Here is a 56,462-nt window from a genome sequence, read left to right as displayed (position 1 = left end):
TTTCGGCCGCCAACCATATACGTCATGCTCACAGGCGTAAGCTGCTGCCCACCAAAGTCTCCATGAGCGAGTCCATTGCACTCACCGTAGTGGATGTACGTGGCCAGCTTCTGGACGAGGTGAAGCTCATCCTGGATCTGATCGCCGAGTATGACTCGGTGCTTGCCACCGGGCACCTGCACATCAGCGAGATCTGGCCTCTCCTCGAGGAGGCGAAGGCGCGCGGGGTCAACCGCATGCTCATCAACCATCCGATGTTCCTCGTCGGCGCAAGCCTTTCAGACCTGACCGAGCTCGCTGGAATGGGCGCCTATCTGGAGCATTCCATCTGCCAGGTCATCGACTGTCCCTCCAACAAGTTCACCGCCGACGAGCTCGACGCCTTCATCAAGGCGGGCGGCGTCAACCGGACCATCATCGGATCGGATCTCGGTCAGTCCAAGAACCCGACGCCGGTCGAAGGCTTCCGCGAGATCATCCGGATGTGCTTGCAGCTAGGCTACGGCGAAGACGAAATCAGAAGAATGATCGGCCTCAATGCCTGCGAGCTGATCGGCATCCCCCCACTGTCTGACGGCGAGGCTCTGCATCGCGCGCATCAGGCGACCGAACCATCGAATTCATGATTGGAGTCATTGCATGAAACTCTGCCAGTATGAACGCAACGGCAAGCGGGCAATCGGCCTTGTCCTTGATGACAAGGAGCGTCTGATCGACCTTGCGGAAGCCTGGAAGCAGGTCTCGGCCACCGCACCCAGCAACTTGAAGGATCTTGCGGTGCCTGCCGAACTGCTCGACCTGATCAACCAGGGCGACAGCGGACGCGACCTCGCCGCCCAGGTGTCCAAGGCCGCGGCATCCGACGCGTCGAAATTCTCTCCCGTCGCCATTAGCGACGTGAAGCTCTGTGCGCCGGTTTCAAGGCCGCCTAAATTCTTTGCAATCGCAGTGAATCAGGACAGCCGCCGCCGCGCGATCACGCCTGAAAATCCGCATCCCACCTATTTCATCAAGCTCAGGACCTGCATCATCGGCCCGCACGACACAATCAAGATCCCGGACATCGGCCAGGTCGGGCCCGAGATCGAGCTTGCCCTCGTCATCGGCAAGGGCGGCAAAGCCATTCCAGAGGAAGAGGCGCTGGATCACGTGTTCGGGTTCATGGTGCACAATGACCTGACCGCGCACGAAATGCGCAAAGCAACGGAATGGGTGCATATCCGCCGGCCCGACGGCACGGAGGAGCACCTCACCTATCCCGGGCGCTACAAGAACTTCGACACGTTTTCGCCTACCGGTCCCTGGCTTACCACTCCTGACGAAGTGCCAGATCCGCATGACCTTCCGATGGCCTCCTACCTCAATGGCGAAGCTGTGCAGGCCGGCTCCACCAAGGGGTACGTTTACAATATCAGGCAATTGATTTCGCACTTGTCCTGGGCGCATGAGCTGGAGCCGGGCGACATCATCTCCTGCGGCACCTGCTCGCCTGTGGCGCCATGGAAGTCGTCCACCATCGACCTCGGCAAGATCGGCGGCGTGCTCGAGTCCGAGGTCGGCAATCTGGGCCGGCTGCGCAACCCGATCGAGTTCGTTCCGGGCAAGCAGAACTTTGGAGGGAGCAAGGTGCAGGCGCCTTCGCCTGAAACCAGCTCGGCGAAGTGATGAAACCGAAGCGAAAGACATCTGCACAGGAAGCCGTGGAGAGGATGCACGATGACGCCGTCGTCTTCATCGGCGGCTTCGGACGCGGCGGTGTTCCTGAAAACCTGATCGAGGCCGTCTGCCAGAAACGGTTACGGGGCCTCACGATCGTCAGCAACAATGCCGGTACAAGCAGTACCGGCATTGCCCGGCTGCTCGAGGAAGGGTGCGTGCGCAAGGTCGTCTGCAGCTTTCCGCTGGCAAAGGAATCCGTGGTGTTCAAGGGCCTGTACAACAAGGGCCTGGTGGATCTGGAAGTGGTACCCCAGGGCACGATGGCGGAACGCATCCGCGCGGGCGGTGCCGGTCTCGGCGGTGTGCTGACGCCCACGGGGGTCGGCACGGACATCGCCGAGGGCAAACAGGTCATCGAACTCGATGGCCGGAACTACCTTCTGGAACGCGCCATGCGGGCGGACTTTGCCCTGGTCAAGGCACACAAGGTCGATCCCATGGGCAACCTCGTCTACCGGAAGGCCGCGCGAAACTTCAACCCGATCATGGCCATGGCGGCGGACTGGGTGATGGTGGAAGCTACGAGCGAAGTTGCTGTCGGCGACCTCGATCCGGAAGCCATCGTGACGCCCGGCGTCTATGTGGATGCCTATGTGGCCATAGCTTCGGCTGGCCAGAGCATGGAGACGGCAGCATGACGGCAACGGGTCTCACGCTTGATCAGATGGCCTGGCGTCTTGCGCAGGAGCTCGAACCGGACTGGGTGGTGAATGTCGGCATCGGCATGCCGCTCGCCGTGGTTCCCTTCGTCGATCCTGCGAAGGACATCATCTTCCATAGCGAGAACGGCATCATCGGAATGGGTCCGGAGCTCGAAGGCACGGGCGTGGTCGACAATGATCTGCTGAGCGCGGGCAAGCGGCCGGTCTCGCTCATCCCGGGCGGAAGCTTCGTCCACCATGCCGATTCCTTTGCGCTCGCCAGAGGCGGGCGGCTCGATGCCGCGATCCTCGGCGCCTATCAGGTTGCCAGCAACGGCGATCTCGCCAACTGGAAGCTGCCCGGTGCACGCACTGGCAGCATCGGCGGGGCCATGGACATCGCCATCGGCGCACGGCGCGTTCTGGCAATCATGACCCACAAGACGCGTGACGGCGAACCGAAGCTGGTGGAGCGTCTAACCTATCCGCCGACGGCTCTTGGTGTCGTCACCAAGGTGTTTACCGATTTAGGAGTCATTGCAATCAGGGAGGGCCGGTTTATTCTGGAAGAGGTTGCGCCAGGCGTCGAGGTGGGCGAGGTGAGCGCCGCGACGGGCGCCGAGTTATGCACGGAGAAGACATGCATAATGTCGTTGCCGCGATAGCGCCGAGCACCTCGAAGAGCCTCCGAGCGCCTGGCAGAGAAGCTGGGGTTCGGGGAGCATCCATGTCGCCATACCGGCAGGTAAATTCGGTCATCAGGGCTCTTGAACTGCTGGAGATCCTGAACCGGCAGAAATTCACCTCCATCGAGCTGCTGCACAAATTGAGCGGGCTGCCCAAGCCGACGATCATCCGCTTGCTGAGTACACTGTCGAACGCCGGTTTCGTGGCCAAGGATGAAAACGGCAAGGGTTACCGCATAACATCCGCTGTCACTGCCCTCAGCTGCGGCTATCAGGGCGCACCGCTTGTGGTGGAGGCTGCTCGTCCCTGGGCGCAGGAGCTGACCAAACGGATCAGATGGCCGGTCGCCGTTGCAGTGCTGGACGAAAACGCGGCGCTCGTTTCCTACACGACCAGCGCTGAAAGCCCGATGTCTCCCTATCAGGGCATTCTCCACCGCCGCTTCGGTCTTCTGTCCCGAGCTCTGGGGCGGGCTTACCTCGCGTTCTGCCCGATGGAGGAGCGTCGGCTCATCCTGGAAATACTGAAGCGCACGCAGCATCCGGATTCCGGTCTCGAAATGACCGATGAAGAGATCCATTCGATGCTGGATGCGGTGGCGCGGCAAGGCTTCGCCGTTCGCGCCTCGGCTCCTGAAAAGGCCGCATCCGCAAGCCTTGCTGTTCCCGTCTTCGAGGAGGGCAGCGACCGTGTTCTGGCGACCATCGGCATCACCTACTACAACTCCGCCGTCAGCGGTGGCTATGCGGTAAACGAATATGTTCCGCTGCTGCGCACGGCGGCGGCGAACATCAGCGAGAGCGTGGCGCATCTGCAGCGCAAGGGCATCCAGGAGAATGTCCCCGACAGCGGACCGTCACGGGCCGGAGTTCCAGCGAAATGAGTCTTTACAGGAGTGCCGCAATAGCCGGGGTCGCAGAGTCGCGGCTGGGCATTGTCAGCGACGCAACCGTGCTTGAGCTTCAGGCCGAAGCCGCCGAGGAAGCCCTGGCCGAAGCCGGGATCGAAAAGAACGAGGTGGACGGCCTCCTCTGCTCGGGACGGTGGGGACGGACCCCTCAGCTCGAGGTCGCCGAATATCTCGGCATCAATCCGGCCTACTCCGATGGTACATCAGTGGGCGGCGCTTCTTTCGAATTTCACCTCGGCCATGCCGCAGCCGCGATCAAGGCCGGGCTCTGCGAGGTCGCGCTGATCCTCTACGGAAGCACACAGCGGTCAGGCAAGGAACGCAGCCTCGCCGCATCCCAGAACCTGGCGCTGCAGTATGAAAGCTTCGCCGGTCTGCCGAACCCCGTCGGCGCTTACGCGCTGGCTGCCTCCCGGCATATGGCTGTCCATGGAACGACCCGGAAAGATCTTGCCGAAGTGGCGGTCGCCGCGCGCAAGTGGGCGCAGTTGAACCCCAAGGCGTTCAAGCGCGATCCATTGACCATCGAAGACGTACTCGCGGCTCAACCGGTGGCCGAACCTCTCCACAGGCTCGACTGCTGCCTGGTGACCGACGGAGGCGGAGCGGTGGTTGTCGTATCGCCGGAACGCGCCAAGAGGCTCGCAAAGAGGCCCGTCTGGCTGCTCGGCCACGGCGAAAGTCATTCGCACATGCTGATTTCGCAGATGCCGGATCTTCTTTCGACGCCGGCACGGGATGCTGGCGAACGAGCCTTTGCCATGGCAGGCGTTGCCCGCAAAGACATCGACGTTCTTCAGATCTACGACTCGTTTACAATCACGGTCCTGCTGACACTTGAATCCGTCGGCTTCTGCCGCCCGGGTGAAAGTGCAGCCTACGTGTCCGGCGGGCGCATTGCACCCGGCGGAGAAGTAGCGCTCAACACCAGCGGCGGCGGGCTCTCCTACTGCCACCCGGGAATGTTCGGCATCTTCCTGATCATCGAAGCCGTCCGGCAACTGCGGGGCGAATGCGGCCCAAGGCAGGTGAGAAAGCATGATACGGCGCTGATCAGTGGAACGGGTGGTGTTTTCTGTTCCAACGCCACATGCATTCTCGCGGGGGACTGACGATGAGCGACGAAGCAACCCAGGTGGACGCGTTCTGGTGGAAAGGCGTCGAGGAAGAGCGGCTTCTCTTTCAGACATGCGATGCCTGCGACGCGGTCAATTTCTATCCGCGCATAAGGTGCGTTAAGTGCATGTCGCCCAGGCTTTCCTGGCGGGAAAGCACGAAACAGGGAACGGTCTACGCCTGTACGTTTATCCACCGAGCCCCCACAGCCGACCTCGCGGGCGAGGCACCCTATTTCGTCGTCCTGGCCGACATGGATGACAGATTCCGGTTCATGGCACGACTCCGGAAAGGCCCGCAACAGGACATTTCGGTGGGATCACGCCTGACCGTTGTCTTCGAAGAAACCAAGGACAAGAAGATCCCCTGCTTCGAAGCCGTCTGACGACGGTCGCTTGTTCATCAGGCTCCGGCCTGCCGCAACGCCCTGAACTCCATCTTGCGCCTTCGGCGGAAGCGTATATCCTCATGCGCGGGGTAGGGGTACATCATGAACATACTAAGACGTTTTTCCTGGGCGGTGTGCGCGTCTGCGCTCGTCTTGAGCAGTGTACCGACGGCAGCACAGGATGTTGGCGGCATCATCAACATGATGGGGCGCATGATTGAGCATGACATGCGCAATCAGGAATACCGCCGGCGGCAACAGGCCGAAGAACGAGCAGAGCAACAGCGCCGCCAGGCTGCCGAAACAGAACGAAGGGCACGCGAAGACGCTATCCGGCGTCAGGAAATCGCCTATGTGCGGCGCCTGCAGGCAGCCATGTCCCGCCTCGGCTTCTACGACAAGGCGATTGACGGAGACCGCGGGCCTGGCACCCGTCGAGCTGAGGCGGCCCTCATCGCGGCGTTCGATCTCTCGCCTGTCATCCTCAATGAGGATTACGTTGCAGAAGTCGAATATCTGGCTCAACTGGGCTTCCGCAGCGCGCGGGAACTCAGGGAGGCTGCCGCCGCCGGGTTCCAGAACCGCGAGGATTTTCTCGCAGCACGCGAGGGCGGGTTCGAGAACGCGCAAGACTTCGCCAGCGCCAGGCGTCAAGGGTTCGCCCGCTATGACGACTATCGGAAATTCCGCGCATCGGATTTCAAGAATGCTGAAGACTATCGGCTAGCCCAGAAGGGTGGCTTCCCGAGCCGACGCGAGTTTGAAGATGCTCTTGCCGCCGGCTTTGATGATTACAGCGGCTACAGCGAATTTCGCCAAAGCGGACTGCCGGACAAAGCCTCCTTCGAGCAACATCGGGCTGTGATGGCGCAGGCCCGTGAGGCTGCGGATAAATGCAGGGTTGCGGCAAGCACTGCTGAGATAGAAGACGCTGTCGCGACATGTCTGTCAGCAATGGTGTATCCAAACCAGACGAAACTCTTGCCAGAGCTGGAACAGCTGGACAAGCGAATTTCCGAGGCACTGGATGCCGTTGCGCGCAACGCGCCTTCCGTCGAGGTAGCTGCGCAGGGAGGCGGCCAGGCCGCGCCCGCAAATGCTGGTTCGTTCCTGCAGGAACAAGCCGCTCTGAAGGCTACCCAGGAAATGCTCTCCTGCGGTATCCTCCTGGCAGCCAGGAATTGGGCGTCAGCCAACGACCGGTGCAGCGCCCTGGGGGCTGACGGCGGTGACGTGGTGCAACAACTGGCTTCGCTTGCAAGCACGGAATTCGCGTCGCAGCAGGCCAAGGCCGCCGAAGAAGAGCGCGCGAGAAAAGAGGCAGCGGAGGCCGAGCGCCAGCGCCTGGCGCTGAACGCCGGCAGGGAACGCCTTGCCGCCCTCCTTGCCTCGATCGCTGAATATACCGACAGCAAACGCTCCTTCACAAACGCCATTGGCGTTGCCCGTGCCGTGGTTCGGTTGCGGCAGCTCGAAGGGTCCGACGACGTGACCCAGATCGAGCAGGCAATCCTGACAGTGGACGAACTGCTGAAGAATGAACCGAACTACCAGCAGTTTCTTGGCGAACAGAAGACGGCTGCTGAAATCGCGCACGTGAATGCGCGCGCCACCGCAGCCGCAGAGCTTCGAAGGACGGAGGCATTCATCGCCGACTTCGTCGGCAGCAACATATTGCATGAGGCTGTCGATAACCTCCTTGAACTGCAGGAGACGATCGCCAAGGCGCAATCATCGGGTCAGGATGAGGCGCTGTTCAACACGCAACGCCTCGTTGCGGATGCGATTGAGCGACTCAACCTGAAGGGAGAGCTGGACGCGTTCATCTATAGCGACACAGCCCGAGAGACCGTCGTAGAGGAAGCGCAGAACGGACTGGCAATCACGGAGGCCAACCAGTTCCTGCTCGTTGGCGATCCGCAGGACGTCATCGTTCTGGGCAACTACACGCCGGATGCCCCTCACCTTTTGGTCAATCTGGTTGGTGCGACCACCTTCGACGGCGGCAAGGTCAACATGTGCTGGGTAGGCTCGGACGCTCGCCACCCGCCGCTTGACGATCACGTCCAACCAATACTCCGAAAACTCGGCGCCAAGGAATTTGCCGCAACCGGCCTCTGCGACTCCCGCAATGCGATGCAGCAGGATGTGCTTGTCATCGAGCGTGGAGCACTGCTGTCCGGCGATCTGCTGGAGGCTCGGCCAATCATCTCGGGCTTTGAAACAGGGGCGCTCAAGACCATCGAACTCGTGGCGTGGTCTAGCATCGGCGAGACGGTTCGCAACGATCAGCAAACCTCGGCGCTGATCAAGAACGAGATCATTGCAGGTGTTCGCAAGGGCTTCGGCTTCATCGCCTTCGACAACCCGGACAATACTCTGTGCACGGTCATACCCGAGGCAGAGGCAGCACATCACACCCACGCGTTCGAGTTCGTGGCCGAAGCGGCCGAGCGCCACATGCCCGCGGATTTGAAGCGGTCTGTCGTGTCACTCGATCGGGCGTTCGCGAATATCCAGAAGAATGCCTGCCGGATTGTCTACGCACAGGCGGAGGACCTCGCACAGCTGCTGCCGGCTCTTGAAAAAATCGACAAGGCCGCATCGGTGCTGCCCATATGGATCACACAGGAGCTTGTCGCGGAGGGGAAGGCGCTGTCGGAGAGCAGCCAGCAGGAGCGCGAAAGGCTGATCGCGAAGCGCCGTCAGGAGTTGGAAGCGGCGGCCCGTCTGGAAGAAGAAAAGAACCGGCAGGCCGAAGTCGTGCGGGCAAAGCTCCAGAACGAGATGCGGACCCGCTATGCGCAGGAAGCGCGGGCGGCGCATAATAGCCTCACCGATCTCGCCAAGGCGATCTGGAGCGAAGACATGGCCTCCCGCGAAGAGTTCCTGGCGCTGTTCCCGAACGCCGGCACATGGAGAATGGAGCACGCGGCCAATGGTTGGGTGATCGACCGGTTCGAGGATGAACTGGTCGATTATGGAACGGCAGAATGGAAAGACCGCCGTCTGGAAGCGGTACTGGTCAAGACGACGTTCGTCACCAAGAACCCGATCCGTGGAGAATACCACGAGGCATGCATGGTGCTCGGCTATCTGATCGACCGGGAGTTTGAGCAGCGCCGTGACCCGTTGGAAGTGCCTTGCACCGCCACCGAAGAATTGCCCCGCTGGAAAGCCGGACGTCTCTTCGAAAGCCGTTGGATTGCGCCATAGCTCGGCGCGGTGACGATATCACCGTCATTCTCCTGTTTTAATTGCAACGGCGGCTCCTGGGAGCCGCCGTTACTCTTTCTGCAGCACCACTCAATGGCTTGGCTGCCTGCGTCTCTCCCTTGAACTGATCGATGGTGCCCTCACCTCATGAGCTCCGTCACCACGTCGCGTGCCCGTTGACGGCGCATGAGCTCCACGATAATAATTCGTGAATAAGAATTTTATTTCGCCACAGCGTATAATTGCAGCGCTGAACGGGAGCGGCGCAAGGGAGGATGGATCTATGGAATTTGAGGCGCTGGCGCGCACGCCCGAGCAGATCGCGGTGCGCGATGCGGTGAAGGCCATCTGCAACAGGTTTGATGACGCCTATTGGCGCGAACGCGACCGCACGGGCACCTTCCCGCACGAGTTCACCAAAGCCATGGCCGAAGGCGGCTGGCTCGGGATCGCGATGCCGCAGGAGTATGGCGGCGCCGGCCTCGGCGTCACGGAGGCCGCGATCATGATGCAGGTCGTGGGCAATTCGGCCGGTGCCTTTGCCGCCTGCTCATCGATCCACATCAACATCTTCGGCCCCCACGCCATCGTCGTGCATGGCACGCCGGAGCAGAAGGAGCGCATGCTGCGCCCGCTGATCGAGGGCAAGATCCGCGCGTGCTTTGGCGTGACGGAGCCCGATGCCGGCCTCGACACTACCAAGCTGAAAACCCGTGCCGTGCTGAAGGGTGACCGCTACATCGTCCATGGGCGCAAGATGTGGATCTCGACGGCGCAGATCGCCGACAAGATCATGCTGATTGCCCGCACCACGCCGATAGAGGAATGCAAGCGGCCCACCGACGGCCTGACGATCTTCTTCACCGATTTCGATCGCAGCAAGATCGAGGCGCGCGAGGTGCACAAAATGGGGCGCGCGGCGGTGGACAGCAACGCGCTCTTCATCGACGGCCTGGAGATCCCCGTCGAAGATCGCATCGGCGAGGAAGGCAGGGGCTTCTACTATTTGCTCGACAGCCTCAATCCTGAGCGCATCCTCAACGCAGCCGAGGTGATCGGCATCGGTCGCCGCGCGCTGGCGAAGGCGACACAATATGCCAAGGACCGTGTCGTGTTCGGCCGACCCATCGGCATGAACCAGTCGATCCAGCATCCGCTGGCCGAAAGCTGGTCGGAGCTGATGGCGGCCGAGCTGATGACGCTGCGCGCCGCAGAGCTCTACGATGCCGGCCAGCCTTGTGGCGCAGAGGCCAATGCGGCGAAATACCTGGCGGCGGATGCGAATTTCCACGCCTGCGACAGGGCCGTCCGCACCCATGGTGGAATGGGCTATGCGAGCGAGTTCGACGTCGAGCGCTATTTTCGTGAGGCGGTGGGCACGCGCCTCGCCCCTGTCTCGCGCGAACTTGTGCTGTGTTACCTCGCCGAGCGGGTCCTTGGCCTGCCGAAATCCTATTGAGCGTGGCCATGAACGAGCGCGTTGTGCGCATAGGCGGAGCGTCCGGTTCATGGGGCGACAGCCCCATGGCCATCCCGCAACTGCTGACCGCAGAGGTTGACTACCTCATCGCCGACTATCTCGCCGAGATCACCATGTCGCTTCTGGCGCGGGCGAAACTGAAGGATCCGGAGGGAGGCTATCCGCCGGATTTCATACGCGACCTTGGTAACAATCTGGACGAGATTGCCGCGCGCGGCATCAAGTTCGTTACCAATGCGGGAGCGGTCAATCCGCAGGGCTGCGCGGAGGCGCTGGCAAAGGTCGCCGCCGACAAGGGCCACGCGCTGAACATCGCGGTCGTTGAGGGCGATGACATGCTGGCCCACGCGGAGCTGCTGCGCCCCGAAGGTGGCGGCACGTTGCCGAAGCTGCTCACCGCCAACGCCTATCTCGGCGCGCTGCCGATCCGGGCGGCCCTCGCCGCAGGCGCTGACATCGTCATCACCGGGCGCGCTGCCGACAGTGCGCTGGCGCTTGGGATCCTGATGCATGAATTCGGCTGGACGGAAGACCAGTACGATCTTCTTGCTGCCGGAAGCCTCGTCGGCCATGTGCTCGAATGCGGGCCGCAGGCCACCGGCGGCATTCACACCGACTGGCAGGATGTGCCCGGTTGGGAGAACATCGGCTATCCCATTGCCGAATGTGCTACCGATGGCAGCTTTGTCCTGACCAAGCCGCCCGCAACTGGCGGTCTCATCAACCGCGGCGTTGTCTCCGAACAGATCCTCTATGAGGTGGGAGACCCGGCTGCCTACATCCTGCCCGATGTGGTGGCCGACTTCACCAACGTCAGCGTAGAGGAACTGGGCAACAACCGCGTGCGCGTTGCGGGCGCCAGAGGCGGTGCACCGACGCCCGACTACAAGGTCTCGGCGACCTGGCTCGATGGCCACCGCGCCGTTGCGACCTTCTCCATTGTCGGGCCGGACGCGGCGCTGAAGGCGGATCGCACGGCCGAAGCGCTGATCGCACGCGGCGAGGCCCTGTTTGCAAAGAACGGCTTTGCCGGATTTTCGTCTACCCATGCCGAAGCGCTGGGAGCAGAAGCCGCCTATCCGCCTGCGCAACAGCGGCGCGGCACACGCGAGGTCGTACTGCGGCTCGTCGTGGCACATCCCGACCGGCGCGCGCTCGAACTCTGGTCAAAGGAGATCGGCTCCGTCGGCATTTCTTTTGCACCGGGAACCACCGGCATCATGGGCGGACGGCCGCGACCAACACCCGTCATCCGGCTTCTGACTTGCTACGTGGCGAAAGCGAGCCTGCCTGCCCCGCGTCTCATTTTGGACGGCGGTGACCCAATCGAAGTTCCGGTGCCAGCGGGCGAGGCTCTGCAGACTGCAACGCGCGAGCCAATTGCCGGTGCCGATTTTCCCAAAGGCGAAAGGATTTCGGTGCCGCTCGGCCGCATCGCCTACGCGCGCTCGGGCGACAAGGGCAACAGCTCCAACATCGCCCTGATTGCGCGGAGGGCCGAGTATCTGCCGGTGATCCGCCGCGAAGTGACACCGCAGAGGATGCTCGACCATTTCGAAGGTCTGGTGGAAGGGCCGGTCGAGCGCTTCGACGCGCCCGGACTTCTCGCAGTCAACTTCCTGCTGCGCAACGCCCTTGGCGGCGGCGGCATCGCCAGCCCGCGTATCGATCCGCAGGGCAAGGCGTTCGGCCAAATGAGCCTTGAGATGATGGTGGAAGTGCCTCGCGTACTTCTGGGCCGAGAGGAGAAGGCATGACGGATCCAATTCTTGTGGAACGGCGCGGTTCGGCGCTGTGGATCACGATCAACCGTCCGGACCGGCGCAATGCCATCAACAATTCCGTCATCACCGGCATTCAAGCAGGGCTTGAGCGCGCCCGCAGCGAAAAAGGCGTGCGCGTGGTGGTGCTGACCGGTGCGGGCGAAAAGGCGTTCTGTGCCGGGGGTGACCTGCAGCAGGGTACCTCCGTCTTTGACGACGATCCGGTCGAGCCGACCACCGACTTCGGCCGCCTCGCCCGCTTTGGGCGTGAGATGCAGATCCCGATGGTCGGACGCATCAACGGGGCCTGCGTCGCAGGCGGCACGGGATTGATGGCGCTCTGCGACATCGTCGTTGCTGCCGATCACGCCAAGTTCGGCCTGCCGGAAGCGCGCGTCGGCGTCTTCCCGTTCCAGGTGCATGTCTATTTCCGCAAGCTGATCCTGCCGCGCCATGTGGCAGAGCTTGCGCTGCTCGGTGAATATGTGGACGCGCATCGCGCGCGGGAGATGGGCCTCATCAACTATGTAGTGCCGGCGGAGGAGCTGGATGCAAAGGTCGCCTGGGTCTGCGAGAAGCTGGCCCTCGCCTCCCCCGCAGCGATCCGGCGCGGCAAGTACGCCATGACGGCCATGCAGGACATGGCCTTTCATGAGGCGCTCTCCTTTGCCGAGGGACAGATCATGCTGACAGCCGCAAGCGACGACGCGGCCGAAGGCCTTGCTGCATTCAACGAGAAGCGCCGGCCCCGCTGGCAGGAGGAAAGCTGATGGCTGAAGAAGGCAAGCGAGGAGGCCCGCTTTCGGGTGTGCGCGTCGTCGATCTGACAACGGTGGTGATGGGACCATCCTCGACCCAGATCCTGGGCGATCTCGGTGCAGACATCATCAAGGTCGAGCAGCCGGAGGGCGATTCCACGCGAGGCATCGGTCCGGCGCGCAACCATGGCATGGGGCCGCTGTTCCTGCAGAACAATCGCAACAAGCGCTCGGTCATGCTGAACCTCAAGACCGAGGAGGGTATGGAAGCGCTGCATGAGCTTCTGCGCACGGCCGACGTGTTCGTCACCAACATCCGCCCGCAGGCGATCGAACGTCTCGGCCTTGATTATGCGGGCGTTTCGGCGGTGAACCCCGGCATCATCTATGCCGCAGCCGTTGCCTATGGGCGCGGGGGGCCGGAAGCAGGCCGCCCGGTCTACGACGACATCATGCAGGCATCGGCGGGCATTTCAGATCTCTTCGCCAAGGTCGACGGCAAGCCGCGCCAGGCGCCGGTCAACATCTGCGATCGTATCACTGGCCTCTATCTCACCATCTCGATCACCAGCGCGCTGTTCCACCGGGCGTTGACCGGCGAAGGGCAGGAGATTGAAGTCCCGATGCTGGAGACGATGGCGCAGTTCGTGCTGGGCGATCATATGGCGGGTTCGGTTTTCGTGCCGCCGCTCGGGCCGCTGGGCTACATGCGGCTCCTGTCACGCCACCGTGGACCGTACCCGACCAAGGATGGCCACATCTGCATCGTGGTCTACACGGATGCGCAGTGGCGGGCCTTCACCGACCTCATCGGTGATCCGGGCCTGATTGACCGTGACGAGCGCTTTGCCAACCAGACGGTGCGCACGGCTAATGCGGAACTGTGCGGCGAATATATCGCCCGCTACACGCCCAGCCGCACCACGGAGGAGTGGCTCGCGTTCTGCCGTTCGATCGACATTCCGGCAGCCTCTGTGACCAAGCTGGAAGACCTGTTCGAACATCCGCATCTGAAGGCGGTCAACATGTTCGACACGATGGAGCACCCCACCGAAGGCACCATTCGCACGGTGCGCTTTCCGGTCAACTTCAGCAGGACGCCGGCTGCAATCACCCGCCCTGCCCCGCGCCTTGGCGAGCATACCGACGAGGTCCTGAGCGAGCTGCGCGCTCGCTCTGCTGCGGAGTAAGGAAGATGGGGGGGCTCTACAACGTCTGGGACTATAGAGAGGCGGCGAAGCGGCGCATGCCGCGCGCCTTCTTCGAGTTCCTCGATCGGGGAACCGAGGACGGGCACGCGATGCGTGCGAACCGCAACGCGCTTGAGGCGGTGAAGCTGCGGCAGAGGATCCTGCAGGACGTACGCCATATCGACACATCAACCGAGCTTTTCGGGCGCAAGCTGCCCCTTCCGCTTGCCACGGCGCCCACCGGCGTCGCCGACATCATCGCCTATCGGGGCGAGCTGGCAGTGGCGCGCGCCGCCGGCAAGGCCGGCATCCCCTATACGCTTGCCACCAGTTCGACGACGCTAATGGAAGCCGTTGTCGAGGCTGCGACCGCCGGATGCTGGCTGCAGATGTATGTCTGGGAGGACCGCGAGGCGAGCTACTCAGTCGCTGCCCGCGCCCAGTGCGCGGGTATGGAGGCGCTTGTCATCACCGTGGATTCGCCGGTGCTTGCCAACCGCGAATATAATTCCCGCAACGGCTTCATCTATCCGATCAAGGCGCGTCCGCGTCTGGTTGCTGACGTCCTAAGCCACCCGGTCTGGTCGGCGCAGACGCTTGGCCGCTACTGGATGACGGGCGGGTTGCCGCGTTATGCCAACTACCCGGATGACATGAGCGGAAAGGTGACGCGCAAGGTCTCGCGCCGTGCCAACTCTGCCAGCGTCACCTGGGACGATATTGCCCGTTTTCGCGACTTCTGGAAGGGAAAGCTGATCCTGAAAGGCATCCTTGAACCTGCCGACGCGGTCCGTGCATCCAAGCTCGGAGCAGATGCCATCTCAGTCTCCAACCATGGCGGGCGCATGTTTGATGCCGCGCCATCCGGCCTGGAGATGCTCTCCGAAATCGTCAGGGCCGTGCCCTCCTCGATGACCATTTTCTACGACGGCGGCGTGCGGCGGGGGCTAGACATCATGCGTGCCCTGGCGCTTGGGGCACACGCGGTTCTTATTGGTCGCGCCACGCTCTATGGCGTCGCGGTGAAGGGGGAAGAGGGAGCAAGCCACGTCATCGACATATTGACAGAGGAGTTGCGTCGCGGCATGGGGCTTGCCGGCCTGACGTCGGTATCCCAGATTTGCTCGGATTGCCTCTGGCCTCCGCGGGAGGTGGCGCGATAGGATCGTTTGTTTATGTCCGCCGTCGCTTCAAGGCGGCAGGCTGCAGGTGGAGGTTGCATGTCGAAGATCGTCAAGCGGACGCTCGACTTCATAGAACTGTTTGCCGAGGAGCGAAGGCCCCTGTCGCTCTCGGAGATCTCACGTCTACTCGACATTCCGATGTCCAGCAGCTTCGACGTGGTTCGCTCCCTGCAGGAGCGCGGCTATCTCTACGAGCTTGGCCAGCGCGCCGGCTATTATCCGACGCAACGCATCGTGCGCCTTGCGGCCATCATCTCCGAAAACGACCCGATCCTGATGCGGGCCGACATCATGCTCCGCGCACTGCGCGACGAGTTCGACGAGACGGTGTCGCTGTCGCAATCGACCGGCCGGCAGGGGAAGTATCTGCTGGTCTACGAGGCCTCGCATCCGCTGCGCTACACCGCGCGGGTGGGCGACAGCCTGCGCAGTCTGCATGCAACGTCCATCGGCAAGGGCGTGCTCGCCACACTGTCACCGGAAGACCTGGACGAGGTGCTGTCCCAGCCGCTGCAGCCGCTGACCGAGCACACCCTGACGGATCCGGAGAAGCTGCGCGCCAACGTCGCCGAAGGTGCCAAGCGCGGGCTCTTCATCAATCGCGAGGAAAGCGCGCAGGCGATCATCACGCTCACGTCGCCCTTCCGCTGGAACCGCGCCGACTATTTCGTGACCATGGCCGGGCCGCTCTATCGTCTGGAGCCTCGTCTCGACGAGATCGAGCAGCGTCTGAAGCAGATCTGCCGCGATCTGGAGATGCCCGACACCAAATAGGCCTGCAATCTCGCCCCCGGCGACCGTTGCAGCGCACGGTTTTCGCCAATGCGCAATCGCCTGCCGATTGCCAATGCATGGATGGGGGAGCTGCATGAAGATCTGCATTCTCGGCGCGGGCGCCATCGGTGGCCATATCGCCTTTCGCCTGGCAGCCGCCGGCCATGAGGTTTCTGTGGTGGCGCGCGGCGCGCACCTTGATGCCATGCGCCAGCGCGGCCAGCTTGGATTCACGGAAGGCGCTGACGTTTCCTACGCCCCGGTGCGCGCGTCCAGCAACCCGGCCGACTTCGGCCCGCAGGATGCGGTGATCGTCGGCGTCAAGGCGACCGGACTTGCGGTGATGGCAGACCTCTTAGGCCCGGTTGTCGGGCCGCAGACGCTCGTCTATTTCCCGCAGAACGGCATGCCCTGGTGGTATCCCGTCTCGGCGGAAACATTGCCCTACGCGCTGCCGGATCTTGCCATATTCCGGGTCAAGGAACGCTTCCTGTCGATCCTGAAGCCGCACCAGATCGCGGCAGGTACCGTCTATTCCGGCAATGAGGTGCGCGAGCCAGGCATCATCTACAACTCCTCGCCCGGCAGGAACAGTCTCACCATTGCAGCCATTGACCCGGAAGGCCGCGAGGCAACCGAAGCACTGCGCGCGGCGATCGACGCCTCCGGCCTCGGCGCGACCACACCTGGCAATCTGCGCACCGCCATGTGGACCAAGCTGGTGCAGAACATGAGCGGCTCCGTGATTGCGCTTGCCACGCGCAACCAGACCGCGATCTCGCGCCACGACGCGCGCCTTGGCGAGCTCTATATCCGCATCATGACAGAGGGTAAGGCGATCGCCGATGCCTGGGGCTATCCCGTTTCCCTCGATCCGGTTGAGGCGCTTTCGCGTGCGCCATATCATCGGCCATCGCTGCTGCAGGATTTCGAGCAGGGCCGGCCGATGGAAATCGGCGAGATCGTGCTCGCACCCGCAGCCTTCGCCCGCGCGGCAGGTGTGCCTTGCCCCTCGCTCGATGCGGTGGCCGGTATTGTGGCGCGGCTCGCGATAGACAAGGGGCTCTACAGCGAATGAGCGAGACCCCAAGCCTCAGCGAACACCTTGGTGCCTTCGTTGCCGCACCGCCGCCTGTTCCCGCCGATGTGGTGGAGCGCGCCAAGGTCAGTCTCGTCCACAACATCACCATGGCGCTCGCAGCGCGCGGACGTGAAAACGCGGGACACATCGCAGCAGCACGGCATCCGGGCCACGCAACCCTGCTTGCTTCGGGCGCACACTGTTCTGCCGATTGGGCCGCACTCGCCAATGGCGCGCTCTTTCATGTTCGCTCTCAGGATGACGTCCACCTTGCCTCGACCGCCCATCCCGGCGCGCCGGTAATCGCAGCCGCTCTGGCGGTGGCTGAGACCCACGGCGCAAGTGGCAAGGCGTTTCTGGAGGCCATGGTTCTTGGCTATGAGGTGCTGTGCCGGATAGGACGCGATTTCGATCAGGAGGCGACCGAACGCGGCTTCCGCCCTGCCGGAATCTGGGGCGGGTTTGGCGCCGCGGCAGCCTCCGTGCGACTGATGGGTCTTGATGCGAAGGGCTGCGGCCATGCCATCGCCCTTGCCACGCATCAGGCGGGCGGTGTGCTGCAGGTGTGGACCGAAGGCGGACCGGAGTTCCCGTTCCAGCTTGGTTTTGCCGCACGCAACGGCGTTGTCGCCGCCGAGCTGGCTGCGGCTAGTCAGGTCGCGGGCCGCTTCATGCTTGAGGGGTCGAAGGGGCTCTACCATGCCGTTTCCGGCGTCTCGACGGCTCCGACGGAAGCGCTCGACGGTCTTGGCACGGACTGGCAGCTGCGCGAAGTGACGGTCAAGCCTTATCCCTGCTGCGCAGTTTTGCAGGGGCCGGTGCAGGAAGTGCTGCGGCTTCGCAGCGATATCAACGGTGCCAGGATTTTGGCGGTGCACCTGTCGCTCAGCCCATTCGAGGCGACCTTCCCGGGCATCGACAATGCCGGTCCGGCTTTTGCAAGTGCTGCCGCCACCAAGATGAGTGCGCAGTTCTGCCTCAGCGTTGCGCTGATCGATGGACGGCTGGCGCTATCGGACCTGTCGCGGCTCCATGATCCGGCAATCCGCGCCATGGCGGCGCGGATCAAGGTCATCGCCGATCAGGCACTTCAGGATCGTCAGTGCCGCATCCGCATCGAATTGGACGATGGGCGCATGCTTTCGGCCGGGCTCGACGGTGCGATCGGCCAGCCTTCTTTCGACGAGATTTCCGCCTTTTGCATCACGATGGCTGACGAGATGGGCATCACACCCGAACAGGCGCAGGCGATTAACCGTGAAATTGCGGAACTTGACGAGCGTCCGGATGTCAGCGCGCTCATAGCTGCTATCGTCGGGAGATAGCGTCAGCTGTGCGAAAAGAGCCGTGCACCGGCCCCGCTTGTTCGCGCAACAAGGATTGATGCCGTCGCGGCTTCGGTGATGTAGAGGTCCCGCCTGTCCGGCCCGCCAAAGGCGATGTTGGTGGTGGCCTGCCCCGCCGGTGAGCGCACCTGTTCGATCGGACGGCCGGCAGCATCGAAGATCCACACCGTGCCGAGACCGATGTGCGCTATGGCAAGCCCGCCGTCTTCCATCAGCGCGATGCCGTCCGGCCCGCCACCGCCCGAGAGCTGGATGAAGTTGCCTGCCTTGCATGGCGCACCATGCTTGAGCAATGGCACCCGCCAGATCGAATTGGCGCGCATCGCGGCGACAAAGAGCAGCCTGCCATCAGGTGTCACGACGATGCCGTTGGGCGACGGCACGTTGGACAGGATGCACTGGATCGTCCCGTCCGCAGCAACGCGGAAGACGCGGCCGGTCGGATCGTCCAGCCCCGTGTTACCCTGGTCCGTGAAATAGAGATTGCCCGCGTCATCGAAGCAGAGGTCGTTGACCCCGCGGAACCGTTCGAGATGCGCGCGTTGGAGATAGGGTGTCACCCGACCGTTAACGGGATCCACCAGCATGATGCCGTGCTTGTTGTCGGCTACGAACAGGCGGCCATCGCGGTGGAACTTCAGACCGTTGGGCCAGCCGTCATATTCGGTGAGGAGCGTCACCTCGCCACCCGGCGGCACACGAAAGATGCGGCCCGCGGGAATGTCGGTGAAATAGAAGGTTCCGTCGCGGTCGAAGACGGGGCCTTCCAGCAGCGGATGGCGAGGGGCCGACGCCTGACCGTCGGCCCACTCGGTGTTTGGCGGTTCGAGATAGGCCTCCGGCAGCGTCGCGAAAACCGTTGCTTCTACGATCGGAGGCTCCCGAAACAGCATAGCTTACTGCTTCTCGATACCGGCGATCTCGACAGCATTGGTCCAGAAGGCCAGATCGTCGGCGATCAGCTTGTCGAGCTCGGCCGGCGAGGACGGCGTTGGCTCGAGCCCCATCTTGCGCATGCTGGCCTGCACGTCTTCCTCGGCCAGCGCTTCAAGCGCAGCCGCTGAAAGTTTTTCGACCACCTCGTCCGGCGTCCCGGCTGGTGCGAAGAAGCCCATCCAGCTGGAAGTTTCTACCCCCTCCGCCGTCTCATTGATGGTCGGAAGATCAGGATGTGACGGGATGCGCGCCTTTTCAGCCAGCGCGACGAATTTCAGCTCGCCCGCCTCAACCAGCGCATGCGCCGTAGGGAGGCCCGCGAAGGCAAAATCGACCTGGCCACCCACCAGAGCCTGCATTGCGGGCGCGCCACCCTGGAAGGGCACGTGCTTCAGCTGGATGCCGGCAGAGCGGTTGAGCAATTCACCCGCAATGTGGTGCGCCGAGCCGATACCGGCACTCGCGAAGGTGAGCTGGCCGGGCTTCTCCTTTGCCGCTGCGATCACGTCAGCAACGGAGTTGAAGGGCGAGCTCTTCTGCGCCACCAGCGAGAGATAGGTTTCGCCGAGCTTGGCGATGCCGCGTAGATCCTTGGTGGGATCGTAGGTGACCGACTTCTGCAATGTCGGGGCCATGACGATCGGCGCATTGATGGTGATGAGCAGCGTATAGCCATCCGGCTTGGCGCGAGAGACGAGCGCCGTGCCAACCGTGCCGCCAGCGCCGGCGCGGTTGTCGATCAGGATCGACTGACCAAGCTTTTCTTCCATCTTCGGCTGCAGCGTCCGCACGAGAATGTCTGTCAGCGCGCCGGGTGGGAACGGCGCCACGATGGTAATTGCTTTTGATGGAAAGTCCTGAGCGGCCGCCGGGCCGGCCAGCGCGGCGGCAAGGCTAAGCGTTGCAGCAAACGACGCTGCCATCTTGAAGAAGCGGTTCAACGAAAGTTCCTCCCATTCGTCGTCGACAAAAATTCGCTGTCACGAAATTTATACCGTATTGTCGAAAAATTCTCTCCTTTGTAAGGTCTGATGTCAAGGAGATTAGATGTCTGGAGCTGCCGTGAAGTATTACCTCGAGGTTGAGCCTGATGTGCGGATCGCCGTTACTTTGGATGACTTCACCGACCCATGGACGACGCCCGAAACTGTGCTGATGCTGCACGGAAATTCCGAAAGTGCCGCGGCCTGGTTCGCCTGGGTGCCGCTCTTCGCGCGCCGCTATCGCATCATCCGTCCGGACATGCGCGGCTTCGGGAATTCGACGCCGATGCGCGAAGACTACCGCTGGTCTCTGGCGCGGCTTGTGGCCGATCTGGTCGCTGTCTGCCGGCGGCAGGAAGCAGCGTGCGTCCATGTCGTTGCGGCCAAGATATCTTGTCAGATAGCGTTGAAGTTCGCCATCGATCATCCGGACATGGTGAGAAGCCTGACACTCGTGGGACCGCCGCCGCCGGTGCGCGAACTTGCGACCCGCGTGCCGTCGCTGGATCTTGTGCGCCAGCACGGCGTTGAGGCATGGGCGCGGGCCAACATGGCGGAGCGGCTTGGCGCTTCCATGCCGCCGGAGGCCGTCGAGTGGTGGACGCGCTTTATGGGACGCACACCAGTCTCCACCCAGCTTGGCTTCATGCAGCATCTGGCGATCTTTGATATCGAAGCGGAGCTGGGATCCGTGACCCAGCCAACGCTGGTGCTTGCGCCGGAGCAGTCATTAGACGAGGTGGCAGCCTGGCAGCATAATATCCCGGCCTCGCGCCTCGTGGGCGTGCCTGGAAACTCCTATCATGTTGCGGCAAGTCACGCCGAATTCTGCGCAGCGCAAACGATCCGCTTCATCGAGGAAGTAAGCTAGGTTCTCGCTCATTCCTCTTCGACAAACACTTCCTTCCGCCGTCGGGCGATAGTCGGTCGGCCAACAATGATCAGCGTGACAACGGCGATTGCCAGCAGAACTGCGCTGATGGGCCGGGTCACGAACACGCTGAGATCGCCGTTCGAAATCAGCATCGCCCGCCGCAGATGCTCTTCCAGCATTGGCCCGAGAATGAAGCCGAGGATGAAGGGCGCGGGCTCGCAGTCGAGCTTCATGAGCATATAGCCGATGCCGCCCGCGACGGCGACCAGATAGACAGAGAAGGCACTGTTCGACACCGAATAGACGCCGATGCACGAGAAGGCGATGATCGCCGGAAAGAGAACCAGGTAGGGCACGCGCAGGAGCGACACCCACAACCCGATCAACGGAAGGTTGAGGAATACCAGCATCGCATTGCCGATCCACATTGATGCGATCAGACCCCAGAAGATGTCAGGGTTGCTGGTGATGACGCTCGGTCCCGGCTGCAGGCCCTGCATGATCATCGCGCCGATCATCAGCGCCATGGTGGCGTTGGATGGGAGGCCCAGCACGAGCATCGGAATGAATGAGGTCTGCGCACCGGCATTGTTGGCGGCTTCCGGGGCCGTCACGCCTTCGATTGCGCCATGGCCGAACTCGGCTGAGTTGGGTGAGGACTTCTTCTCAATGTTGTAGGCAACGAAGGATGACAGCAGCGCTCCTCCGCCGGGCAATACGCCCAGCAGCGAACCGATTGCCGTGCCGCGCACGGCGGGCCCGATCATACGGCGCAGGTCCTCACGAGAGGGCCACAGGTTCTTGGCCGCCGCAATGGCGCGGCGTGAAGATTCACCGACCTCCAGATTGCGTACGATCTCGCCAAGCCCATAGACGCCAACGGCGATCGCCACGAAGTCGATCCCGTCATACATTTCGATGAAGCCGTAGGTGAAGCGCGGTGCGCCCGTATAGACGTCGGTTCCTGTAAGCCCAAGCAGAAGACCCAGGCAGATCATTGCCATCGCGCGCAGGATGGAACCCGATGCGAGGGCGATGGAGGAGATGAGCCCGACCAGCATCAGCGAGAAATATTCTGCCGAGCCAAAGCTCATGGCGATCGACGTGAGAGGTTTTGCGACCATCGCCACGAGCACGGTTGCGACCGTTCCGGCAAAGAACGAGCCGATGGCCGCTGCGGCGAGCGCCGGCCCGGCCCTGCCTTTCTTGGCCATCTCGTAGCCATCGATCGTGGTGACTGCACTGGAGGATTCGCCCGGCAGGTTGACGAGGATTGCCGTGGTGGACCCGCCATATTGCGAACCGTAATAGATACCGGCCAACATGATCAGCGAATGGACAGGGTCGAGCCCGAAGGTCAGCGGCAGGAGCATCGCTGTGGCAGCCAACGGCCCGATTCCGGGAAGAACGCCGACGACGGTGCCAAGCAGCGCGCCGAAGAAGCAGTAGAGCAGACTGACGGGATGAAACGCGACGGAAAAGCCAAGAGCCAGATTGTCGAGAAACTGCATCTCTACCACTCTCCGAACGCTGGCCCGATCACCGGGATCGGAACACGACCTGCGTAGGCGAAGACCAGCGTGCAGAAGACCGACAGGCCGAAGCTGATGGCAAGGATGCGCGGGACTGTGGCCCCGGGGTAGGCAAAGGCCGCCACCGCAGTGGTCACGAATACGGCGGGGAACATCCCGATCTCTTCAGCCACGGTGGCAAACACGACGGGAGCGCCCATGATCAGAAGCAGCGGCCGCCAAGGCACCTTCCCGATGGGTGTTTCACCGGGGGTTACCAGCGAGCGACCCATCATCATCGCCCCAAAGACGAAGATGATGGCAGACAGTACGATCGGGAAGTAGCCCGGCCCCATGTTCAGCGCGGTTCCGATGTCGAGGCTGCTCCACGCCATCAGGCCATACAGCAGGCCAACGGCCGCAAAGAACAAGCCGGCCGCCCCCTCCTTGGGATTCTTCAGCATCATCCCTCCCGATGCGCTGTGCAAGGCCCGAACATAAGCTCCGGCCTGGCTCCTCCATCCCTTTCGCTTCGCCATCCTGAAACGAAATACGCATTGGCGAACAATTAAAGGGAAGCGTCAGCGGCGTCAAGTTGCAGGCCTTGCCTCAGGGCGCCTCATCAGCCGGACGCGAAACCAGCCCGATAGGCCGTGGGCGTCTCGCCCGTGAAGCTGCGAAAGGCGGCGTTGAACGCTGACAGGGACTGATATCCCACGGCCAAAGCGACTTCGGTGACCGGCGCTCTCGTCTCCGCCAGCATCTCAATGGCGCGGATCATCCGCATTTTCTGGACGATCTGCCCCCAGCTCAACCCCGTCTCGGCGGACAATTTACGCGCAAGGGTTCTCGGTGTCTGCCCCGTCATCTGCGCGATCTCTTCGAAATGGATGCCCGCTGAAAGGCGCTCCTCCGTGAGGGCAAGCGCCCGCACGACACCACTGCTCCTGCCTATAGGCATGGTCGCTCGACTTGGCTTCTCCGCAAGGCGCCACGATATCATCTGCAACGTCCGGAACAGTGTCCGCCCGTACTCGGACAAGGGTTCGCCCTCGTCTGCCAGTCGACCGCATTCCAGCAGGAGTTCACGCGCGAGCGGTGTCGTCTCGAATACGGAAAGTGCCGATGTCGGCGCAGGCGCAAAGCTGGTCGAAAACAGCACCGAGCAGACGGACATCTTCTGCTTGAGCAGGAGGCGCACTGGCGTGCCGGCTGCAACCAAAGCCGCTCTTGCCGGCGGGAGCGACCAGGCCGCTTCCCCCGCTTCCAGCCGCATGGCGCCGGCAGACGCATAAAGAAGATAATGGTGCTGGATCTGGAACTCACGTGGTGGCTGCGGCAACAGATCCTGGCGGATACAATGTGCCTCAGCTACGGAGACAACACGCTCATTCACCCGCGAACCTCCTCCAGGTTTTCACTTTGCAGTCGCCGGCTGACCGGCGGCACCGTCATCGCCGGACGCAGAATTTGCCCCATCCGACTGAACAGGTCAGACGAAGCATAAGCGCGAAAGTGCTCGAGTGTCTCCCATTCATGCATGATTCCGATATGCGCATTGTTTTCGCTGTCCATAAATGCGCGGTAGCCGAGGTTGCCACCGAAATTCCGCGCCTCAGCCAGCAATGGCTGCAGGGCCGTAAGTAAACACAAGCGGCTTTCCGGCAGCACTTCAAAGTCGATGATTGCGATGATCATGTCTCATCCTCTGAAACGAGTTGGTGATGCCTGATCATCGTCGAGACGACGTGGCGGCGCTTGCGCCGAAAAGTCAAAAACAGGCGCAAAACGGACAAACGGTGAATTACGCGGCTGGGCATAAGCACCCAGGCGGTGATTGCCTATTCCTCATTCTCCGGCGAACATGTCGGCAAGGGGCATCAGATGGCGCTGTCAACGCGCGCTGCGACCATTTCCTTCCAGGGGGGGGGAGGACGGTGCATTGAATGGATAGATGACAACGAATGACAATTGTTCTTTACGAGCTTGTTGGGGCGGAGGAGACGACGCGGTTCAGCCCATTCTGCTGGCGGGCGCGCCTGGCGCTGGAGCACAAGGGCCTGGCATTCGAAACGGTGCCCATCCGCTTTTCCGACAAGGCGCTTCTCACCTTCTCCGGGCAGGACAAGGTTCCAGTCATCAAGGATGGCGACAAGGTCGTGTCGGACTCCTGGGAGATCGCGAACTACCTGGAGGATACCTACCCGGATCGCCCCACTCTGTTTCCGGACGGTGACGGCCGGTCCCTCACGCGGTTCGTCACCAATTGGGTGGACACGGCGCTTCATCCGATCCTGGCGCCACTGCTCACGCCGATCACCCTTGAGCGCATTGCCGAGTGCGACCGTGCCTATTTCCGCGAAAGCCGTGAGCAGCGTTTAGGCAAGCGGCTGGAGGAGCTTTCCCCCGGCGAAGAGTTGGTGGTGCGCAACCTCCGGACCGCGCTTGCGCCGCTCAACTGGACGCTGTCCGCCTCACCCTTCCTCGCGGGCGACGCACCGGGTTATGCGGATATCGCCCTCATGGGAAGCTTGATGTGGGTGCGATCCCTGAGCGCCATCCGGTACCTGACGCCCGACGATCCTGCCTACGCGTGGCGCGAGGGTTTTCTGCGCCGGCTTGGAGCGGATTCCGCCCGCCTTTTCGGATATGATTGGAGCTAGATCTGCACCCTCGCAGCAATACGTTGCGACGAACGCGGGTCAAAGAGGTGAGCTCTTCCCCCGAGGGAGACCGGCATGGTCTCCCCGACTTCTTGCGCAATCCGGTCATGGAAGACCGCGGTGACCTGGGACTCACCCAGGCTGAACACCACATGCGTGTCCGATCCGGTCGGCTCGATGAGTTCGATGGGTAGGGCAAGCTCACCACCGAGCGTAAAATCTTCCGGGCGGATGCCCAGCATGGCCTCCCCGCCATGGTTCCAGCGGTTAGCTCCGACATTGATGGCGGGCCCATTGCGGACGGAGAAGTTGCCCGTGGCCGGATCGTAGCTGCCGGGGATGAAGTTCATTGCGGGGGAGCCGAGGAAGCCCGCAACGAACATGTTGGAGGGCTCGTCATAAAGCTCCAGCGGCGTGCCCACCTGCTCCACGTTGCCTGCGTTCATGACGACAATGCGATCCGCCATGGTCATGGCCTCGATCTGGTCGTGCGTCACATAGACAGTTGTCGTTCCAAGACGCCGGTGCAGAGACTTGATCTCGGCGCGGGTATGGACACGAAGCTTCGCATCGAGGTTTGACAGCGGTTCGTCAAACAGGAACACCTTTGGATTGCGCACGATCGCCCGGCCCATGGCAACGCGCTGGCGCTGGCCGCCGGAAAGCTCCTTCGGATAGCGCTGCAGAAGGTTTTCGAGGCCGAGCATGGCAGCAGCTTCCCGAACTCTTCGGTCTTTCTCGTCCTTCGCCACCTTCCTCAGCCGCAGTGAGAAGCCCATGTTGTCCGCCACCGTCATGTGCGGGTAGAGCGCATAGCCCTGGAAGACCATGGCGATGTCGCGGTCCTTGGGCGGCACGTCATTCATGCGCAGATTGCCGATGAACAGGTCACCGCCCGAGATCTGTTCCAGCCCGGCGATCATGCGAAGAAGCGTGGACTTGCCACATCCCGACGGGCCTACCAGCGCCACGAACTCCCCAGGCTCTATCGCAAGGTCGATCCCATGGATGACCTCGAGATTTCCATAGGCCTTGCGCAGCCTCTGGATGGAGATGTCGGTCATTGGCTGCCTCCCAGTTCCACCACAAACCCTATTGACGAACGAACATAACGGTCGCATACAATTTGTAAATTATAATTTATAGGAATGGCAATGAAGATCGCATCGATCCGGGCGCTGCCGCTCGAGGCTGCCTTTGCGGATATTTTTGGCGGTGAAGGTCAGGTGCCTCCGCAGCTCAAGACGCCGGCGGCCCATTTCCGGCGCATTCCGCGCCGCGGGCAGTACAGCACGCTCGTTATCGTTGAGGCGGACGACGGGACGATCGGCTACGGCGAGTGCTTCGGGCTCCCGCACCCGCTTCAGACGACGGCGCTGATCAATGAGATCATCGCGCCGGCCATCATCGGGTCGGTCGTTGATGATCCCTATGCCATGACTTCCGACTTAAGGGCGTATTTCTACGCCCTCGGGCTGACGAGGGGGGCGGCAATGGAGGCGTTGAGTGGCGTCGACATTGCGCTGTGGGACCTCGTCGCCCGTTCTAAAAACCAGCCGCTAGCTGTCACGCTGGGCGCCACACCGGGACCGGTCAACGTCTATGTGAGCCCCGTCCCCTTCCGCGAGACGCCCGCCGAGACAGCAGCCGAGCTGCGGGAATACAAGCGTCAGGGTTACACCGCGTTCAAGCTCAAGATCGGCCGCGGGGTGAAGGTCGACCTCGATCATATAGAGGCCGCGCGCGACGAGGCCGGTACCGCGCCGCTCTATCTGGACGCCAACTGCGCCTACCAGGTGGACGAGGCAATCGAGCTTGCGCGCCACCTCGACCGCTACGACATCGGCTGGCTTGAAGAGCCGATCAATCCGGACAATCCCGAAGGTTTGCGCGCGGTGCGCAAGGCATCTCCGGTTCCAATCGGTGCAGGCGAGAACGAGTTCACGCAGGAGGCTTACGCCGCACTCATCAAGGCCGAGGCCGTTGACTTCATCCAGTGCAACATCGGGCGCGCAGGAGGCGTGACGGGACTGTTGCGAACCGGCGAGCTCTGCCGCAAGAACGGAGTAAAGCTTGCGCCGCACGGCGTCGGCGCCTGTGTTGCTGTTGCCGCTTCCCTTCATGCATGCCGCGCAGCCGAGGCTTTCGTGACCTATGAGGTCAACCGCCTGCTCAATCCGCTGCGCGACAAGCTCGGTCTGTTTTCGGTTGAACTGAAGGACGGACAGCTGATCGCAGCCGACCGTCCGGGCCATGGCGGCGAGCCTAACCTTGAGCTTCTGGACCGCTACATTCTTCGGCAAAGGGCGGCATGATGGCTCCAAGCGCGCTCATCGACAGTTCCCCGCGTCTCGGCGAAACGCTCGCGGAAAGCGTGAGGAACAGGCTCGTCAGCCTGATCATAGGCGGGCAGCTGGAGGAAGGTGAACGTCTGTACCCGGAGCAACTGGCCGCGCGCTTTGGCGTGTCGATCACGCCGGTTCGTGAAGCGTTGATGCAGCTGGCCTCCGAAGGTTTTATCGAGAGCATCCAGCGCAGGGGCTTTCATCTGCGCGTGCCGACCGCCGAGCAGATCCGCAATGTGGCTGAGGTGCGGCAGTCGCTCGAACTTTGTGCGGGGGAACGCGTGATCCAGCGTCTCAAGGAGGGGGCGCTGGATCACGCCGTGCTCGACCGTCTCGATGAGCTGCAGCAGGCGCAGCTGCGCGACGCCGCCCATATGGACCACGCGACCAAACTGGAACTGAACGCCAGCTTCCATACGACCATCATCGAACTGGCAGGAAATCCAATTCTTGCATCCATGTACCGCAGCCTTCAGCCGAAGGTGGTTGGCGGGTTGGTGCAACGCGGCCTCGATACCTGGCGGACGCGCGTGGAGTTGGAGGGTGAGGAGCACAAGGCCATCATCGACGGGCTGCGGGCGCGGGATCTGGAGGCCTACGGCGCTGCCGTTCGCGCCCACATTTCCCGCTCGCTGAAGGATGCCTTGGGAGACCATGATCTGAGGAAATAGCAACTGCTTTTCAGGGAGGAAGCAATGTTGAGAAGGAAGACTGCACGACTGGTAATGGGCGCCGCCATTGCGGTCACGGCGCTATGGTCCACGACTGCCATGGCTGAAACCGTGCGCATGTGGACCTTCCTCAACCCGGAAGGAACAGCACCGCGCGAAGTCGCCCTGGCGCAAATCGTCAAGGACTTCGAGGCGGCCAATCCTGACATCGACGTTGTCGTGGAGCCGCAGGTCTGGGATCAGATGACGCCGAAGTTCCTCGCCGCGCACGGCTCCGGCTCCGCGCCGGATGTCATCTGGGTGGTGACCGACTTCCTGGGCGACGCGATCCAGTCCGGTTCGCTTGCGGACCTGAACGAACTTCTCGTCAACAACTGGCCAGAGGAAAAGAAGGCTGACTTCAAGGATGCATATTGGGACCTGACCTCCGTCGACGGCAAGCAGTACGGCATCTTCACGTCGCGCAACTATATCTCGCTCGTCTATCGGCCGGACCTGCTGGCAGAAGCGGGGATCAATCCGGAAGATCTGAAGACCTGGGATGACCTTCGCGCCGCAGCCGAGAAGCTGACCGTGAAGGACGCCAGTGGGAACGTGACGCGTTACGGGTTCTCCGCTGCCTATAGCGAGCAGCAGGCAGATCCGCATCCGATGATCCCGCATATCCTTGCTTCGGGAGAGCCGCTGTTTCACCCGGACGGCAAGGCCAACTTTGCCTCGGACGCCGGCGTCAAGGGCCTCGAGTTCTACACGCAAATGATCAAGGACGGACTCTCGCCATCGCAGGCGGCGACGTGGACGGTCGATGACCTTTTCGAGCAGTTCGCCTCGGATCGCATTGCAATGATCCAGGGTTCTGCCGTCCGTATCTCGACCCTGCAGTCGAAGCTTGGCAAGGACAAGGTTTCCATGTCGCTCTGGCCCGGCGTTGAAGCCGGCAAGCACTCCCCCGCCGTCATGGCAGGCTGGTCCGTCGGCATCTGGTCAGGCAGCAAGTCGCAGGAAGCAGCCGCGAAGTTTGTCGACTTCATGCTTGCCGATCCGGGCGACAAGCTCTGGACGGAAGTTGGCGGCCAGATCCCTGGCATGAAGTCCACGCTCACCGAGCTCAAGGAGTTCATTTCCCAGCCGGGTAATGAGTATCTGAGCGTGGCGGCAACCGGCGCGGCGGAAGCAGGCTGGCTGAGCCCGATCGAATTCTCGGTGGGCGGTTACCGTCAGGCGCTAAACCGCGCCACCCAGCAGGTGCTTGTCGAGGGCAAGGACATCAAAGCCGCGCTGACGGAAGCGGAAGAACACTTCAACCGCCAGAACGGCCGCTAGACGAAACTTTTCGCAGAACAGCTGACAGCTCCATATGGAGCTGTCAGCCCAATTTTCACGGTGCTTGATGACGTCTCGCTCCACTGGGCTGCTCTACATAGTCCCAGCGTTCTCTGCCCTTTTGCTGGTCCTGTTTTCACCCGTCTTCTACGGCGTATGGTTCAGTCTGCACCATATCCGCTTTGGGACGGTCGGAAACTTCGTGGGCCTGAGGAACTATTCCTATCTTCTCACGGACCCGACCTTCTCGGGGACCATCAGCAGAACAGTCTTCCACACATCGCTCTCGGTCATTCTCACCGTCGCCATCTCTCTCGCGCTGGCGCTCTGGGTGCACAGCCTGCCGCCGCGCCGTGGCTTCCTTGTGCAGATGATCGTCATCATCCCCTGGATAACCTCGACCGTCGTCGCAACGCTCCTGTTCAAATGGGTGTTCGTCAGCGACATCGGCATGGCTATGTCGATCCTGCGCATGCTTAACCTGCCTGACATCCAGTTCCTCAACGATCCGAATTCGGCCATGGGATTGCTGATCGCTGTTTCCGTCTGGAAGCGGCTGGGCTACGCGCTGATCATCCTGCTGGCCGGTCTCAAGTCCATCCCTGAAGACTACATCGAGGCGGCGTCTCTGGATGGCGCCGGTTCCTGGCAGACCTTTCAGCACATCATCCTGCCGCTGCTCAAAACACCGCTCCTGCTGGTGGTGATCGTGCTCACCCTTTCCAACATCAACACCGTCGAAAGCCCCCTGGTGCTCACTGGCGGCGGGCCGGGCTCGGCAACGCGCATTCTCGCCATAGACGTCTTCGACCGCGCCTTCGTGAACTACGACCTTGCCTCCGCCACCTCACTCGCGCTCATCATGTTCCTCTGCAACGTGTTGCTCGTGCTGGCCTACGTGCGCCTTTCGAAGTGGAAGGTATGATCATGAAGTCAGCAGCAACCATGCCACGCAGGAACCTCGTTCCCTGGAAGGGGATGCTCGTCGGCCTCCTCTTCGGCTGCCTCGTCGTGCTCAATCTGGCGCCGCTGATCTGGGGCTTTCTTACCTCGCTGAAAAGCGAGGCGGATCTCTTCCGCTTCCCCCCTACCCTTTTCGACTTCGAGCCGACGCTGGAGAACTACCGCCGCGTCTTCGCAAGCGGTTTCGGTCAGTCTCTTGCGGTGTCCCTCACCTACAGCACGATTACCGTGGTCATGGTGCTTCTATTGGGCGTGCCGGCAGCCTATGCCTTCGATCGGTTCGAATTTCCCGGCCGGAAACCGCTTCTTCTCCTGGTTGTAGCAAGCATCCCGCTGTCGCTCGGGGCGGCTGCCCTGCTCATCCCGAACTACATCTATTTTCTGAAGCTTGGCCTCACGAACCACTTCTATACCTTGCCCCTGATCTACACGGCCCACCAGCTTCCGATGGCGATCTGGATCATCAAGGGCACGATGGAAGGCATTCCGCGCGAGCTGGATGAGGCGGCAATCGCCGATGGCGCGGGGCATTTCACCATCCTGCGGCTGGTCATCCTGCCCCTCATCCTGCCCGGACTTGGCGCGGCTGGCGTCATGGCCTTCGTTGGATCGTGGAACGAGTTCGTGGCATCGACGGTGATGGTGGACAATCCGGCGCTGCGTCCGGTCCAGCCCGCGATCTACAACTTCATCGGCTATTTCGGCCGCGAATGGGGGCCGCTTTCCGCAGCCGCCATTCTGGGCATCCTGCCGATCCTCATCGTCTTTACCCTGCTCGGTCGCCTGATCGTGTCCGGCCTTACCAAAGGTTCGGTCAAGGGCTGACCATTTCTGGAGATTATTATGCTGACCAAACAGACGCTTGGCTATGAGGCCGCGGAAAAGGTTGCCAGCTGGGCGGCAGAGAAGGCCGCTCAGATGGGCGTGCCCCAGAACATTGCAGTGGTGGACGATGCGGGGCATCTGATCACCTTCCGGCGCATGGATGGCGCGAAGTTCTTTTCCATCGAGATCGCCATGACCAAGGCCTACGCTGCTGCCGGCTTGCGTGTAGCCACGCACGTCGTCGCGCCAAAAACGCAACCCGGGATGCCCGGCTACGGCGCGCAAGCGCTTAACCGCGGCAAGTTCACAACGCTCGGCGGCGGTTTTCCCCTTGTCTTCAATGGCGCGGTCGTCGGCGCCATCGGCGTGAGTTCAGGCACGGTGGAGCAGGACACAGAAGTCGCCGAATACGCAGCCCGGCGCTTCAATGAAGAATTCCAGTAAGCAGCCCGAGAAGCATTGAGGAACCACGAGTGTCTACCTGGGACTACATCATCATCGGCGGTGGCAGCGCAGGCTGCGTTCTGGCCAGCAGGCTTTCTGAAAATCCTCGCCTCACGGTCCTGCTGATCGAGGCTGGCCGCGACCTGAAGCCGGGGGAGGAAGGCGATGCAATCCTCGACACCTACCCCGGCAGGGCCGCGTTCGACCCGCAGAACCATTGGGATGGTTTGATGGTCAACACCCGGCCGTTCCTCCACAATTCCCATGAACCGCCGGCCAAGAAGAAATACGAGCAGCCAAAGATCATGGGCGGCGGCTCCAGCATCAACGGCCAGATCGCCAATCGCGGAACGCCCGAAGACTATGCCGAGTGGGAGGAGCTCGGGGCAAGCGGTTGGGGCTGGCAGGATGTGCTGCCCTACTTCAAGAAACTCGAGCGCGATCTGGACTTTGACGGGGAACTGCACGGCAAGTCCGGGCCTATCCCGATCCACCGCATCCCTCGTTCAAAATGGCCGGAAGTATCGTTGGCGACAGAACGGGCACTGACCGAGCTGGGTTTCCCCCCGATCGGCGACCAGAACGCTGTCTTCACCGATGGGCATTTCCCAATCCCATTGTCGAACAACGCCGGCGAGCACCGCGTATCTACCGCCATGGCCTACCTGACGACGGAGGTGAGAGCGAGACCGAACCTGACCATCATGTCGAACACGCAGGCCGACACGCTGATCCTCGAAGGCAGGCGTGTCGTGGGCGTGCGGATAAGCCAGGGCTCAAGCATAAAGGAGTTGCGCGCTCGCGAAGTAATTGTTTCCGCAGGCGCGCTCCAGTCACCAGCGGTGCTCATGCGCTCCGGGATTGGCCCACTGACTGAGTTGAAACGCGTTGGCATAGAGCCCGTGCATGTCCTCGACGGAGTCGGCAAGAACTTGCAGGAGCATCCGGGCATTGCGCTATCGGCGTATATACGCCGCGATGCGCGGCTGAAGCACACACGCCGCCATGTCCATTTGGCGCTGCGTTATTCGTCCGGAGTGGAGGGCTGCGGGCAAGGTGACATGTTCGCGATGATGGCCACGAAATCCGCGTGGCATCCGCTTGGTGTGCGTCTGGCTTCAATGATCGCCTGGGTGAACAAGGCGGAGGCACGCGGATACGTCCAGCTTGCCAGCAAGGATCCGCTACAGCCTCCGACGGCTGAACTCAACTTCCTCGGCGACTATCGCGACATCGAGCGCCTTGCCGGCGCGGTGAAGCTCATGGCCCGCGTCTTCATGAGCGATGCGCTATCTAGCCTGCTGTCACACCCCTCGCCTTCGAGTTACTCGGGCTTTGCGAAAAAGCTCGGGCGGCAGACGGTGAAAAACTTCCTGCTGACAGCTCCGACGGCCGTCATCATCGACGCAATCCCCTATGCCCGGAAGCTCTTCATGGACATAGCCGTCGCCAACGGGATGAGGATCGACCAGCTGCTGGAGGATGATGAGGCGCTGAAGGATTACGTGCGCAACAGTGCATTCGGACAGTGGCATGTCTGCGGCACATGCAAGCTCGGCTCTCCCGATGATCCGGAGGCCGTTACGGAACCCTCAAGCGCGCGGGTCATTGGCGTCGACGGCCTGCGGGTTGTCGACGCATCCATCATGCCGACGGCGCCGCGCGCCAACCTGAATATTCCGGTGATCATGATTGCGGAGAAAGTCTCGGCTGCCATCCTGGCAGAAGAACTTGCTTAGGGTTGGCCTTCTGGGACATCGGCGGGCATGGGCTTTCCAACGAGGCTCAACATCCAATCCTGAAACGTTCGGGCGAGGCGGTTTTCGCGACCGCCTTCCGGAAGCACCACGTAGTAGTTGTTCTCGGTTGTAAGCGGGAGGTCGAACGCGATCCGCAGGCTTCCCGCATCGAGCTCGTTCTCGATCAGGTACGACGGCAGCAGAGCAACGCCCAAGCCGCGCAAGGCAGCCTCGATGATCATCGAAAATTGGTCAAAGCGACTTCCGCGATAGGCATTTTCGTTCTCCGTCCCGTAGCGCTGGAACCACTCGGCCCAGAGTTTCGGGCGCGTTGTGAGGTGAAGCAGGGGGACGGAATCGAGGTTCTGTGGTGCGGCTACTTCGCGTCTGTCGAGCAGGGATGGCGCCGCCACCGGCAGGATCACCTCACTGCACATATAAGTACAGGTGGCACTAGCCCAGACCGGCTGGCCGTAATGGATGGCGAGGTCGATACCCTCACCCCGTAGGTCAAAGGGTGCCGAACGCGAAATGACGCTGACCGACAGACCCGGATGCGCGCCGAGGAAATGCGGCAGTCGCGGCATGAGCCATCGATTGCCGAAGGTCGGCAGGCAGGCGACCGTCAGGGTGCCGCCACCGTCCCCCGCCGCGCGCGCCTTGATGGTCAAATCCTCGAGCTGTGATAGAATGCGCTGCACGTCGGGCAGGATCTGCCGTCCCGTCACCGAGAGATGCACGCGCTTCCTCACCCGCTCGAAGAGGACGACACCAAGCTGCACTTCAAGTGCCTGGATCTGCCGGCTGATGGCACTCTGAGTCAGGTTCAGCTCCGCTGCCGCCTTGGTGAAATTGCCGTGGCGCGCGGCAGCCTCAAAAGCCTGGAGCGTGGCAAGGTCCGGGATAGACGCACGAGAGAGGTTCATTCCGTATCCGCATCAAAACAGTCTGAATTAGCATGAGATATCACGCCCTGGAGCGCTTATCATACTAAAACAGAATGTTTCATCCAAAATGTCCGCAGGGCCTTTCGATAACCATGACCAATGCACGCTTCGTCTCGCCTGACGAGATCCGCTCAGCTTTCTCCGCCGCCATGTCGGCGATGTATCGCGACGAGGTGCCCGCCTACGGCACGCTCATGAGCCTTGTCGCACAAGTCAATGAAGAGACGCTCGCCAACGATCCGGCGCTGAAGGAGCGGCTGGCGGCCACTGACTCGCTTGCCCGCATTTCGGAAGAGCGGCATGGCGCCATTCGTCTCGGCACGCCGGCGGAGCTCGCAATGATGCGCCGCGCGTTTGCGGTAATGGGCATGTTCCCGGTCGGCTATTACGACCTCTCCACCGCAGGTGTCCCGGTCCACTCGACCGCCTTCCGCCCGATCGAAGACGAAAGCCTGAAGCGCAATCCCTTCCGCGTCTTTACCTCGCTCCTGCGTCTCGACCTCATCGCAGATGAGCAGTTGCGGGCCGAAGCGGCCGCCGTGCTCGCCGAGCGCCGCATCTTTACGGATGGCGCGATCTCGCTTGTCGAGAAGGCCGAGAGCGAAGGTGGTCTCACGGAGCCGGACGCCAGAAAATTCGTCGCCGAAGTGCTCGAGACCTTCCGTTGGCACGACCGGGCCATCGTCAGCGCCGACATGTACAAGCGCCTGCACGACGCCCATCGTCTGATCGCCGATGTCGTTTCCTTCAAGGGCCCGCACATCAACCATCTGACACCCCGCACGCTCGACATCGACAGCGTTCAGGATCGCATGCCTGCCCATGGCATCGCGCCCAAGGCTGTGGTTGAAGGCCCGCCGACGCGGAAATGCCCGATCCTGCTGCGCCAGACGTCGTTCAAGGCTTTGGAAGAGCCCGTGTCCTTCATAGGCGAGGACGGCGAGTGGAAGAAGGGTTCACACACCGCGCGGTTCGGCGAGATCGAACAGCGCGGCCTCGCCCTGACGCCGAAGGGCCGTGGTCTCTACGACAAGCTGCTGAACGACACCCGCGCACTGGTACGCCCAGCTGCCGACGGCTCCAATTCTGCCGAGTACGTGGCGGCGCTGGCTCAGGTCTTCCAGGCGTTTCCGGATGATTGGAATGAGATCCGCAAGGCTGGCCTCGGTTATTTCCGCTACAGCCTGACAGCCAAGGGCGAGGCTGCAGCCGGGTACAAGACGGATCTCGAAACCGCCATTGCAGAGGGTTTCGTCCAGTTCGACCCGATCGTCTACGAAGACTTCCTGCCAGTCAGTGCGGCTGGCATCTTCCAGTCGAACCTTGGCGACGACGCAACGCAGGAGTTCACCGCCAGCCCGAACCAGGTCATGTTCGAGCGGGATCTGGGAGCATCGGTGCTGGATGAATTCGCGCATTATGCGGCGATCGAGCGGGCATCCATCGAAGCCTGCCTCTCGGTGGTCGATCTCGCCATGGCAGCGGAGTAACGGCGTGACCGCAACGGATCATATCCAGGCGCTGCGGGCCCTGCTCGGCGAGAAAGGTTTGCTCGCCGATGCAGCCGACAGGGTCGCCTATGAGACCGGTGCGCGCTACGACCAAGGGCGGGCGGCTTTCGTCGCGCGTCCTGCTTCCACGCAGGAGGTTTCGGCAGTCGTCTCCTATTGTGTCAGGAACGGCATCCATCTGATCCCGCAATCCGGCAACACGGGTCTCGTGTCCGGCTCGACCCCGGATGGCACGGGTACGCAGGGTGTGCTGAGCCTTGAGCGCTTGACTGCACCTTTCGATCTCGATCGAGCCAACCGGAGCGTTCACGTCGGCGCTGGCATGCGGCTGTCGGATCTCAATGCCAAACTGGAAGAGCATGGCCTGTTCTTCCCGATCGACCTTGGGGCAGATCCGCGCATTGGCGGCATGGTTTCCACCAACACTGGCGGCTCGCGGTTCCTGCGTTATGGCGACGTCCGCCGCAATACCCTTGGCCTCAAGGTTGTTCTGGCGGATGAGGAAGGAACGATCCTCGATCTCTCCTCCTCGTTGCGCAAGAACAACACGGGCGTCGACTGGAAACAGATCTTCATCGGCACCTCGGGCGCCTACGGCGTCGTCACCGAATGTGTGCTGAACCTCGAACCGCTGCCGCGCCAGACGGCGACAGCGATCCTGGTGCCATCTGATCCCAAGGATGTTCCGGAACTGTTGCTGGCGCTCGAAGAGGCATTGGGTTCTCAGCTTTCGGCACTTGAAGGCATGTCCGATAATGCCGTGCGCGCAGCGCTCGACCATGTACCGTCGCTGCGCAATCCATTCCAGGCAGGCACCATTCCTCCCTTCTCACTCCTGCTTGAGATCTCGCGCAGCAACGCGCCTCTGAAGGGCGAACAGCCGCTCGACCAGATGCTGGAAGAGGTGCTTGGCTCGATCTGGGAAGGCGAAAATGCACTTCTCGCCGATGCGGTCATCGGCAAGCCGCACGAAGTGTGGGCGCTTCGGCACGCGCTTTCGGAAGGCGTCAAGAATTCCGGGCGATTGATCGCCTTCGATCTGGCTTTCCGGCGGGCCGACGTCATGCGCTTCCTGGATCACATGAAGGAGCATATGCCATCGCGTTTCCCGGGCGTGCAGATCTGCGATTTCGGGCATATCGGCGATGGAGGCGTCCACTTCAACCTGGTTGTGCCTCGCGATGACCCTCGCGCAGCCGACCCGACCTTTGAGGACAGTCTGCGGGCATGGGTTGTTGACGTCTGCGTCAAGGACTTTCACGGTAGCTTCAGCGCCGAACACGCGATTGGACGGAAGAACCAGGCCTTCTACAATCACTACACACCTGCCGAGCTGCAGAGGCTCGGGGCAGAGTTTAAATCCATCACGTCGCCCGGCCTACTCGGGTCGGTCGAATTCGGAACGCCGGCGTCGAAGACAGCCGCAATACTTTAAGACTACGGAGAAGATGAAAATGAGCGTTACCCTCAACGTAAAGCAGGAAACAGCGCGCATCCTGGACCGGCTGGGCGTCGCGGACTCCGCCTGGAAGGGTGGCGACATGGCAAGCTACAGCCCGGTCACGGGCGAGCAGATCGCCGAGCTGAAGAGCGCATCGACAGCGGAAGCCGCGCAGATGATCGAGGCAGCGCATGAGGCGTTCAAAGCCTGGCGTCTCGTTCCCGCACCGCGCCGTGGCGAGCTGGTCCGTCTGCTGGGCGAAGAGCTGCGCGCCGCCAAGGAGGATCTCGGCCGCCTCGTCAGCATCGAAGCAGGCAAGATCCCGTCGGAAGGTCTCGGCGAAGTGCAGGAGATGATCGACATCTGCGATTTCGCAGTTGGCCTTTCTCGCCAGCTCTACGGCCTCACGATCGCGAGCGAGCGTCCGGGCCACCGCATGATGGAAACCTGGCATCCGCTGGGTGTCACCGGCATCATCTCGGCCTTCAACTTCCCCGTTGCTGTCTGGTCGTGGAATGCCGCCCTGGCCCTCGTTTGCGGTAATCCGGTCGTCTGGAAGCCGTCGGAGAAGACGCCGCTCACCGCTCTCGCCTCGCAGGCTATCTTTGAGCGCGCGCTTGCCCGCTTCGGCGATGCACCGGCCGCACTCTCGCAGGTGCTGATCGGCGACCGTGCCATTGGCGAAGTGCTGGTGGACCATCCGCAGGTGGCATTGGTCTCGGCAACCGGATCGACCCGTATGGGTCGCGAGGTTGGCCCACGGCTTGCCAAGCGCTTTGCGCGTTCCATCCTGGAGCTCGGCGGCAACAACGCCGGCATCGTCTGCCCATCGGCAGATCTCGACATGGCGCTGCGGGCTGTTGCCTTCGGCGCGATGGGAACGGCTGGCCAGCGTTGCACCACGCTGCGCCGCCTCTTCGTCCACGAGAGCATCTATGACGCGTTCGTCCCGCGCCTGATCAAGGCATACGAGAACGTGACCGTCGGCAATCCGCTGGAGACCAAGGCACTCGTCGGTCCGCTGATCGACCGCTCGGCTTTTGACGGAATGCAGAAGGCGCTCACTGAAGCTCGTGAGCTGGGCGGCAAGGTAACGGGTGGCGAGCGCGTCGCGGACGCCGGTCCGGACAGCGCCTTCTACGTCCGCCCAGCGCTGGTCGAGATGCCGTCGCACAGCGGTCCCGTGCTGGAAGAGACCTTCGCGCCGATCCTCTATGTGGTGAAGTACAGCGAGCTGGAAGACGCGATCGAGATGCAGAACGCCGTTGCGGCCGGCCTCTCCTCCTCCATCTTCACGCTCAACGTGCGGGAGGCGGAGACCTTCCTTTCCGCTGCGGGATCGGACTGCGGCATCGCCAATGTGAACATCGGCACGTCCGGTGCGGAGATCGGTGGCGCATTTGGCGGCGAGAAGGAAACGGGCGGCGGCCGTGAGTCCGGCTCTGACGCCTGGAAGGCCTACATGCGCCGTGCGACCAACACGATCAACTACTCGACCCAGCTGCCGCTGGCACAGGGTGTGACGTTCGACATCGAGTAGATCGAGCAGGCGGAAAAGAGACGTGAATAAGATAGCCTCGAATATTTCCGCTGCGGACGCCATCTTTCGGCCCGCCTCGCGCATTGCAAGCGTGGGCGTGTCGAAAATCCTGGCAATTGGAGCCCGGGCCAGCGCGATGAAGAAAGAGGGGCACCCGGTGATCGTACTGGGTGCAGGTGAACCCGACTTTGACACGCCGGACCACATCAAGGCTGCAGCCAAGGAAGCTATCGATCGCGGTGATACGAAGTATACCGCGCTGGACGGCACTCCTGAGCTGAAACAGGCGGTAAAGGGTAAGTTCGCGCGGGAAAACGGGATCGACTACGCACTCGATGAGATCACCATCGCAACGGGCGCAAAGCAGATCCTGTTCAACGCCTTCATGGCGACGCTGGACCAAGGCGACGAAGTCATCATCCCAACGCCATACTGGACTTCACACTCCGACATCGTCGAGATCTGCGGTGGTGTCTCAAAGCTTATACCGTGCAGCGCAGATGCGGGCTTCCGCCTGACAGCGGCGCAGCTTGAAACTGCCATCACGCCGAAGACCCGATGGGTATTGCTGAACTCACCATCAAACCCGTCGGGCGCCGCCTATAGCCGTGACGATTACCTGCCGCTTATAGAGGTGCTGGAACGCCATCCGCATGTTTGGTTGATGGTGGACGATATGTACGAGCACATCGTCTACGACGATTTTGCTTTTGTGACCCCTGTCGCTATCGCCCCTCACCTCAAGGATCGCACGCTGACGGTAAACGGTGTTTCCAAGGCATATGCGATGACCGGTTGGCGTATCGGCTATGCTGGTGGTCCGAAGGAGCTGATCAAGGCGATGGCGGTGATCCAGAGCCAGGCCACGTCATGCCCGAGCTCGGTCAGTCAGGCCGCTTCCGTTGCAGCGTTGAACGGCCCGCAGGATTTCCTGAAAGAGCGGCAACAGAGCTTCAAGGAGAGACGGGACTTTGTCGTTGAAGCCTTGAACTCCATCCCGGGCATTGAGTGCCGCACGCCAGAAGGTGCGTTCTACACCTTTGCGGGATGTGCCGGGATGCTGGGCAAGACAACGCCAGCCGGTCGCCGGATTGAGACCGACGTCGATTTCACCGACTACCTCTTGGAAACGGCACATGTGGCGGTCGTGCCGGGTTCGGCCTTCGGACTTTCGCCTTACTTCCGCATTTCCTATGCCACGTCGAAGCAGGACCTTGCCGAAGCGATGGAGCGTATCAAGAAAGCCTGCAGCCAGCTTTCCTGATGCAGATCTAAAACATCCTAGGGCCCCTCAATGTTGGATTGAGGGGCCCATCAGTTTCGGGCTGTTTGGCAGGTCTTCGAGGTCTGCATCCAAAGCCTATCGCAAACAGCATACAATTGTGCTTCTTGAGGAACGTGGCTTCCAAAAACAGCTTTATTTCTAACCGATAGACACAAGACAGCCCTCCCGACCCGCCCAGACAGCAAGTTGACCACGAGGATCTCATGTCTCTCTCACCAACTCCATTTTCTCCAGCGTTTCTTCATGGAACAAAAGCTGATCTGAAGATCGGAGACCTCATAGAGGTCGGATATGCTTCCAATTTCCTGAAGGAAACCACTCTTTCCTGGGTTTATTTTACTTCTACACTGGACGCTGCAATATGGGGAGCAGAGCTTGCAGCTGGCGAGGGCCGAGAACGGGTTTATCTGGTCGAAGCGACTGACCCTTACGAAGACGATCCAAACCTGACCGACAAGAAATTCCAGGGAAACCCGACACGGTCATACCGCTCGAGAAAACCTCTCAAGGTTATCGCCGAGGTGCTGCATTGGCAGGGACACTCGCCCGAGCAAATCCAAAACATGCGGCAAGGGCTTGAGAGGCTTCGCCAGCTCGGCTCTGACGTTATCATCGACTGAAGCGGTCAAGCCGCAGCCTGGGGCATCCACAACCAGCGCAACGCCGCGCTTCTCTGAGACGCGGCGCGGCGCTTGGCCATGTCGATCAACGCCGCCTCGCGAATGTCGCCGAGCAAGCCGCTCAGTCCTCGGCGAAGGCTTCCAGGCGGGCATCGCGCAGGTGAGGTAGGGCGGCGAAGACGATCATGCCGGCGGCAATCGCCAGCAGGAAAGCCGAGAGCGGGCGGGAGACGAAGATTGTGAAGTCGCCGTTCGACAGAACCAACGCGCGGCGGAAATATTCCTCGATCATCGGCCCCAATACGAAGCCCAGCAGGAGCGGTGCCGGCTCGCTGTCGAGCTTTGCCAGCACATAGCCGACCACACCGCAACCAGCCACCATATAGACGTCGAGCAGCGAGTAGGAGGCGGAATAGACGCCGATGCAGCAGAAGACGAGGATCGCCGGGAACAGCATCGAATAGGGTATGCGCAGCAGGCGAACCCAGATGCCGATCATCGGCAGGTTGAGGATGATCAGAAAGAGGTTGCCGATCCACATGGAGACGATCAGGCCCCAGAAAAGATCGGGATTGCGCGTGACCACCTGCGGGCCCGGCTGGATGTGGATCACCATCGCACCCAGCATCAGCGCCATGGTGGCGCTGCCGGGAATACCGAGGGTCAGCGTCGGGATGAAGGAGGTCTGGGCCGCGGCATTGTTTGCCGATTCAGGGCCAGCAACGCCTTCTATGGCGCCCTTGCCGAACTCGTCACTGTATTTCGAGACTTTCTTTTCGAGGCTGTAGGCAAAGAACAGGCCAGCGAAACGCCCGCGCCCGGCAGAATGCCAAGCACCGATCCCAGCGCCGAGCCGCGCAGGATGGAGGGCGTCATCCGGCGGATATCGGTGCGCGTCGGCATGAGGGTTTTTATGGGTGCGACCACCGCATCGCTCGAAGATTTTCGCTCGAGCGTGGTAACGATCTCGGCGAATGCGAAAATGCCTATCGTGATGACGATGAAGTCGATGCCTTCCCAAAGCGCCGTGCTGCCGAAGGAAAAGCGCACGACGCCGGAATTGACGTCCATGCCCACCAGGCCGAGCAGCATAAGCGAGAAATATTCGGCCGGGCCGAACTTGAAGGCGACCTGCGCAATCGGGCCCGAAAAGATGGCCATGGCAAGAACGCCGACGCAACCGGCGAAGAACGAGCCGATGGCGGCAGCAGCAAGCGCTGGCCCCACCCTGCCCTGCTTTGCCATCTGGTGACCGTCGATGGTCGTCACCACGGAGGACGCCTCGCCGGGCAGGTTCACTAGGATGGCTGTGGTCGAGCCGCCATAGGCAGCACCATAATAGATGCCCGCCAGCATGATCAGCGCACCGACCGCCCTCCTGCTTCCAGGAGAACTACTCGTAGCGATCGTGGCGGCGGACCCAGTCCATGCCTGAGGACTCGTTGCGCCCCTTGGGTGCGAGATCAAGCATGTTGTAGGTGCCCATCATCACCTCGACGCCGCGCCCGTATGTCGAGTAAGTGTGGAACAGCTCGCCTGCGTCGTCCCTATAGAAGGCGCTGACCCCGGGCCACTCCTCCCCGGTGTGGGCCCATTCGCCGAAGTTGTAGTCGATATGTCCACTGGCGATCTCCTCCGGTGTGAAGCTGACGCGGAAGTCGTAGTTGAAGTCGCTGCCAAAGGACGACACCCATGTGAACTGCCAGCCCATGCGGTTGCGGTAGGCCTCGATCTCCGCAAGCGGCGCCCGCGATACGGCGATCAGGGTGACGTCGTGATGCGCCAGATGCCTGTTCATGCCATCAATGTGATCGGCCATGAACGAGCAGCTCGGGCACGCTTCCTTCCGCCCCGGCGCGAACATGAGGTGCTGGACCAGAAGTTGCGACCGGCCGTCAAAGAGGTCAGCCAGCCCACGCCGCCCCTCCAATGTGTCGAACACATATTCCTTGCCGATACGCACCCAGGGAAGTGCCAGACGTTCACGGGTGACCTTGTCGCCTAGACGCGTCAGTTCCTTCTCGGCTTTCAGCATTTCGCGGCGGGCATTCAGCCACTCATCGCGTGTAACAACAGCGTGTTGCATTCTCAGTCTCCTGGTCTTTGCGTGGTAAGGATGTGGGAGAACCGCGAACGGGCAGAAATCAAGTTCAGCCATGGCGACAGGTGAAAGACGCACATCAGCACATACATGAACGCCATTTCGTTGATCGGAAAAAAGGCGGGCGTTACTGAACACAGAGATATGTCGGATGAGCCGACCGCAGTCATGCAGGCCATCAGTGCGAAGGTCGGCATGGCCGCGAGACCCAGCCACCGGGCTGGTACTGGCGATGAATCGAATGATCCTGTCTGACCACTCATTTCCGTTCCTCCCGTTAAGTGCGGTATAAGGAGGCTAGCCGAGCATCAGGGGCGGGTGAGAGTTACAAATGTGACGGGATTCGATGGACCCAATGATCAGTGCCGCGTCAGATGCTCTCTCGAAGGGTGACCCACTTGCAGCGCTGAAACGGATTGCCTTGCGCGATGACCCGCCGGCGTTGGCTCTGCGGGGCATTGCGATGGCGCAACTCGGCGATCTCGCCCGTGCGCTGGAGCTTCTGCGACGGGCAGCGCGTGCATTCGGCCCCAGAGACCCCCTACCCCGTGCCCGTTGTGCCGTCGCGGAGGCAGAAATCGCGCTGGTACTGCGCGATCTGGGCGGAACCTTGCAGATGCTCTAAAAATCGCACGCGGTGCTTGACGCATATGGCGATCGAACCAATGGGGCGCACGCCGGCTACCTTGAAGCACGGCACCTTCTGCTGATCGGCCGCCTCGATGAGGCTGAACGAGTGCTCGATGCGATTGATGCCGGTCAGCTTCCGCGTGTTCCGCGGGTGGGGTACGAATTGGTGCGCGCGGGCATAGCCATCCGGCAGGTCAGAACAGGCCCGGCCAGAGCGGCCCTGGAACGGGCGAGGCTGGGGGCGGAAGCCGCTCGCATTCCCTCGTTGCAGGCTGAGGTCGAGCAGGCAGTGCAGGCATTCCATGCACCGACGGCTCGCTTCGTCGGTCGTGACGTCGAACGGCTCCTCGCTCTGGAAGAAGTGGAGCGACTATTTGCTTCGGAAACGCTTGTCGTGGATGCCTGCCGCAATGTGGTGCGCGCTGGCGGAAAGGTGGTTTCGCTCTCCACCCGTCCCGTCTTGTTAGCGCTCGTGCGGGCGCTCGCAGCAGAGTGGCCCGGGGATGTGGCGCGCGAAACGCTGCTCAACCAGGCTTTCGGGGCACGGCACGCCGACGACTCGCACCGTGCGCGACTGCGGGTCGAAATCGCCCGCCTGCGGGAGGCCATCAAACCGCTGGCGACGCTGCGGGCGACCAGGCGCGGTTTCGTCCTGCAGCCCACGCGGGAGCTGAGGTCGGCGTTCTGACACCGCCAGTCGAAAGTGATTACGGAAAGGTGCTGGCGCTGCTCAGCGATGGCGAAGCCTGGTCAAGCTCAGCATTGGCGCTGGCGTTGAACGTGAGCCCGCGTACCGTCCAGCGGGCGCTGGAAGAGCTTGCCAACCTAGGCAAGGTCGCAGCCTTCGGGCGCGGGCGGGCCCGCCGCTGGATCACATCCGGTGTCCCTGGATTCCCGACAAGCTTGTTGCTCCCCATTACGGAGTTTTCCGGCTAGGATGGGGCCATGAAACACGCAAAGGCCGAAGTCATCCGGGAGTACGGTCCCTTTCCCGATGCGGATCACATCGCTGGGGTCACCTTTGACGGTAGTCGCATCTGGTTTGCGACCGGCGAAAAGCTGAACGCTCTTGATGCCGAGAGTGGAGAGATCGTGCAATCGATCGATGTCGCCGCCGATGCAGGGACGGCATTCGATGGCAAGTACCTGTTCCAGATCGGAGACGGCATGATCCGCAAGATCGATCCCTGGACCGGTCAGGTGATCGCCACGATACCAGCGCCTGGCGAGGGCGGCGATTCAGGATTGGCCTGGGCCGAAGGATCGCTCTGGGTTGGTCAACACCGCGGCCGCAGGATCCATCAGGTCGATCCCGAGAGCGGTAAGGTGTTGCGCACGATCGAAAGCGACCGGTTCGTTACGGGCGTGACCTGGATCGATGGCGAGCTGTGGCATGGCACGTGGGAAGGCGACGAAAGCGATCTGCGCCGTATCGACCCACAAACGGGTGAAGTGCTTGAACGGCTGGACATGCCTGACGGTACCCATGTTTCCGGCCTGGAGGGTGATGGCGGGGAACGCTTTTTCTGCGGAGGCGGAAACAGCGGAATGGTGAGAGCCGTTCGTCGACCGAAGTAGCGCCCAGTCGATCGTATGGCACGGCTGGCGAGGCCGCATGATCAACGGTGGAAGCGCTTAGTGAAGATGGCCTGTTGCAGCGAACCAAAAGCAATCCACTCACTCCATGAGTTGGCGGAGCAGCGGACCTGCAAGTAGTTCCCGTAGTCGCCAGTTGACGGTAATGGGCATCTCACCCGACCAAGATAGGAAATCGACTGCGTGATCCAGTTGCGTGATCAGATGAGGCAGGCGGGCAATGTGTCATCCTGGAACTACTAGCTAGCCGATTTATGCATCCCAGAACGCGCAAACGAGCGCACGCTCCCGACCGAGGGGCTCAATACTTTTCAATTCCGTATCCCGAGCGGCTGACAGAAGCAGGCAAACGCCTCGGCCATGACCATAATTCCACACTCTAGCTACAATGAAGAAGACGGTTACTCCGTCGCGCAGCAGCGCCTTCGCTTGCGATCATGCAAAAAGACGGAGGAAGAAGAGCGCGCTCATGCCGGCGCCGACCACAATGACCGTCGCACGCACTGCCGCGCGCGGCAGAATGCGCGCCAAGGGCGCACCGGCATAGCCGCCGGCGGTCGCAGCAACCATCATCAGCAATGCCTGCGGCCACTCCACGATTCCGGCTACGGCAAAGGTCACGACCGAAATGGCTGAGAGGACGAAGGATAGGAGCGTTTTCAAGCCGTTCATCTGGTGGAGATCACGCATCCCCCACAGCGAGAATAGCGCCAGAAGGATAATCCCCAACCCGCCATTGAAATAGCCGCCATAAACCGAAGCGAGCGTCGTGCCGATGCTCTCGGCAGCATTCATTTTCCTTGCTTCAGCCCATGTCCGGATGCGGTCGCCAAACGCGAAGGCAAGGGTAGCGGCAGCCAGCAGGAAGGGCACCACGACTGAAAACGCATCATTGGAGGAGACAAGCAGAAGCAGCGAGCCGGCGAGACCGCCTACCATCGTTGCAAGGATAACCTTGACGAGAAACGGGTTCTCGAGCTCGGCGATCTCACGACGAAAACCGAGCGCACCGCCGAGATAGCCGGGAAAGACGGCAACAGTGCTGGTGGCATTGGCAGAAACGACCGGCACGCCCGTGAAGACCAGCGCCGGGAAGGTCAAAAACGTACCGCCACCCGCGATCGTATTCAAAACCCCGGCCGCAAATGCCGCTACACCAAGCACCAAGAGATCATGCATCCGATATACGTCTCCAAACTCACCCATGCGCGCGCTGCGGAGACAACGCGGCAGAGCTGCTTTCTGAAACCATGTGAGTAGCGATTATGTGGGATGGGGCAAGGCGACTTAAGAGCCCAGGCAGATCTAGCTGAAGCGGGAGCATCTTTTGAACTAAGCCCTATGCTCCACTTCCGCAGAACGCTTCTGAGCTTAGCTCACAGGGAATTCGCCTTTACCACCTCAGCTAGCAAGTAAGCGGTGGGACATATGCAACGAGCCCCACAGCACTATACGCTTCTGAAGGGCAGAGCCTTACACGCCTTGCCGAGCAGTGGCCTTGTACCAATCCAGGATCTCAGCACCGGTCATCATAGCAACATCTGCATGACCCAGTATGTAGTCGTACAACATCTCGAGATACTTGATCCGGTGTGGTGCGCCGGTGAGATAGGGGTGAATGGAGATCCCCATGACGCGTGCATTCTCACGGCCTTCAGCGTAGAGCCTATCAAACTGATCGACGCCGCGCCGATATATTTCATCGGAGCGATGACCCTGAATGGCGGTGAGCACGACGTCATTTATTTCAACTGTATAGGGTACTGACACGATCGGGCCAGCCCGCGTTGCCAGGCTTACCGGCTGATCATCCAGGCACCAGTCGCAGACGTATTCGATGCCTGCTTCCGCAAGAAGGTCCAGGGTCTCTTCGGTTTCGGTCAGACCTGGGCTTTCCCAGCCGCGCGGCGGCTTGCCGGTGAAGGCGCGAATTGCCTCGATCGTGTCGGCAATTGCTTTCTTCTGATCTTCAACCTTATGCATGGGACGCTGGATGAAGCCATGACCAACGAAGTCCCAACCGGCGTCGAGGGCCGCCTGACATGCAGCTTCGTAGATCTTGAACGCGGTCCCATTGACCGCAAAACTTGCCTTCAGGCCGCGTTCACGCAAAGCTTCGACAAAGCGCCAGAAGCCAACCCGCATGCCGTATTCATGCCAGGCCCAGTTGGGTATGTCCGGTAATAGAGGTTGTCCCATCGGAGGCGGCAGAACAGTGCGCGGCATCGCTGCGGCCGGAGACCAGTTTTCAACATTCACGATGGTCCATACCGCTACCCGTTTGCCGTCAGGCAATTTGAGCTTCGGTCGGGTGGCTATCGGCTCATATGGAAGTCGGCGGCTTATACGCTCAGCATCGATTTCAGTCATGGCTTTGTCCCAATTTGTGCCCAGAGTTCAAGCGAAGACCCTGAACTGGGCCTTTATCTCATCGAGGGAAAGGTCCGATCCCACCAGGCAGGCGAGCAGGAGCCGCGCCTTGTGAGGCGGCAGTAGGCCTGCCGGGATCAAGCCACGGCCAATCAGGTCCATCTCGGAACCAGGAAAGCCGTGGCTGGCGTTGAACACGGGACCTGCTGGAACGCGGGTGGCCAGTACTACCGGCATGTATTCCACGAGTTTTGCAAGTCGCTCGACGATCTGTTGGGGGACATGTCCTGCTCCGGTCGCCTCGATAATTGCACCTCGAAAGCCAAGTTCAGGCAGGACATCCAAGAGGCGTCCATCGTCGCCCAGACCGGTCTTGACGATTGCAACCGGCGCAGCAGCCAGACGATCAAGTGTCTTCGGGCGCGATATGGCTGGTTTGGTGTGCAGACGAAACCTGCCTTCGCTGACGCTACCGATTGGGCCTATGCCGGGGGACATGAAAGCAGACGGCAAGCCCGTATCCATCTTTTGCACGAAACAGGCGGCATGCACCTCGTCGTTGAGAACCACCAGGGTTCCCAGTCCTCTGGCTCTGGCGGACGCGGCAACCGTAATCGCAGAAACGATGTTTGCATGTCCATCTGCGCCGGGCGCGGTGGCACCACGCATGGCGCCGGTGACGACGAGGGTGGGATCACCCGCCCCCACCACGAGGTCCAGCAAAAAGGCTGTTTCATCAATGGTGTCAGTCCCCTGTGCAATGACCACTCCATCGACGTTTCCGTGCGCTGACGCCTTGATCAGAACAGCGACCCTGCTCATCTGCTCGAACGTAAGCGAAGCCCCGGGCACGAGGAACGGTGTAATGACATCCACAGTGGCGATTTCAACGAGCTGGGGTATGGCGCTGATCAGGTCCTCGCCGGTAAGCGAGGGCGCGATGCCCCCGCTTTTCTGTGGCGTCATTGTTATGGTGCCACCAATAACGATGACTTTGACATTCGGCTTCATGGCGACCCTATTTTCCTTCAACATCACTGCGCCAGAAGATCAGCTTGCGGTCCAACCATTCAAGCAGGAAATACCCGCCGGCTCCAATAGCTGCCAGTATCACGATAACAGCAAACACCCGGTCAATACGAAGCTGGTTCTTGTAGAGCTCAACGAGATACCCGAGGCCTTCGGAGGCGCCAACGAACTCGCCGACGATAGCGCCGATAACGACGAATGTCAGGGCCGCCTTGACACCAGCGAAGATCACCGGGAGTGCGTGGGGTAGCGAGACTTTGCGGAACGTCTGCAGGGGCGTTGCCTTGATCGAGCGCATCAGCTTGCGCGCTTCTGCGGGAACGCTTTCAAGCCCGACCATCGTATTGATTAGAACAGGGAAGAACGAGACGACCACGGCCATGACAACCTTGGAACTCATCCCGAAGCCAAACCAAGCGATGAAGAGGGGCGCAAAGACGATCTTCGGAATTGCCTGAAACCCGACCACGAAGGGGTACGCAATGCGTTTGGCGGCCGGCCAGACAGCAAGGGCGATGCCCAGCACCAGTCCAATCGAAGTACCCAGCACAAAGCCCACCACAATCTCGGTTAGGGTCACGCTGAAATGACGCAGGAAGAAGTCCTGCTGCATCAACGAGATCAGAGCTCCGACCACTGCGGTAAAGGATGGAAGGATGATCGGTGAAACCAGACCCAGCCTTGGCGCAATCTCCCATACGGCCAGGATGACTATGATGATCGCCAAGGAATAGAGGCGATACCGCAGATCTTCCTGTTTTTTTCCGTTCTGGAACGACGCACCGACCTGCTGCCCCATTTGCAGGGCTGCTGACTTAGCCATGACCCAGTATTCCTCTTACCTTGAACATGAGATCAGTAAATCTCTGCTCCTGCATCTGTCCGATGTCGCGCGGGCGGGGCAGATCGACATCAACCACTCCGGAGACCTTGCCCGGGTGGGGCGTCATCACTACCACCCGGTCAGCCATGAACACTGCTTCTGTGATGTTGTGGGTTACGAAGAGCACCGTGATGCCAGCGGCCTGCGTGATCCGCATCAATTCCATATTCATCGCCTCCCTGGTAAACTCATCAAGCGCGCCAAACGGCTCATCCATCAGCAGCACGTCCGGTTCGGAGGTGAGCGTCCGGGGCGAGACGCGCTGTTGCATTCCTCCAGACAGCTGCTGAGGATAAGCCTTCAAGAATTCGCCCAAACCCACGGCTTCGAGCACCGAGCGTGCCTTCTCGCGCAAAGCCTGCGTCTTCGTGCCAAAAATTTCCGCAGGCATGAGGACGTTTTCTTCGACAGTGCGCCAAGGAAGCAGCACTGCAGTCTGAAACATGAAACCCACCTGACGCGATGGCTCGTCAATACGCGCGCCGTTCAGTGTCGCCTCACCCTGACTGGGCGACAGAAGCCCTGCAACCATGTTGAGCAATGTTGATTTGCCACATCCGCTCGGACCCACAAAGGAGATGAATTCACCTTTCCGGATGGTCAGATCAACGCTTTCCAGAGCAACGACGGGACCGGAGTCGAGCGTGAAAGTCTTGCCCAGCGCACTGATCTCTATAACCGGTGGGCGTGCGTCCTGCGCCGCCACTATCGGCGACGCAGTCTCCCTGATCGGCTCAACCATCATTGTGCAGATTCCACAGCGGCCTTGTCGAAGTCGTTGGCGGCGTCGATCAATGACACGTCAAGTGCCTTGGAGAGATCCACATCTACAGGCAACGCACCTTCTCTTCCGTTCCCTGACGCAGGAAGTCATGATAGGCTTGGAAACCGTCCAGGTAGTGTGAGCCGAGCCTCGCATCTTCGAGAGCAGCCGGCGGCGTCTTCAGCCGACGGGCCACATCCCAACTGGGCCGAGCGATTGCCTTGTCCTCAAATTCCTCAGGCCGGATATCCGCCGCGAGGGCAAAGGCGCGTTCGTCATTGGCAGCGGCGTAGACGACGCCCTTGGCAACGGCACGCAGGAAGCCAGCCAGCTTCTCGCGATTATCCTCAAGCATCTGCGCCGAAACAACGACACCATTGGCGGAGAAATCCTGTGCCTCCTGCGGGAGGATCGTCACCATTCCAATGCCTTGCGCCTGGATAGCCGCTATATCGAAAAGGTTGGATGAGTAGGCATCAACCTGGCCGTTCCGCAAAGCCTCGATGGTCAGTGCGGAACCATCGCCCACCGGTACCAGCAGCACGTCAGCGCCCTGCGAAAGACCTGCTTCCTCCAGAACCGCCCGGACCAGCGGCACTTCACCACCAGTGAGATCAGAGACGCCAACCCGCTTTCCCTTCAAGTCCTGGATAGTCGTGATGCCCGACGCCTCCGTGGCGGCCAACGTGAAGATATTGGCGTACTGGTAAGAGTATATCCAACGCAGATCGTAACCTTGTGCGACCGCATTCAGGAAAGCGCTGGGGGCAGGAAGGGCGGCGTCAGCGTTGCCCGCGATGACCTGCTGGATCGCAGCACTTGAACCACCCGCGTCCTAGAATGGCTACTTCTTCCCGCCTACGATCTTTACGGTGGTACAGCCTCAGATGCGGATCGCTCAAGAGGAGATCTTCGGCCCGATCGTCTGTGTAATGAAGTTTGACAGCGAAGAAGAAGCCATATCGATCGCCAACGGCACGGTGTTTCGACTCGCAACAAGCATCTGGACCCGTGACATTGCCCGCGCCCATCGCGTTGCTCACCGATTGGATTGCGGCATTACCTGGATCAACGATCACCACCGTATCGACCCTGCATCGCCCTGGGGCGGATTTAAGATGAGCGGCATCGGACGTGAGAACGGAATACCGGCTTACGAAGAATATACGCAGATCAAAAGCATCATCGTCAACATGTCAGATAATCCGTTCGACTGGTTTGAAGATGATGGACAACCCAAACGCTACAGCTAGCTCGCTGCAGATCCGTATCGACTTTCCGACGCACGATCTGCTTTATCTGCCGCAGGCCCAACTCACGATGTCGAGCGCCCGCTACGCGGACTGTGCACTGCTATCGCGAGTATTGCCGCGGGGACGTTCCAGGCGAAGCGCTGCGGCTCAACGATCTGGAAGGCTGTCAACTTATCCGCAACAATATCTCTGTTCTTCGCCGCATAGGGGCAGCCCCGAGCGGAAGTTTGCGCACGACTTAGTCTACGCCTGTCTGGCCTTGCGGGCCGCATACCGCCGATCGCGTTCAGCTTTTCTTGCCGCCTCATCTTCCACGACCCGCGCGATGCGAGCGCTCTCGGCTTTCTTGCGGGCTTCTATTTCTGCCACCTCGGCTGCGTCGGCCTGCGCCTTCTCTGCGGCAATCATGGCTTCCGCCTGTGCCATCTCTTCAGACTTCAGTCTGTCGCGCTCAGCTTTTCGTGCCTCGCGAGCTTCCACAATCAGAATTCGCTCAGCCTGCCTGGCGAGACGCGTTGGCTCGGAGATCTCCTTGGCGGCACGGTAGGCGCTAAGGAGATTGGCCTTTGCGTCCGCAGCAGTGGAACGTCTGTCGGTGAAATCATTGTTTAGAGAGTTTCTCAAATCTTGTTCCTAAGTAGGCAACGCCAGCATTGCGGCGTTGCTTGGGGCTAAATGAAAAAGGCCAGGCAAACCGCCTGGCCTCAAGATCTTAACGCGCTTCCAGCAGTGCCAGTACATCCGTGGTCAAAGGGAAGCAGCCAGCTTTAAGCAGCTTGCAGATTGCAGGCCGACATCTTGCCCGATCTCATGTCTTGCTCAAGATCGAAGGCGATTTTCTGGCCTTCGACGAGATCGCGCATTCCAGCGCGCTCGACAGCAGAGATATGAACGAAGGCGTCAGCGCCGCCGTTGTCAGGCTGAATGAAGCCGAAGCCTTTGGTGGAATTGAACCATTTAACTGTGCCGTTGGTCATAAGAAACCCTTTCAAAGCATAGATTGAGTATCCGCGTAGCGATACCACGCAAGTGAAACCGACAATTTTTGAAAGAAAAGATCGCTTAAGACGCGGTGCCAATCGCGAAGTAGACAAAACTCGGCAAGCAAAAGATCGATAATTGACTATATCGGCGCGCCACCCGTACGTCAACCTTTAGTTTTATGAATTGCCGTTTACAACTCCGACGGCAGGCAGCCGATGTAGAGGAACCCGACACTGACGGCGGCAGGCAACAGGCTCGCCGTCAGGGGACTGATGGCGAAGGTCAGCGCGGGTAACAACAGGAACGTGCACAGAAGGCAGAGGGACTGAAGGCTCCAGTTCGTGAGCCCCTGAGCAATCGTTGCCGTCGAGAGCTTCGCCCCATAGAGAAAGAAAAGAAGCGATACGCCCAATAGGGTATGTTGCCGTAAGCTGCTGCTGTCGCGGCAGCCGAAGAGAGCATTAGTGAGATTAAGGGCAATAGGGCGGACGAAATCTACAATCTTGTTGCCGCCGATCACGCCGCGGGCCATCAGTGAGAAGCTGGACCTGACGCTTGAACACCCAATTTTCTTCGTCAGCGGGTCAAAGACCCGTGGTCACCCCTGTTCTGAACGATCTCGTCAGCCCGAATCTGTCATGATGTAAAGCCCGGGAGCGATCGAAGTGTGCTCCCGGGCTTGACTTAAGAAAATAGACGATCGTCTTAACCGAGCTGTACCTTGATCTCGCCTACATACTCGCCGCGCTCACTGAAATGGGACCAAGCGAATTTCTCATAGTTTGCGCTTGGAAGCAGGTACACCGTCAGCAAAACCAACCCCTGCTTTTCCAACCCGCGCAGCTTGTCCCGGTAGATCGTTGCAGAACGGCATGCAAACTCGTTCATGAACTCGAAATCGTATTCGCCGTTGATTTCGGCGCTGTCAACGAAACACTCGTTCGTGTCGTCAACGAGTACCAAGCACCCGCGGAGTGTGGAGTACGCGCGGCATGCACGCAAGAACTGCTGCCAGGCAGAATCCGAAGGGAACCGGCTGTAATGTTTCACGACCGCTGCTTCGTCCGCCAGCGGAGAGAACCGGCCCTCCTTCAGATCTTCAAAAATACGGGCAGCCAAAGCGTGGCGGGCTTTATCAATACCGCAATCGTTTACGTTGTTTTCAGTAATCATAATCTTTCCTTTCTTGAATTTGAATGGTTAAGCAGCGAGACGCGTCGATGTGTTCGTGATAGCCAGAGCAGTTTCCACAAAGCGGGCACGTCGCTCGTAGTTTGTGTCGGGAGCAGTGCGCCACTTGCGCGTCTTCCGATCGACCGTGAGGAACGGTTTGAAGTAACTCAGCACGAGATCATGATCGTAACTGCGCCGAGTGTGTTGCGCCGTAACATGAACAGAACACTTATCGGTAAGCTGAAGTCGGCGTGCGGACCCGATATACGTCTTGATCACTGCAGATTTTGGAATGTCATTCCACGAACGCCGAACCTGACCAATTGTGGGATCGATGATAAGGTTGCCAAGTTTGACCACCATATGAGCATTCACTAGGCCGGGAAGGCTAGGCGTGGAAGGGCTACCGATGGTGACCGAATGATAAGGCTTCCCCCCTTCAAAGCGCTGGAGATGCAAGCCGGATTTGACCACAATTGCATCGATATGCCCCATGCCGTGTAGGATATCCTGTACCGCCAGTGCGCTCAGCACGCAGCAGTTGACTACCGGACGAAAGCCCTGGTCATGCCACCAGTTCTGGTTCGCTTCCACAGCTTGCCAGAATGCGGTCAAGGCTGCGGTGGCGATATTGAGGTCAACAATCTCTTGCTGGGTCAGTTCTTCCGTAGTCAGGGTTGCGATTTCATTTGCCATTGAGTTCTTCCTTTTCGGGTTAGGGCGAGCGAGGCCGTTGCGAGGGCCATCGCTGCCAAAGTCAGGGTGTGATGAATGGTCGGTTCGGCGCGGAGGACCGGACGAACTTCCGCGCAAAGACGCATGGTCAGAATGCTTTACATTCTGATCCGCTTAGTTTGCCGTCACGACAATCTGTCAGGACATGATCCGGGAAGGCCTCATGTCTCGATCCGACTGAACCTGCTCGGCTCTCGCTGTAAGCCGACCCTTATCTGGCCAGATGCAGGCAAGTAGAGCGTTGTACGTCGATTATATTATGGGGAAGGATATTTCGGCTTTGCCGACCTGATGGGAAATGAAGTAGGGCTTGCCCAACAAGGCAATCTTATTGCCTGTCTCAGCAGTCACGTCTGTCTTGGTGATTTCCCTGTGGCCATAAGCGACAGTGTCGCGGCCAGTGTCATCAATATCGCCGATGACATCATGAAGCAATGAGCTTGCTTCGTATAACTCTTGCCGAATCCGTTCGGCGGAATTTTCTGCGTAGCAAATAGGAACTAAACGTCGCTTGTTTTTTGACATCGCTTCTCCCTTTCCGTTGGCGATGCGGACCTATTGCCAGGAACTGTTTTATTTGTCAAACAAATTTTTGCATCTTCCATAATGATAATTCAAAGTGAAGGGTACCAGCGATGACACCAGAAGGAGTTGGTCACTACATCAGGGAATGGAGAATTTATTGCGAACTCACCCAAGCACAATTAGCCACTAAAATCGGTGTGTCGCAGTCCAACATCAATAATATTGAAAATGGCAAGACGGCCTATACGCAAACATCTTTGGAAAAGATCGCCAACGCATTGAAAGTTAGCCCGGCTACCCTACTGTCTACAAACCCTTTCCAACAGTTTATTGAGGAGGAGGAAGAGGAGAGATCACCATTCATGGCTGAAGTGAAAAGTCTTCTCTCGTCGATGAGGGCGCTATCGCGAAAAATGGTCCGCGACTTCATGATATTTGTTCTCGAATATGAACGAACAGATGCGAAGATCCGGGAAGGGAAATTACGGGGGTTGATGGTACGTGGGAAACTGTCAGAAGATTTCCGCGTGTGAATAGATGGACGTCCGTAACTGACCAACAGGGAGTTGCTGATCAGAGCGCTGGTTCCAAAAAACCAGAGATTTGGGATAAAGATTTCGCACTGACGTGCCGCCCGACCGCATTTGGTCATGGATCACGAGTCCGCAAGTACTATTATCCTTTCTCGTTTCTCAGGGAGTTCAGAGACGAGCACGAACGCGCTGGATTTGGTATGTTTTTGTCAGGATGGTCGCATGCATCCGGTGTTGTTTAGCCATGAAGAACGCTTTTAAGAGTGCCACTATTCGGGATCATCGGTATTGATCACCCAATTCCACCGAAAGCCGTTTCGACCTTGTTCATACCCATAGCCGTACGCATTGCAGACAGAAGCCAATCCCCCGCCTGGTTCGTTGTACAAATCGCAGCCTTGAAGGCAATTGAAGAAGCTGCCGATACGCGCCTGATGCGATCTTCCAAAATCCTGGAAACGCGATTCATGCGCAAACGCCGTTTGATGAAGTAACGGGGGAAAACAGACGGAAGAAGGCAAACTGCGTTTGTAAAGAGTCATTTGGAAAGCACAAAAAAGACGAATCGATACCGATCTGCAGTGTTCGATATCCCGAGCCGTTCAATCTGACGTCAGGTGCGTCTTACGTTGGAAATCCCAACCGCCCTTTGTGTAGCGCGCGATTAGATCGTCGATGACGTCTAATGAGGCATCTTTATCGAACCCCTGATCGGCCAGCGCGTCCAGGAGCATAGAGATCAGCTTCTCCACCCTACCCTTGTCTCCTGACTTCTGCGCCTTAGAGCGGTTTTCGACCGCTTTGAATCGATGAGGGATTCCCTCGCCGGCTGATTTCTGATTCAGGATCGATGCTGGTGAAGGAGGCCGGCATGGATGGGTCACGCTCTCTCAATGGATTTGCGGGTTCGGCTTCTGGCTGCGATTGAAGGCGGGCTGAGTTGCCGGGCGGCGGCGGCGCGTTTCGGCGTGGCACCATCGACGGCGATCCGGTGGCATGCGCAGCAGCGCGAG

At 60.6% G+C, this 56,462-nt stretch carries 55 protein-coding genes and 4 pseudogenes (1 of these 59 running past the window's edge); 35 read left to right on the top strand and 24 right to left on the bottom strand.

Annotated elements, in window-relative coordinates; all coding sequences use genetic code 11:
* The 16 genes from IEX27_RS16955 to IEX27_RS16880 all read left to right on the top strand — a co-directional run.
* On the top strand, positions 1-626 hold the 3' portion of the coding sequence (locus IEX27_RS16955) for a DUF6282 family protein (protein WP_188722271.1). Its footprint begins 349 nt before the window's first position; the window shows 626 of its 975 coding nt (coding positions 350-975); its start codon lies beyond the left edge, outside the window; it ends in the stop codon at positions 624-626.
* A gap of 13 nt (positions 627-639) precedes the next feature.
* Entirely contained in the window at positions 640-1,665 is a 1,026-nt protein-coding gene (locus tag IEX27_RS16950) for a fumarylacetoacetate hydrolase family protein (RefSeq protein ID WP_188722270.1), read from the top strand.
* The gene (locus IEX27_RS16945) at positions 1,665-2,357 is read left to right on the top strand and encodes a 3-oxoacid CoA-transferase subunit A (RefSeq protein WP_188722269.1); all 693 of its coding nucleotides are present in this window, start codon (positions 1,665-1,667) and stop codon (positions 2,355-2,357) included. The genes IEX27_RS16950 and IEX27_RS16945 overlap by 1 nt, the downstream gene beginning before the upstream one ends.
* On the top strand, positions 2,354-3,025 hold the full coding sequence (locus IEX27_RS16940; protein WP_188722268.1) for a 3-oxoacid CoA-transferase subunit B: 672 nt from the start codon (positions 2,354-2,356) through the stop codon (positions 3,023-3,025). Before IEX27_RS16945 ends, IEX27_RS16940 begins: the two co-directional genes overlap by 4 nt.
* A gap of 62 nt (positions 3,026-3,087) precedes the next feature.
* Positions 3,088-3,930 carry a DNA-binding transcriptional regulator gene (locus IEX27_RS16935; protein ID WP_188722267.1) on the top strand — a complete coding sequence of 281 codons (843 nt, stop codon included), beginning with the start codon at positions 3,088-3,090 and terminating at the stop codon, positions 3,928-3,930.
* Positions 3,927-5,069, top strand: coding sequence for an acetyl-CoA acetyltransferase (locus tag IEX27_RS16930; protein ID WP_188722266.1), 1,143 nt, complete (start codon positions 3,927-3,929; stop codon positions 5,067-5,069). Before IEX27_RS16935 ends, IEX27_RS16930 begins: the two co-directional genes overlap by 4 nt.
* A gap of 2 nt (positions 5,070-5,071) precedes the next feature.
* Positions 5,072-5,458 (top strand): Zn-ribbon domain-containing OB-fold protein, encoded by a 387-nt coding sequence (locus IEX27_RS16925; RefSeq protein ID WP_188722265.1) that lies wholly within the window; start codon positions 5,072-5,074, stop codon positions 5,456-5,458.
* A 105-nt stretch (positions 5,459-5,563) separates the two neighbouring features.
* Complete coding sequence (locus IEX27_RS16920) at positions 5,564-8,677, top strand: hypothetical protein (protein ID WP_188722264.1); 3,114 nt, start codon at positions 5,564-5,566, stop codon at positions 8,675-8,677.
* Positions 8,678-8,960: 283 nt separating this feature from the next.
* Complete coding sequence (locus tag IEX27_RS16915; protein ID WP_188722263.1) at positions 8,961-10,136, top strand: acyl-CoA dehydrogenase family protein; 1,176 nt, start codon at positions 8,961-8,963, stop codon at positions 10,134-10,136.
* Between the two features lie 8 nt (positions 10,137-10,144).
* On the top strand, positions 10,145-11,914 hold the full coding sequence (locus tag IEX27_RS16910; protein ID WP_188722262.1) for an acyclic terpene utilization AtuA family protein: 1,770 nt from the start codon (positions 10,145-10,147) through the stop codon (positions 11,912-11,914).
* Positions 11,911-12,690 (top strand): enoyl-CoA hydratase-related protein, encoded by a 780-nt coding sequence (locus IEX27_RS16905; protein ID WP_188722261.1) that lies wholly within the window; start codon positions 11,911-11,913, stop codon positions 12,688-12,690. The genes IEX27_RS16910 and IEX27_RS16905 overlap by 4 nt, the downstream gene beginning before the upstream one ends.
* Positions 12,690-13,868 carry a CaiB/BaiF CoA transferase family protein gene (locus IEX27_RS16900; RefSeq protein ID WP_188722260.1) on the top strand — a complete coding sequence of 393 codons (1,179 nt, stop codon included), beginning with the start codon at positions 12,690-12,692 and terminating at the stop codon, positions 13,866-13,868. Before IEX27_RS16905 ends, IEX27_RS16900 begins: the two co-directional genes overlap by 1 nt.
* Positions 13,869-13,873: 5 nt before the next feature.
* Entirely contained in the window at positions 13,874-15,031 is a 1,158-nt protein-coding gene (locus tag IEX27_RS16895; protein WP_188722259.1) for an alpha-hydroxy acid oxidase, read from the top strand.
* 57 nt (positions 15,032-15,088) lie between these two features.
* Positions 15,089-15,826 (top strand): IclR family transcriptional regulator, encoded by a 738-nt coding sequence (locus tag IEX27_RS16890; RefSeq protein ID WP_188722258.1) that lies wholly within the window; start codon positions 15,089-15,091, stop codon positions 15,824-15,826.
* A 94-nt stretch (positions 15,827-15,920) separates the two neighbouring features.
* On the top strand, positions 15,921-16,904 hold the full coding sequence (locus IEX27_RS16885) for a ketopantoate reductase family protein (protein WP_188722257.1): 984 nt from the start codon (positions 15,921-15,923) through the stop codon (positions 16,902-16,904).
* Complete coding sequence (locus IEX27_RS16880) at positions 16,901-18,232, top strand: MmgE/PrpD family protein (protein ID WP_188722256.1); 1,332 nt, start codon at positions 16,901-16,903, stop codon at positions 18,230-18,232. Before IEX27_RS16885 ends, IEX27_RS16880 begins: the two co-directional genes overlap by 4 nt.
* Before the next feature lie 2 nt (positions 18,233-18,234).
* Here IEX27_RS16880 and IEX27_RS16875 read toward each other — a convergent pair whose 3' ends face one another.
* Positions 18,235-19,146 carry an SMP-30/gluconolactonase/LRE family protein gene (locus IEX27_RS16875; protein ID WP_210315555.1) on the bottom strand — a complete coding sequence of 304 codons (912 nt, stop codon included), beginning with the start codon at positions 19,144-19,146 and terminating at the stop codon, positions 18,235-18,237.
* Positions 19,147-19,149: 3 nt separating this feature from the next.
* Complete coding sequence (locus tag IEX27_RS16870; RefSeq protein WP_188722255.1) at positions 19,150-20,130, bottom strand: Bug family tripartite tricarboxylate transporter substrate binding protein; 981 nt, start codon at positions 20,128-20,130, stop codon at positions 19,150-19,152.
* 106 nt (positions 20,131-20,236) lie between these two features.
* Between IEX27_RS16870 and IEX27_RS16865 the strand changes: the two genes are divergently transcribed.
* Positions 20,237-21,043, top strand: a complete 807-nt coding sequence (locus tag IEX27_RS16865; RefSeq protein WP_188722254.1) for an alpha/beta fold hydrolase — start codon at positions 20,237-20,239, stop codon at positions 21,041-21,043.
* An 8-nt stretch (positions 21,044-21,051) separates the two neighbouring features.
* On the opposite strand, the gene IEX27_RS16860 is transcribed toward IEX27_RS16865, so the two are convergent.
* The 4 genes from IEX27_RS16860 to IEX27_RS16845 form a co-directional block, all read right to left on the bottom strand.
* On the bottom strand, positions 21,052-22,557 hold the full coding sequence (locus tag IEX27_RS16860; RefSeq protein ID WP_188722253.1) for a tripartite tricarboxylate transporter permease: 1,506 nt from the start codon (positions 22,555-22,557) through the stop codon (positions 21,052-21,054).
* Between the two features lie 2 nt (positions 22,558-22,559).
* The gene (locus tag IEX27_RS16855) at positions 22,560-23,021 is read right to left on the bottom strand and encodes a tripartite tricarboxylate transporter TctB family protein (RefSeq protein WP_188722252.1); all 462 of its coding nucleotides are present in this window, start codon (positions 23,019-23,021) and stop codon (positions 22,560-22,562) included.
* A gap of 158 nt (positions 23,022-23,179) precedes the next feature.
* Positions 23,180-23,953, bottom strand: a complete 774-nt coding sequence (locus IEX27_RS16850) for an AraC family transcriptional regulator (RefSeq protein WP_210315554.1) — start codon at positions 23,951-23,953, stop codon at positions 23,180-23,182.
* Positions 23,950-24,255, bottom strand: coding sequence for a putative quinol monooxygenase (locus IEX27_RS16845; protein WP_188722251.1), 306 nt, complete (start codon positions 24,253-24,255; stop codon positions 23,950-23,952). Before IEX27_RS16845 ends, IEX27_RS16850 begins: the two co-directional genes overlap by 4 nt.
* Positions 24,256-24,521: 266 nt before the next feature.
* On the opposite strand from IEX27_RS16845, the gene IEX27_RS16840 reads away from it, so the two are divergent.
* Positions 24,522-25,220 (top strand): glutathione S-transferase N-terminal domain-containing protein, encoded by a 699-nt coding sequence (locus IEX27_RS16840; protein ID WP_188722250.1) that lies wholly within the window; start codon positions 24,522-24,524, stop codon positions 25,218-25,220.
* Here the strand turns inward: IEX27_RS16840 and IEX27_RS16835 are convergent.
* Complete coding sequence (locus IEX27_RS16835; RefSeq protein ID WP_188722249.1) at positions 25,217-26,284, bottom strand: ABC transporter ATP-binding protein; 1,068 nt, start codon at positions 26,282-26,284, stop codon at positions 25,217-25,219. The two genes, IEX27_RS16840 and IEX27_RS16835, sit on opposite strands and share 4 nt — an antisense overlap.
* 90 nt (positions 26,285-26,374) lie before the next feature.
* Here IEX27_RS16835 and IEX27_RS16830 point away from each other — a divergent pair, with 90 nt between their 5' ends.
* The 7 genes from IEX27_RS16830 to IEX27_RS16800 all read left to right on the top strand — a co-directional run bounded on the left by IEX27_RS16830 (position 26,375) and on the right by IEX27_RS16800 (position 33,530).
* The gene (locus IEX27_RS16830; protein ID WP_188722248.1) at positions 26,375-27,535 is read left to right on the top strand and encodes a mandelate racemase/muconate lactonizing enzyme family protein; all 1,161 of its coding nucleotides are present in this window, start codon (positions 26,375-26,377) and stop codon (positions 27,533-27,535) included.
* Positions 27,532-28,236 (top strand): GntR family transcriptional regulator, encoded by a 705-nt coding sequence (locus tag IEX27_RS16825; protein ID WP_188722247.1) that lies wholly within the window; start codon positions 27,532-27,534, stop codon positions 28,234-28,236. Before IEX27_RS16830 ends, IEX27_RS16825 begins: the two co-directional genes overlap by 4 nt.
* 24 nt (positions 28,237-28,260) lie before the next feature.
* A complete protein-coding gene (locus IEX27_RS16820; RefSeq protein WP_188722246.1) occupies positions 28,261-29,559 on the top strand; it encodes an ABC transporter substrate-binding protein in 1,299 nt (432 codons plus the stop codon).
* 67 nt (positions 29,560-29,626) lie between these two features.
* Positions 29,627-30,484: a carbohydrate ABC transporter permease gene (locus tag IEX27_RS16815; RefSeq protein ID WP_188722245.1), complete on the top strand. Its 858-nt coding sequence runs from the start codon at positions 29,627-29,629 to the stop codon at positions 30,482-30,484.
* Positions 30,485-30,486: 2 nt separating this feature from the next.
* A complete protein-coding gene (locus IEX27_RS16810) occupies positions 30,487-31,347 on the top strand; it encodes a carbohydrate ABC transporter permease (protein WP_188722244.1) in 861 nt (286 codons plus the stop codon).
* An 18-nt stretch (positions 31,348-31,365) separates the two neighbouring features.
* On the top strand, positions 31,366-31,791 hold the full coding sequence (locus tag IEX27_RS16805; RefSeq protein WP_188722243.1) for a GlcG/HbpS family heme-binding protein: 426 nt from the start codon (positions 31,366-31,368) through the stop codon (positions 31,789-31,791).
* 29 nt (positions 31,792-31,820) lie between these two features.
* Entirely contained in the window at positions 31,821-33,530 is a 1,710-nt protein-coding gene (locus IEX27_RS16800; protein ID WP_188722242.1) for a GMC family oxidoreductase, read from the top strand.
* Here the strand turns inward: IEX27_RS16800 and IEX27_RS16795 are convergent.
* Positions 33,527-34,456, bottom strand: a complete 930-nt coding sequence (locus IEX27_RS16795; RefSeq protein ID WP_188722241.1) for a LysR family transcriptional regulator — start codon at positions 34,454-34,456, stop codon at positions 33,527-33,529. The two genes, IEX27_RS16800 and IEX27_RS16795, sit on opposite strands and share 4 nt — an antisense overlap.
* A 113-nt stretch (positions 34,457-34,569) precedes the next feature.
* Here IEX27_RS16795 and hglS point away from each other — a divergent pair, with 113 nt between their 5' ends.
* From hglS to arr, 5 genes are all read left to right on the top strand, one after another.
* Positions 34,570-35,967 carry a 2-oxoadipate dioxygenase/decarboxylase HglS gene (hglS, locus tag IEX27_RS16790; RefSeq protein WP_188722240.1) on the top strand — a complete coding sequence of 466 codons (1,398 nt, stop codon included), beginning with the start codon at positions 34,570-34,572 and terminating at the stop codon, positions 35,965-35,967.
* 4 nt (positions 35,968-35,971) lie between these two features.
* Positions 35,972-37,423, top strand: a complete 1,452-nt coding sequence (locus IEX27_RS16785) for an FAD-binding oxidoreductase (RefSeq protein WP_244630419.1) — start codon at positions 35,972-35,974, stop codon at positions 37,421-37,423.
* Between the two features lie 19 nt (positions 37,424-37,442).
* The gene (gene amaB / locus IEX27_RS16780) at positions 37,443-38,969 is read left to right on the top strand and encodes an L-piperidine-6-carboxylate dehydrogenase (protein ID WP_373869895.1); all 1,527 of its coding nucleotides are present in this window, start codon (positions 37,443-37,445) and stop codon (positions 38,967-38,969) included.
* 31 nt (positions 38,970-39,000) lie between these two features.
* On the top strand, positions 39,001-40,233 hold the full coding sequence (locus IEX27_RS16775; protein WP_244630423.1) for a pyridoxal phosphate-dependent aminotransferase: 1,233 nt from the start codon (positions 39,001-39,003) through the stop codon (positions 40,231-40,233).
* Positions 40,234-40,457: 224 nt separating this feature from the next.
* Positions 40,458-40,874 carry an NAD(+)--rifampin ADP-ribosyltransferase gene (arr, locus tag IEX27_RS16770; RefSeq protein ID WP_188722238.1) on the top strand — a complete coding sequence of 139 codons (417 nt, stop codon included), beginning with the start codon at positions 40,458-40,460 and terminating at the stop codon, positions 40,872-40,874.
* A 121-nt stretch (positions 40,875-40,995) separates the two neighbouring features.
* On the opposite strand, the pseudogene IEX27_RS16765 reads toward arr, so the two are convergent.
* The 3 genes and pseudogenes from IEX27_RS16765 to IEX27_RS16755 form a co-directional block, all read right to left on the bottom strand.
* Positions 40,996-42,230: pseudogene (locus IEX27_RS16765) on the bottom strand (tripartite tricarboxylate transporter permease).
* A 37-nt stretch (positions 42,231-42,267) separates the two neighbouring features.
* On the bottom strand, positions 42,268-42,960 hold the full coding sequence (locus tag IEX27_RS16760) for a DUF899 domain-containing protein (RefSeq protein ID WP_188722237.1): 693 nt from the start codon (positions 42,958-42,960) through the stop codon (positions 42,268-42,270).
* A 2-nt stretch (positions 42,961-42,962) separates the two neighbouring features.
* Positions 42,963-43,238 carry a hypothetical protein gene (locus IEX27_RS16755; protein WP_188722236.1) on the bottom strand — a complete coding sequence of 92 codons (276 nt, stop codon included), beginning with the start codon at positions 43,236-43,238 and terminating at the stop codon, positions 42,963-42,965.
* An 83-nt stretch (positions 43,239-43,321) separates the two neighbouring features.
* On the opposite strand from IEX27_RS16755, the pseudogene IEX27_RS16750 reads away from it, so the two are divergent.
* Together IEX27_RS16750 and IEX27_RS16745 are read left to right on the top strand one after the other, a co-directional pair.
* Positions 43,322-44,541, top strand: a pseudogene (locus IEX27_RS16750) (helix-turn-helix domain-containing protein).
* Positions 44,542-44,550: 9 nt separating this feature from the next.
* Positions 44,551-45,183, top strand: coding sequence for a Vgb family protein (locus IEX27_RS16745; RefSeq protein WP_188722235.1), 633 nt, complete (start codon positions 44,551-44,553; stop codon positions 45,181-45,183).
* A gap of 453 nt (positions 45,184-45,636) precedes the next feature.
* On the opposite strand, the gene IEX27_RS16740 is transcribed toward IEX27_RS16745, so the two are convergent.
* The 6 genes and pseudogenes from IEX27_RS16740 to IEX27_RS16715 all read right to left on the bottom strand — a co-directional run.
* Positions 45,637-46,380: a sulfite exporter TauE/SafE family protein gene (locus tag IEX27_RS16740; RefSeq protein WP_188722234.1), complete on the bottom strand. Its 744-nt coding sequence runs from the start codon at positions 46,378-46,380 to the stop codon at positions 45,637-45,639.
* A 294-nt stretch (positions 46,381-46,674) separates the two neighbouring features.
* Positions 46,675-47,571, bottom strand: a complete 897-nt coding sequence (locus IEX27_RS16735) for a polysaccharide deacetylase family protein (protein ID WP_188722233.1) — start codon at positions 47,569-47,571, stop codon at positions 46,675-46,677.
* 27 nt (positions 47,572-47,598) lie between these two features.
* Positions 47,599-48,606, bottom strand: coding sequence for an asparaginase (locus IEX27_RS16730; protein ID WP_244630418.1), 1,008 nt, complete (start codon positions 48,604-48,606; stop codon positions 47,599-47,601).
* The gene (locus IEX27_RS16725) at positions 48,590-49,423 is read right to left on the bottom strand and encodes an ABC transporter permease (RefSeq protein WP_188722232.1); all 834 of its coding nucleotides are present in this window, start codon (positions 49,421-49,423) and stop codon (positions 48,590-48,592) included. Before IEX27_RS16725 ends, IEX27_RS16730 begins: the two co-directional genes overlap by 17 nt.
* Positions 49,416-50,225 (bottom strand): ABC transporter ATP-binding protein, encoded by an 810-nt coding sequence (locus tag IEX27_RS16720; protein ID WP_188722231.1) that lies wholly within the window; start codon positions 50,223-50,225, stop codon positions 49,416-49,418. The genes IEX27_RS16725 and IEX27_RS16720 overlap by 8 nt, the downstream gene beginning before the upstream one ends.
* Positions 50,226-50,310: 85 nt before the next feature.
* A pseudogene (locus tag IEX27_RS16715) lies at positions 50,311-51,060 on the bottom strand (ABC transporter substrate-binding protein); the annotation flags it as partial.
* 37 nt (positions 51,061-51,097) lie between these two features.
* Between IEX27_RS16715 and IEX27_RS16710 the strand changes: the two are divergent.
* Positions 51,098-51,499, top strand: a pseudogene (locus IEX27_RS16710) (aldehyde dehydrogenase family protein); the annotation flags it as partial.
* A 243-nt stretch (positions 51,500-51,742) separates the two neighbouring features.
* Here the strand turns inward: IEX27_RS16710 and IEX27_RS16705 are convergent.
* The 6 genes from IEX27_RS16705 to IEX27_RS16680 form a co-directional block, all read right to left on the bottom strand.
* Entirely contained in the window at positions 51,743-52,123 is a 381-nt protein-coding gene (locus IEX27_RS16705; RefSeq protein WP_188722229.1) for a DUF6481 family protein, read from the bottom strand.
* A gap of 143 nt (positions 52,124-52,266) precedes the next feature.
* Positions 52,267-52,476, bottom strand: coding sequence for a cold-shock protein (locus tag IEX27_RS16700; RefSeq protein ID WP_188722228.1), 210 nt, complete (start codon positions 52,474-52,476; stop codon positions 52,267-52,269).
* Between the two features lie 197 nt (positions 52,477-52,673).
* A complete protein-coding gene (locus IEX27_RS16695; RefSeq protein WP_188722227.1) occupies positions 52,674-53,015 on the bottom strand; it encodes a bile acid:sodium symporter in 342 nt (113 codons plus the stop codon).
* 173 nt (positions 53,016-53,188) lie between these two features.
* On the bottom strand, positions 53,189-53,656 hold the full coding sequence (locus tag IEX27_RS16690; protein WP_188722226.1) for a hypothetical protein: 468 nt from the start codon (positions 53,654-53,656) through the stop codon (positions 53,189-53,191).
* Positions 53,657-53,683: 27 nt separating this feature from the next.
* Positions 53,684-54,352 (bottom strand): hypothetical protein, encoded by a 669-nt coding sequence (locus IEX27_RS16685; RefSeq protein ID WP_188722225.1) that lies wholly within the window; start codon positions 54,350-54,352, stop codon positions 53,684-53,686.
* 291 nt (positions 54,353-54,643) lie between these two features.
* On the bottom strand, positions 54,644-54,916 hold the full coding sequence (locus tag IEX27_RS16680; RefSeq protein ID WP_188722224.1) for a hypothetical protein: 273 nt from the start codon (positions 54,914-54,916) through the stop codon (positions 54,644-54,646).
* A 110-nt stretch (positions 54,917-55,026) separates the two neighbouring features.
* On the opposite strand from IEX27_RS16680, the gene IEX27_RS16675 reads away from it, so the two are divergent.
* On the top strand, positions 55,027-55,449 hold the full coding sequence (locus IEX27_RS16675) for a helix-turn-helix domain-containing protein (RefSeq protein WP_188722223.1): 423 nt from the start codon (positions 55,027-55,029) through the stop codon (positions 55,447-55,449).
* 602 nt (positions 55,450-56,051) lie between these two features.
* Here IEX27_RS16675 and IEX27_RS16670 read toward each other — a convergent pair.
* Positions 56,052-56,201 (bottom strand): hypothetical protein, encoded by a 150-nt coding sequence (locus IEX27_RS16670; protein ID WP_188722222.1) that lies wholly within the window; start codon positions 56,199-56,201, stop codon positions 56,052-56,054.
* A gap of 123 nt (positions 56,202-56,324) precedes the next feature.
* Here IEX27_RS16670 and IEX27_RS16665 point away from each other — a divergent pair.
* The coding region (locus IEX27_RS16665) for a helix-turn-helix domain-containing protein (RefSeq protein ID WP_188722221.1) at positions 56,325-56,462 on the top strand (138 nt) is incomplete at its 3' end.

It is taken from the genome of Nitratireductor aestuarii (genome assembly GCF_014641695.1).
Taxonomy (GTDB): Bacteria; Pseudomonadota; Alphaproteobacteria; order Rhizobiales; family Rhizobiaceae; genus Chelativorans; species Chelativorans aestuarii.
This window is presented reverse-complemented; position numbering and strand designations above follow the sequence as displayed.

Coding starts and splice junctions, on each gene's coding strand:
- IEX27_RS16930 (WP_188722266.1), top strand. CDS start 3,927: ATGAGTCTTTACAGGAGTGCCGCAATAGCCGGGGTCGCAGAGTCGCGG.
- IEX27_RS16700 (WP_188722228.1), bottom strand. CDS start 52,476: ATGACCAACGGCACAGTTAAATGGTTCAATTCCACCAAAGGCTTCGGC.
- IEX27_RS16900 (WP_188722260.1), top strand. CDS start 12,690: ATGGCTGAAGAAGGCAAGCGAGGAGGCCCGCTTTCGGGTGTGCGCGTC.
- IEX27_RS16695 (WP_188722227.1), bottom strand. CDS start 53,015: ATGGCCCGCGGCGTGATCGGCGGCAACAAGATTGTAGATTTCGTCCGC.
- IEX27_RS16735 (WP_188722233.1), bottom strand. CDS start 47,571: ATGACTGAAATCGATGCTGAGCGTATAAGCCGCCGACTTCCATATGAG.
- IEX27_RS16825 (WP_188722247.1), top strand. CDS start 27,532: ATGATGGCTCCAAGCGCGCTCATCGACAGTTCCCCGCGTCTCGGCGAA.
- IEX27_RS16680 (WP_188722224.1), bottom strand. CDS start 54,916: ATGTCAAAAAACAAGCGACGTTTAGTTCCTATTTGCTACGCAGAAAAT.
- IEX27_RS16720 (WP_188722231.1), bottom strand. CDS start 50,225: ATGGTTGAGCCGATCAGGGAGACTGCGTCGCCGATAGTGGCGGCGCAG.
- IEX27_RS16740 (WP_188722234.1), bottom strand. CDS start 46,380: ATGCATGATCTCTTGGTGCTTGGTGTAGCGGCATTTGCGGCCGGGGTT.
- IEX27_RS16925 (WP_188722265.1), top strand. CDS start 5,072: ATGAGCGACGAAGCAACCCAGGTGGACGCGTTCTGGTGGAAAGGCGTC.
- IEX27_RS16745 (WP_188722235.1), top strand. CDS start 44,551: ATGAAACACGCAAAGGCCGAAGTCATCCGGGAGTACGGTCCCTTTCCC.
- IEX27_RS16755 (WP_188722236.1), bottom strand. CDS start 43,238: ATGAGTGGTCAGACAGGATCATTCGATTCATCGCCAGTACCAGCCCGG.
- IEX27_RS16855 (WP_188722252.1), bottom strand. CDS start 23,021: ATGCTGAAGAATCCCAAGGAGGGGGCGGCCGGCTTGTTCTTTGCGGCC.
- arr (WP_188722238.1), top strand. CDS start 40,458: ATGTCTCTCTCACCAACTCCATTTTCTCCAGCGTTTCTTCATGGAACA.
- IEX27_RS16730 (WP_244630418.1), bottom strand. CDS start 48,606: ATGTTGAAGGAAAATAGGGTCGCCATGAAGCCGAATGTCAAAGTCATC.
- IEX27_RS16830 (WP_188722248.1), top strand. CDS start 26,375: ATGAAGATCGCATCGATCCGGGCGCTGCCGCTCGAGGCTGCCTTTGCG.
- IEX27_RS16840 (WP_188722250.1), top strand. CDS start 24,522: ATGACAATTGTTCTTTACGAGCTTGTTGGGGCGGAGGAGACGACGCGG.
- IEX27_RS16690 (WP_188722226.1), bottom strand. CDS start 53,656: ATGATTACTGAAAACAACGTAAACGATTGCGGTATTGATAAAGCCCGC.
- IEX27_RS16725 (WP_188722232.1), bottom strand. CDS start 49,423: ATGGCTAAGTCAGCAGCCCTGCAAATGGGGCAGCAGGTCGGTGCGTCG.
- IEX27_RS16935 (WP_188722267.1), top strand. CDS start 3,088: ATGTCGCCATACCGGCAGGTAAATTCGGTCATCAGGGCTCTTGAACTG.
- IEX27_RS16875 (WP_210315555.1), bottom strand. CDS start 19,146: ATGCTGTTTCGGGAGCCTCCGATCGTAGAAGCAACGGTTTTCGCGACG.
- IEX27_RS16885 (WP_188722257.1), top strand. CDS start 15,921: ATGAAGATCTGCATTCTCGGCGCGGGCGCCATCGGTGGCCATATCGCC.
- IEX27_RS16815 (WP_188722245.1), top strand. CDS start 29,627: ATGACGTCTCGCTCCACTGGGCTGCTCTACATAGTCCCAGCGTTCTCT.
- IEX27_RS16880 (WP_188722256.1), top strand. CDS start 16,901: ATGAGCGAGACCCCAAGCCTCAGCGAACACCTTGGTGCCTTCGTTGCC.
- IEX27_RS16795 (WP_188722241.1), bottom strand. CDS start 34,456: ATGAACCTCTCTCGTGCGTCTATCCCGGACCTTGCCACGCTCCAGGCT.
- IEX27_RS16835 (WP_188722249.1), bottom strand. CDS start 26,284: ATGACCGACATCTCCATCCAGAGGCTGCGCAAGGCCTATGGAAATCTC.
- amaB (WP_373869895.1), top strand. CDS start 37,443: ATGAGCGTTACCCTCAACGTAAAGCAGGAAACAGCGCGCATCCTGGAC.
- IEX27_RS16810 (WP_188722244.1), top strand. CDS start 30,487: ATGAAGTCAGCAGCAACCATGCCACGCAGGAACCTCGTTCCCTGGAAG.
- IEX27_RS16940 (WP_188722268.1), top strand. CDS start 2,354: ATGACGGCAACGGGTCTCACGCTTGATCAGATGGCCTGGCGTCTTGCG.
- IEX27_RS16805 (WP_188722243.1), top strand. CDS start 31,366: ATGCTGACCAAACAGACGCTTGGCTATGAGGCCGCGGAAAAGGTTGCC.
- IEX27_RS16920 (WP_188722264.1), top strand. CDS start 5,564: ATGAACATACTAAGACGTTTTTCCTGGGCGGTGTGCGCGTCTGCGCTC.
- IEX27_RS16915 (WP_188722263.1), top strand. CDS start 8,961: ATGGAATTTGAGGCGCTGGCGCGCACGCCCGAGCAGATCGCGGTGCGC.
- hglS (WP_188722240.1), top strand. CDS start 34,570: ATGACCAATGCACGCTTCGTCTCGCCTGACGAGATCCGCTCAGCTTTC.
- IEX27_RS16890 (WP_188722258.1), top strand. CDS start 15,089: ATGTCGAAGATCGTCAAGCGGACGCTCGACTTCATAGAACTGTTTGCC.
- IEX27_RS16950 (WP_188722270.1), top strand. CDS start 640: ATGAAACTCTGCCAGTATGAACGCAACGGCAAGCGGGCAATCGGCCTT.
- IEX27_RS16675 (WP_188722223.1), top strand. CDS start 55,027: ATGACACCAGAAGGAGTTGGTCACTACATCAGGGAATGGAGAATTTAT.
- IEX27_RS16820 (WP_188722246.1), top strand. CDS start 28,261: ATGTTGAGAAGGAAGACTGCACGACTGGTAATGGGCGCCGCCATTGCG.
- IEX27_RS16760 (WP_188722237.1), bottom strand. CDS start 42,960: ATGCAACACGCTGTTGTTACACGCGATGAGTGGCTGAATGCCCGCCGC.
- IEX27_RS16895 (WP_188722259.1), top strand. CDS start 13,874: ATGGGGGGGCTCTACAACGTCTGGGACTATAGAGAGGCGGCGAAGCGG.
- IEX27_RS16845 (WP_188722251.1), bottom strand. CDS start 24,255: ATGATCATCGCAATCATCGACTTTGAAGTGCTGCCGGAAAGCCGCTTG.
- IEX27_RS16905 (WP_188722261.1), top strand. CDS start 11,911: ATGACGGATCCAATTCTTGTGGAACGGCGCGGTTCGGCGCTGTGGATC.
- IEX27_RS16910 (WP_188722262.1), top strand. CDS start 10,145: ATGAACGAGCGCGTTGTGCGCATAGGCGGAGCGTCCGGTTCATGGGGC.
- IEX27_RS16860 (WP_188722253.1), bottom strand. CDS start 22,557: ATGCAGTTTCTCGACAATCTGGCTCTTGGCTTTTCCGTCGCGTTTCAT.
- IEX27_RS16865 (WP_188722254.1), top strand. CDS start 20,237: ATGTCTGGAGCTGCCGTGAAGTATTACCTCGAGGTTGAGCCTGATGTG.
- IEX27_RS16945 (WP_188722269.1), top strand. CDS start 1,665: ATGAAACCGAAGCGAAAGACATCTGCACAGGAAGCCGTGGAGAGGATG.
- IEX27_RS16685 (WP_188722225.1), bottom strand. CDS start 54,352: ATGGCAAATGAAATCGCAACCCTGACTACGGAAGAACTGACCCAGCAA.